58 protein-coding genes, 3 tRNA genes and 4 pseudogenes (2 of these 65 running past the window's edge) are annotated in these 55,360 nt (G+C 55.6%); 38 read left to right on the top strand and 27 right to left on the bottom strand.

The features are described 5' to 3' along the window. The 24 genes from ruvA to ADH66_RS17575 form a co-directional block, all read left to right on the top strand. Positions 1-472, top strand: the 3' portion of a protein-coding gene (ruvA, locus tag ADH66_RS17685) for a Holliday junction branch migration protein RuvA (protein ID WP_066538092.1). It extends 131 nt beyond the left edge of the window; the window shows 472 of its 603 coding nt (coding positions 132-603); the start codon falls outside the window, past its left edge; it ends in the stop codon at positions 470-472. A 2-nt stretch (positions 473-474) separates the two neighbouring features. Next, positions 475-1,014: an AlkZ-related protein gene (locus tag ADH66_RS17680; RefSeq protein WP_066538094.1), complete on the top strand. Its 540-nt coding sequence runs from the start codon at positions 475-477 to the stop codon at positions 1,012-1,014. Between the two features lie 28 nt (positions 1,015-1,042). Further along, positions 1,043-1,369 (top strand): cupin domain-containing protein, encoded by a 327-nt coding sequence (locus ADH66_RS17675; RefSeq protein ID WP_236757111.1) that lies wholly within the window; start codon positions 1,043-1,045, stop codon positions 1,367-1,369. Between the two features lie 25 nt (positions 1,370-1,394). After that, positions 1,395-2,513, top strand: a complete 1,119-nt coding sequence (ruvB, locus tag ADH66_RS17670) for a Holliday junction branch migration DNA helicase RuvB (protein ID WP_169714854.1) — start codon at positions 1,395-1,397, stop codon at positions 2,511-2,513. Positions 2,514-2,518: 5 nt separating this feature from the next. Beyond that, positions 2,519-2,698 carry a hypothetical protein gene (locus ADH66_RS17665; protein WP_066538103.1) on the top strand — a complete coding sequence of 60 codons (180 nt, stop codon included), beginning with the start codon at positions 2,519-2,521 and terminating at the stop codon, positions 2,696-2,698. A 173-nt stretch (positions 2,699-2,871) separates the two neighbouring features. Continuing rightward, entirely contained in the window at positions 2,872-3,141 is a 270-nt protein-coding gene (locus ADH66_RS17660; protein WP_066538105.1) for a hypothetical protein, read from the top strand. A 70-nt stretch (positions 3,142-3,211) separates the two neighbouring features. Beyond that, a complete protein-coding gene (gene glmM, locus ADH66_RS17655) occupies positions 3,212-4,564 on the top strand; it encodes a phosphoglucosamine mutase (protein WP_066538107.1) in 1,353 nt (450 codons plus the stop codon). 3 nt (positions 4,565-4,567) lie between these two features. Further along, positions 4,568-5,509, top strand: a complete 942-nt coding sequence (locus ADH66_RS17650; protein ID WP_066538109.1) for a class I SAM-dependent methyltransferase — start codon at positions 4,568-4,570, stop codon at positions 5,507-5,509. Between the two features lie 125 nt (positions 5,510-5,634). Then, a complete protein-coding gene (locus ADH66_RS17645; protein WP_066538111.1) occupies positions 5,635-6,501 on the top strand; it encodes a class I SAM-dependent methyltransferase in 867 nt (288 codons plus the stop codon). After that, positions 6,495-6,860, top strand: coding sequence for a hypothetical protein (locus tag ADH66_RS17640; RefSeq protein ID WP_066538112.1), 366 nt, complete (start codon positions 6,495-6,497; stop codon positions 6,858-6,860). The genes ADH66_RS17645 and ADH66_RS17640 overlap by 7 nt, the downstream gene beginning before the upstream one ends. Positions 6,861-6,901: 41 nt before the next feature. After that, positions 6,902-7,747, top strand: coding sequence for an energy-coupling factor transporter ATPase (locus ADH66_RS17635; RefSeq protein ID WP_066538113.1), 846 nt, complete (start codon positions 6,902-6,904; stop codon positions 7,745-7,747). Between the two features lie 73 nt (positions 7,748-7,820). After that, the gene (locus ADH66_RS17630; protein ID WP_066538115.1) at positions 7,821-8,384 is read left to right on the top strand and encodes a hypothetical protein; all 564 of its coding nucleotides are present in this window, start codon (positions 7,821-7,823) and stop codon (positions 8,382-8,384) included. Then, entirely contained in the window at positions 8,359-8,784 is a 426-nt protein-coding gene (locus ADH66_RS17625; RefSeq protein WP_236757110.1) for an MmcQ/YjbR family DNA-binding protein, read from the top strand. Before ADH66_RS17630 ends, ADH66_RS17625 begins: the two co-directional genes overlap by 26 nt. Continuing rightward, positions 8,781-9,644: an aminoglycoside 6-adenylyltransferase gene (locus tag ADH66_RS17620; RefSeq protein ID WP_066538117.1), complete on the top strand. Its 864-nt coding sequence runs from the start codon at positions 8,781-8,783 to the stop codon at positions 9,642-9,644. The genes ADH66_RS17625 and ADH66_RS17620 overlap by 4 nt, the downstream gene beginning before the upstream one ends. Beyond that, a complete protein-coding gene (locus tag ADH66_RS17615; RefSeq protein ID WP_066538120.1) occupies positions 9,641-10,567 on the top strand; it encodes an NAD-dependent epimerase/dehydratase family protein in 927 nt (308 codons plus the stop codon). The genes ADH66_RS17620 and ADH66_RS17615 overlap by 4 nt, the downstream gene beginning before the upstream one ends. After that, entirely contained in the window at positions 10,555-11,430 is an 876-nt protein-coding gene (locus tag ADH66_RS17610) for an energy-coupling factor transporter ATPase (protein WP_066538124.1), read from the top strand. Before ADH66_RS17615 ends, ADH66_RS17610 begins: the two co-directional genes overlap by 13 nt. Next, a complete protein-coding gene (locus ADH66_RS17605) occupies positions 11,420-12,238 on the top strand; it encodes an energy-coupling factor transporter transmembrane component T family protein (protein ID WP_066538127.1) in 819 nt (272 codons plus the stop codon). The genes ADH66_RS17610 and ADH66_RS17605 overlap by 11 nt, the downstream gene beginning before the upstream one ends. Before the next feature lie 10 nt (positions 12,239-12,248). After that, entirely contained in the window at positions 12,249-12,986 is a 738-nt protein-coding gene (gene truA, locus ADH66_RS17600) for a tRNA pseudouridine(38-40) synthase TruA (protein ID WP_066538130.1), read from the top strand. 16 nt (positions 12,987-13,002) lie between these two features. Continuing rightward, positions 13,003-14,313 carry a DUF5711 family protein gene (locus tag ADH66_RS17595; RefSeq protein ID WP_157130636.1) on the top strand — a complete coding sequence of 437 codons (1,311 nt, stop codon included), beginning with the start codon at positions 13,003-13,005 and terminating at the stop codon, positions 14,311-14,313. Between the two features lie 99 nt (positions 14,314-14,412). Further along, entirely contained in the window at positions 14,413-15,108 is a 696-nt protein-coding gene (locus ADH66_RS17590) for a CvpA family protein (RefSeq protein ID WP_066538134.1), read from the top strand. A gap of 38 nt (positions 15,109-15,146) precedes the next feature. Continuing rightward, the gene (locus ADH66_RS17585) at positions 15,147-15,779 is read left to right on the top strand and encodes a CDP-alcohol phosphatidyltransferase family protein (protein WP_207653012.1); all 633 of its coding nucleotides are present in this window, start codon (positions 15,147-15,149) and stop codon (positions 15,777-15,779) included. Between the two features lies 1 nt (position 15,780). Continuing rightward, positions 15,781-15,948 (top strand): hypothetical protein, encoded by a 168-nt coding sequence (locus ADH66_RS20265; protein WP_157130637.1) that lies wholly within the window; start codon positions 15,781-15,783, stop codon positions 15,946-15,948. Positions 15,949-16,143: 195 nt separating this feature from the next. Then, entirely contained in the window at positions 16,144-18,438 is a 2,295-nt protein-coding gene (locus tag ADH66_RS17580; protein WP_066541850.1) for an ATP-dependent Clp protease ATP-binding subunit, read from the top strand. Further along, positions 18,439-18,945 carry a GNAT family N-acetyltransferase gene (locus tag ADH66_RS17575; protein ID WP_066538138.1) on the top strand — a complete coding sequence of 169 codons (507 nt, stop codon included), beginning with the start codon at positions 18,439-18,441 and terminating at the stop codon, positions 18,943-18,945. A 45-nt stretch (positions 18,946-18,990) separates the two neighbouring features. Here ADH66_RS17575 and ADH66_RS17570 read toward each other — a convergent pair whose 3' ends face one another. The 8 genes from ADH66_RS17570 to ADH66_RS17535 are packed head-to-tail and all read right to left on the bottom strand — an operon-like array spanning position 18,991 to position 26,597. Beyond that, on the bottom strand, positions 18,991-19,584 hold the full coding sequence (locus ADH66_RS17570; RefSeq protein ID WP_407922936.1) for an iron-containing alcohol dehydrogenase: 594 nt from the start codon (positions 19,582-19,584) through the stop codon (positions 18,991-18,993). Between the two features lie 36 nt (positions 19,585-19,620). After that, positions 19,621-20,448, bottom strand: coding sequence for a rhamnulose-1-phosphate aldolase (gene rhaD, locus ADH66_RS17565; RefSeq protein WP_066538142.1), 828 nt, complete (start codon positions 20,446-20,448; stop codon positions 19,621-19,623). A 13-nt stretch (positions 20,449-20,461) separates the two neighbouring features. Next, positions 20,462-21,880, bottom strand: a complete 1,419-nt coding sequence (locus tag ADH66_RS17560) for an arabinose isomerase (protein ID WP_066538145.1) — start codon at positions 21,878-21,880, stop codon at positions 20,462-20,464. Continuing rightward, on the bottom strand, positions 21,874-23,199 hold the full coding sequence (locus ADH66_RS17555; RefSeq protein WP_066538148.1) for a rhamnulokinase: 1,326 nt from the start codon (positions 23,197-23,199) through the stop codon (positions 21,874-21,876). The genes ADH66_RS17560 and ADH66_RS17555 overlap by 7 nt, the downstream gene beginning before the upstream one ends. A gap of 41 nt (positions 23,200-23,240) precedes the next feature. Beyond that, positions 23,241-23,966 (bottom strand): PHP domain-containing protein, encoded by a 726-nt coding sequence (locus ADH66_RS17550; protein ID WP_066538151.1) that lies wholly within the window; start codon positions 23,964-23,966, stop codon positions 23,241-23,243. Positions 23,967-24,000: 34 nt separating this feature from the next. After that, entirely contained in the window at positions 24,001-24,525 is a 525-nt protein-coding gene (locus ADH66_RS17545) for a GNAT family N-acetyltransferase (RefSeq protein WP_066538157.1), read from the bottom strand. A 22-nt stretch (positions 24,526-24,547) separates the two neighbouring features. Further along, positions 24,548-25,189: an MBL fold metallo-hydrolase gene (locus tag ADH66_RS17540; protein ID WP_066538159.1), complete on the bottom strand. Its 642-nt coding sequence runs from the start codon at positions 25,187-25,189 to the stop codon at positions 24,548-24,550. A gap of 13 nt (positions 25,190-25,202) precedes the next feature. Further along, positions 25,203-26,597, bottom strand: coding sequence for an MATE family efflux transporter (locus tag ADH66_RS17535; RefSeq protein WP_066538161.1), 1,395 nt, complete (start codon positions 26,595-26,597; stop codon positions 25,203-25,205). A 201-nt stretch (positions 26,598-26,798) separates the two neighbouring features. On the opposite strand from ADH66_RS17535, the gene typA reads away from it, so the two are divergent. The 9 genes from typA (at position 26,799) to ADH66_RS17490 (ending at position 36,837) form a co-directional block, all read left to right on the top strand. Continuing rightward, positions 26,799-28,628 carry a translational GTPase TypA gene (gene typA, locus ADH66_RS17530; RefSeq protein ID WP_066538163.1) on the top strand — a complete coding sequence of 610 codons (1,830 nt, stop codon included), beginning with the start codon at positions 26,799-26,801 and terminating at the stop codon, positions 28,626-28,628. 10 nt (positions 28,629-28,638) lie between these two features. Continuing rightward, positions 28,639-30,363: a peptidoglycan editing factor PgeF gene (gene pgeF / locus ADH66_RS20385; RefSeq protein ID WP_084384381.1), complete on the top strand. Its 1,725-nt coding sequence runs from the start codon at positions 28,639-28,641 to the stop codon at positions 30,361-30,363. Then, positions 30,360-31,226 (top strand): radical SAM protein, encoded by an 867-nt coding sequence (locus ADH66_RS17520; RefSeq protein WP_066538166.1) that lies wholly within the window; start codon positions 30,360-30,362, stop codon positions 31,224-31,226. The genes pgeF and ADH66_RS17520 overlap by 4 nt, the downstream gene beginning before the upstream one ends. A gap of 10 nt (positions 31,227-31,236) precedes the next feature. Further along, positions 31,237-31,752, top strand: coding sequence for a CHAP domain-containing protein (locus ADH66_RS17515; RefSeq protein WP_066538169.1), 516 nt, complete (start codon positions 31,237-31,239; stop codon positions 31,750-31,752). Further along, a complete protein-coding gene (locus tag ADH66_RS17510) occupies positions 31,749-32,219 on the top strand; it encodes a GNAT family N-acetyltransferase (protein WP_084384382.1) in 471 nt (156 codons plus the stop codon). Before ADH66_RS17515 ends, ADH66_RS17510 begins: the two co-directional genes overlap by 4 nt. 39 nt (positions 32,220-32,258) lie before the next feature. Continuing rightward, positions 32,259-33,554, top strand: coding sequence for a M18 family aminopeptidase (locus tag ADH66_RS17505; RefSeq protein ID WP_066538171.1), 1,296 nt, complete (start codon positions 32,259-32,261; stop codon positions 33,552-33,554). Positions 33,555-33,669: 115 nt separating this feature from the next. Further along, positions 33,670-35,274: an alpha-amylase family glycosyl hydrolase gene (locus tag ADH66_RS17500; RefSeq protein WP_066538173.1), complete on the top strand. Its 1,605-nt coding sequence runs from the start codon at positions 33,670-33,672 to the stop codon at positions 35,272-35,274. A 12-nt stretch (positions 35,275-35,286) separates the two neighbouring features. Continuing rightward, positions 35,287-36,654, top strand: a complete 1,368-nt coding sequence (locus ADH66_RS17495; protein ID WP_066538176.1) for an MATE family efflux transporter — start codon at positions 35,287-35,289, stop codon at positions 36,652-36,654. Positions 36,655-36,763: 109 nt separating this feature from the next. Then, positions 36,764-36,837: transfer RNA gene (locus ADH66_RS17490), tRNA-Gly, on the top strand. Between the two features lie 251 nt (positions 36,838-37,088). On the opposite strand, the gene ADH66_RS20250 is transcribed toward ADH66_RS17490, so the two are convergent. Beyond that, entirely contained in the window at positions 37,089-37,226 is a 138-nt protein-coding gene (locus ADH66_RS20250; protein ID WP_157130638.1) for an integrase core domain-containing protein, read from the bottom strand. An 85-nt stretch (positions 37,227-37,311) separates the two neighbouring features. On the opposite strand from ADH66_RS20250, the gene ADH66_RS20245 reads away from it, so the two are divergent. After that, the gene (locus ADH66_RS20245; RefSeq protein ID WP_157130639.1) at positions 37,312-37,449 is read left to right on the top strand and encodes a hypothetical protein; all 138 of its coding nucleotides are present in this window, start codon (positions 37,312-37,314) and stop codon (positions 37,447-37,449) included. Between the two features lie 280 nt (positions 37,450-37,729). On the opposite strand, the gene ADH66_RS17485 is transcribed toward ADH66_RS20245, so the two are convergent. Beyond that, positions 37,730-37,806: transfer RNA gene (locus ADH66_RS17485), tRNA-Val, on the bottom strand. 169 nt (positions 37,807-37,975) lie between these two features. Here ADH66_RS17485 and ADH66_RS17480 point away from each other — a divergent pair. Then, positions 37,976-38,290, top strand: coding sequence for a helix-turn-helix domain-containing protein (locus ADH66_RS17480; RefSeq protein ID WP_066538186.1), 315 nt, complete (start codon positions 37,976-37,978; stop codon positions 38,288-38,290). Positions 38,291-38,513: 223 nt separating this feature from the next. Here the strand turns inward: ADH66_RS17480 and ADH66_RS17470 are convergent. The 9 genes and pseudogenes from ADH66_RS17470 to ADH66_RS17430 form a co-directional block, all read right to left on the bottom strand. Further along, positions 38,514-39,653, bottom strand: a pseudogene (locus ADH66_RS17470) (DNA topoisomerase); the annotation flags it as partial. Positions 39,654-39,837: 184 nt separating this feature from the next. After that, a pseudogene (locus ADH66_RS17465) lies at positions 39,838-39,918 on the bottom strand (Maff2 family mobile element protein); the annotation flags it as partial. Between the two features lie 97 nt (positions 39,919-40,015). Next, positions 40,016-41,671 carry a recombinase family protein gene (locus ADH66_RS17460; RefSeq protein ID WP_066538187.1) on the bottom strand — a complete coding sequence of 552 codons (1,656 nt, stop codon included), beginning with the start codon at positions 41,669-41,671 and terminating at the stop codon, positions 40,016-40,018. Continuing rightward, positions 41,661-41,870 carry a hypothetical protein gene (locus ADH66_RS17455; protein ID WP_066538190.1) on the bottom strand — a complete coding sequence of 70 codons (210 nt, stop codon included), beginning with the start codon at positions 41,868-41,870 and terminating at the stop codon, positions 41,661-41,663. The genes ADH66_RS17460 and ADH66_RS17455 overlap by 11 nt, the downstream gene beginning before the upstream one ends. Positions 41,871-41,882: 12 nt before the next feature. Then, a pseudogene (locus ADH66_RS17450) lies at positions 41,883-42,305 on the bottom strand (ATP-binding protein); the annotation flags it as partial. 170 nt (positions 42,306-42,475) lie between these two features. After that, complete coding sequence (locus tag ADH66_RS17445) at positions 42,476-42,754, bottom strand: hypothetical protein (RefSeq protein WP_084384384.1); 279 nt, start codon at positions 42,752-42,754, stop codon at positions 42,476-42,478. A gap of 36 nt (positions 42,755-42,790) precedes the next feature. After that, positions 42,791-42,994 (bottom strand): hypothetical protein, encoded by a 204-nt coding sequence (locus ADH66_RS17440; RefSeq protein WP_456236497.1) that lies wholly within the window; start codon positions 42,992-42,994, stop codon positions 42,791-42,793. Positions 42,995-43,663: 669 nt separating this feature from the next. Then, positions 43,664-43,859: pseudogene (locus tag ADH66_RS17435) on the bottom strand (helix-turn-helix domain-containing protein); the annotation flags it as partial. Between the two features lie 29 nt (positions 43,860-43,888). Beyond that, positions 43,889-44,410, bottom strand: a complete 522-nt coding sequence (locus ADH66_RS17430; protein WP_066538197.1) for a DUF5720 family protein — start codon at positions 44,408-44,410, stop codon at positions 43,889-43,891. Positions 44,411-44,564: 154 nt separating this feature from the next. On the opposite strand from ADH66_RS17430, the gene ADH66_RS17425 reads away from it, so the two are divergent. Further along, complete coding sequence (locus ADH66_RS17425) at positions 44,565-44,762, top strand: hypothetical protein (protein WP_088364421.1); 198 nt, start codon at positions 44,565-44,567, stop codon at positions 44,760-44,762. On the opposite strand, the gene ADH66_RS17420 is transcribed toward ADH66_RS17425, so the two are convergent. Then, the gene (locus ADH66_RS17420) at positions 44,759-46,732 is read right to left on the bottom strand and encodes a BbrUII/HgiDII family restriction enzyme (protein ID WP_066538200.1); all 1,974 of its coding nucleotides are present in this window, start codon (positions 46,730-46,732) and stop codon (positions 44,759-44,761) included. The two genes, ADH66_RS17425 and ADH66_RS17420, sit on opposite strands and share 4 nt — an antisense overlap. Beyond that, on the bottom strand, positions 46,729-47,883 hold the full coding sequence (locus ADH66_RS17415) for a DNA cytosine methyltransferase (RefSeq protein ID WP_257789571.1): 1,155 nt from the start codon (positions 47,881-47,883) through the stop codon (positions 46,729-46,731). Before ADH66_RS17415 ends, ADH66_RS17420 begins: the two co-directional genes overlap by 4 nt. Positions 47,884-48,339: 456 nt before the next feature. Between ADH66_RS17415 and ADH66_RS17410 the strand changes: the two genes are divergently transcribed. Continuing rightward, positions 48,340-48,510, top strand: coding sequence for a tyrosine-type recombinase/integrase (locus ADH66_RS17410; RefSeq protein WP_084384387.1), 171 nt, complete (start codon positions 48,340-48,342; stop codon positions 48,508-48,510). A gap of 2 nt (positions 48,511-48,512) precedes the next feature. Next, on the top strand, positions 48,513-49,049 hold the full coding sequence (locus ADH66_RS17405; RefSeq protein ID WP_066538203.1) for a hypothetical protein: 537 nt from the start codon (positions 48,513-48,515) through the stop codon (positions 49,047-49,049). 2 nt (positions 49,050-49,051) lie between these two features. Here ADH66_RS17405 and ADH66_RS17400 read toward each other — a convergent pair whose 3' ends face one another. The 6 genes from ADH66_RS17400 to ADH66_RS17375 form a co-directional block, all read right to left on the bottom strand. Beyond that, complete coding sequence (locus ADH66_RS17400) at positions 49,052-51,583, bottom strand: DUF4268 domain-containing protein (protein WP_066538206.1); 2,532 nt, start codon at positions 51,581-51,583, stop codon at positions 49,052-49,054. Positions 51,584-51,703: 120 nt separating this feature from the next. Then, positions 51,704-51,792, bottom strand: a tRNA-Ser gene (locus ADH66_RS17395). A 948-nt stretch (positions 51,793-52,740) separates the two neighbouring features. Next, the gene (locus ADH66_RS17390) at positions 52,741-53,604 is read right to left on the bottom strand and encodes a PSP1 domain-containing protein (RefSeq protein ID WP_066538209.1); all 864 of its coding nucleotides are present in this window, start codon (positions 53,602-53,604) and stop codon (positions 52,741-52,743) included. Between the two features lie 27 nt (positions 53,605-53,631). Continuing rightward, complete coding sequence (locus ADH66_RS17385) at positions 53,632-54,612, bottom strand: DNA polymerase III subunit (RefSeq protein ID WP_066538212.1); 981 nt, start codon at positions 54,610-54,612, stop codon at positions 53,632-53,634. Continuing rightward, positions 54,612-54,935, bottom strand: a complete 324-nt coding sequence (locus ADH66_RS17380; protein ID WP_066538215.1) for a cyclic-di-AMP receptor — start codon at positions 54,933-54,935, stop codon at positions 54,612-54,614. Before ADH66_RS17380 ends, ADH66_RS17385 begins: the two co-directional genes overlap by 1 nt. Positions 54,936-55,025: 90 nt before the next feature. Further along, positions 55,026-55,360: the 3' end of a transglycosylase domain-containing protein gene (locus tag ADH66_RS17375; RefSeq protein WP_066538218.1), read on the bottom strand. 394 nt of this gene lie beyond the right edge of the window; the window shows 335 of its 729 coding nt (coding positions 395-729); its start codon lies off the right edge, out of view — the gene reads right to left on this strand; its stop codon occupies positions 55,026-55,028.

Here is a 55,360-nt window from a genome sequence, read left to right as displayed (position 1 = left end):
GGCTACGCTCTATACCTACTTAAACGTGCGGGAGGACGCGCTGGACCTCTACGGCTTCTATACCCAGCAGGAGCTGAACTGCTATAAGCTCTTAACGGCCATAAGCGGCGTGGGCCCTAAGGCGGCCCTTGCCATACTCTCGGAGATGGCCCCCGAGGATGTGGCCCTTGCCGCAGCCGCCGGGGACGCCAAGCGCTTTACAAAGGCCAACGGCGTTGGGGCAAAATTGGCCCAGCGGATAGTGCTGGAATTGAAGGACAAGGTAAAGGGTTTGAGCTTTGCGGGCACGGACCTCTCCGGCATAGAGCCCGGCGGGCCCTCGGCGGCAGGCAACGCCGCCCAGGCCGCGGAGGCCCTGGTTACCCTGGGCTACACGCCCTCAGAGGCCGCGGCGGCGGTGGGACGCTTGGACAGCTCGCTGCCCGCAGAGGAGCTTATCAGACTGGCGCTGAAGGGGTTTGGGAGCAGGTAAAGATGGGAGATATACAGGCCTGGCTCATCCAAAACGGTATACTGCTCTGCAATCAGAACCCTGAACTTCCGGCCCTTGAGGATATAGGCTGCACATGGAGGGACGCTATGGAGCTGATAGACAAGCACCTTGTGTTCTACTCCAAGGCCTATAAAAAGCGCACGGCCTATCTGTCCCCCGAGGCGTACCGCCTCATAAAGGTCCTACGGCCCCAACGGCCAATGAGCGGCCCGGCCCGGGAACTATACAGTATGATTGAGGAGAACCCCGGGGCGGACGCGGCGTTCCTTAAAAGCGCCTGCGCCATGGAGAGTAAGGACTACCGGGCAGGGATGGACTTTTTGCTGCAAAACCTCTATGTTACCGCCATAGCCAGCGGCAGGGAGCTCAATGAGAACTGGTCGGAGCTCCTGTACTGCACGGCGGGGGAGTGGGAGCGGCTGGCTCCGGCCATAGTCCCGGCGGAGGACCCGAAGGGGCGTTTGTGGGAGCTTGTGGGCGGCGTTATGACCGAGAAACAGTTTAAATCGCTGATAAGATGATAGGGATATATGAGAGGAGATAATAAAAATGGAATTTATGACCCCCGAAGGCCACACCAACTTTCACGCAAAGATACTTTTCGACTGTAAAGAGGCGGGCCGCGCCGGTAAAATACAGTGGGGGGCCCTGGCCTATATAGACAAGGACGGCGGCGGGCCCAAGGGCAACCACACCCACGAGAGCGCGCATATCTTCATCGTAACCGAGGGCCGGGTCCGGGTGATGCTTGGCGAGACGGCCCATACCGTGAATAAGGACGAGAGTTTTTACGTGCCGGGAATGGTCCCACACTCCATCTGGAACGACGGCGGGGAGACGGCCAAGGTCATAAAGCTGAACGTGCTGCCTGAATAAGGCGTGCACCTGAGAGGAGACACCCATGATAGAGAAAAGCGGCGGGAATAATAGCGCCCAGCAGTACGGCATTGACTGGGACGCTCAGGATAACGATTTAGACTTAGAGGACCGCCTGACCGACACCGGCTACATCCCCGGGGACGGCGAGACGGAGAACCCCCTGCGCCCCAGGACCTTCTCGGAGTACATCGGCCAGGACAAGGTGAAGGAGAACCTTAAAATATACATTGAAGCGGCAAAGTCTCGGAAGGAGAGCCTGGACCATGTGCTGCTCTACGGCCCGCCGGGGCTTGGCAAGACCACCCTTGCGGGTATCGTCGCCAACGAGCTGGGGGTGGACCTGCGCATAACCAGCGGCCCCGCTGTAGAGAAGCCCGGGGATTTAGCCGCGCTTTTAACGAACCTGTCCCCCGGGGACGTGCTGTTCATCGACGAGGTGCACCGGCTCCCAAGGACGGTGGAGGAGATACTGTATCCCGCCATGGAGGACTTCGCCCTGGACATAATCACAGGCAAGGGACAGATGGCCGCGTCGTACCACCTGCCGCTGCCAAAGTTCACTTTAGTAGGGGCCACCACCAGAGCGGGCCAGCTCTCTGCGCCCCTTCGGGACCGTTTCGGGGTGGTATTGAGGCTTGAGCTCTATAACCCCCGGGAGCTGGGGCTCATCGTCCAGCGCAGCGCAAAGATACTTAACTGCGAGATAGACGCGGACGCGGCTTTGGAGCTTGCCTCCCGCTCGCGGGGCACGCCCAGAATAGTGAACCGCCTTTTAAAGCGGGTGCGGGACTTTGCCGAGGTCATGAGCGGCGGGGTGATAACCCTCAACACCGCCCAGGTGGCCCTGGACCGTATGGAGATAGACGAGTTAGGGCTCGACCAGAGCGACCGCAATATGCTGACGGCCATCATCAAAAACTACGGCGGCGGGCCGGTGGGGCTTGAGACCCTGGCGGCGGCCACCGGTGAGGAGGCCGTGACCCTGCTGGACGTGAACGAGCCCTATCTTATGCAGATAGGCTTTCTCACCCGAACCCCCCGGGGACGCTGCGTTACCCCCGCCGCCTGCGCCCATTTGGGCCTGCCGGTGCCCTCAAGGCTTAGGGATGATACGGAGGGGTTACAGCTTAAATTGGAGTGATAAATATGACGGATATAGTGGAGAAGAACCGGCTGGACTGGGAGGAATACTCGGAAAAGTACCAGGCCTTTAACCTGTCGGACAGCATACTCGAACGGCTGAAGCAGCGGCGGAGAAGCTGGGGCTGGGCGGGCGCATTGCGTTTCAGCAGGAGGACACGATGCGGCTCTCCGGGGAGAGCATGAAGGTGGTGAAGCCCTACGACAGCACGGGGCCCTTTGCGGGGAGAAAGCTTGGATAGGAGTGATAAATATGGTGGAAATATGCCCCAACTGCGGCAATTATGACTACGACAAAACTGTTGAGGAAAGCGCCGTAACCTGTCCCAACTATATGGAGCCGGGCGGGGAACATCCAGATGCTTTCGAGGGCCTATGGCACGCGGTTTTTCAGCGATATTTTTGTGCTGGCTCTGACGGTGGGCGAGCAGGAGCTCCGGCGGCGCATGGCGGAGGGCCGGGGAATTACGGATACTGGCTGGATACAGAGCTCCCTGGACTATGACAGGTATTTCAGAGAGCACGACAAAATAGAGGGCGTACCGTATGACACACTGGAGGTGTCCGGGCTTACCGTAGAGGAGGCCGCCTGGGAGGTGGGGCGTTGGGCGCTCTCAAAGCTCAGCTAGACAGAGGGGCCGGAATATTACGGCATATATATTATAAAATAAAATTTTTCAGAAAGCGAAGGTGTTTTTTATGGGCAGACTTTTCGGAACGGACGGCATACGCGGCATAGCAAACAAGGACCTGACCTGCGAGCTGGCCACCCAGCTGGGCCGGGCGGCGGCACAGGTGCTGACAAATAAATCGAACCTGCACCCCCGGGTGCTTATCGGCAAGGACACGCGCCTGTCCTCCGATATGCTGGAGAACGCCATGGCTGCGGGGCTTTGCAGCATCGGGGCAAGCGTTCTGACCCTGGGGGTTGTGCCGACTCCGGCCGTGGCGTACCTGGTGGAGAAGTACAAGGCCGACGCGGGCATTATGATATCGGCCTCCCATAACTCCTTTGAGTATAACGGCATCAAGATATTCTCCGGCGACGGCTTTAAGCTGCCGGACGATTTGGAGGAGCGCATAGAGGACATCATCTTAGGGAAAACCGACATCTCCGGCCAGCTTCCCCAGGACGAGGGCCTGGGCACCGTCACCCGGGCGGAGGGGGCCGTGCGGGACTATATCGAGCATGTGAAGTCCACGGTGCACTTCGCCCTGGACGGCATGAAAATTGCCATAGACAGCGCCAACGGCTCCGCCAGCGCCACGGCCGAGGCCCTGTTTACAGAGCTTGGGGCCCAGGTCACCATGCTCAACGACAAGCCCGACGGCATAAACGTAAACGACAACTGCGGCTCCACCCATATGGAGGGGCTCATAGAGTATGTGAAGACCCACGACCTGGACGCGGGCGTGGCCTTCGACGGGGACGCGGACCGCTGCCTGATGGTGGACGAGAAGGGCAACTTTGTGGACGGCGACTTCATTATGGCCATCTGCGCCCTGGACATGAAGAGCCGGGGCAAGCTCAATAAGAACACCGTTGTGGGCACAATAATGACAAATCTGGGCTTCCAGAAGTTCTGCGAGGACAACGGTATGCGCTTCGAGGCCACCAAGGTGGGCGACAGATACGTGCTGGAGCAGATGCGCCTTGAGAGCTACAGCTTCGGCGGCGAGCAGAGCGGCCACGTGATATTCCGGGATTTCGCCACCACCGGCGACGGCCAGCTTACCGCCTGCCAGCTTTTGAGCCTTTTACGGCGGCGAGAAGCAAAGCTGTCGTCCCTTGCCACGGTCATGCAGCGCTATCCGCAGACCATGGTGAACATCAGCGTCACCCCCGAGGGGAAGCTGGCCTTCTACACTGATCAGCGGGTGCGGGCGGCTATAGAGCAGGTAAGCGAAACGCTGGGCTCTGACGGCCGGATAATTGTGCGCCCCAGCGGCACCGAGCCCCTGCTGCGCGTGATGGTGGAGGGCCGTGATGAACAGCAGATAGAGGAGCTGGCTGAGAGCGTGGCGAAGGTGATACGCGAGGAGCTGTGCTGACAGATGGAGAAAGGCTATAGTGAAAAGATTTCCCGCAGGCTCTGGAACCTGCCCGACAAGGGGGAGCTGGAGAGCCGCCGGGAGGAGACGTTTATAGATGATATCGTACAGAAGGACCACCTGGAGCGTCGGGTGCTCTCGGCCATAGCGGGCGGGGATATCAGGACCGCCTTCGACGGCGGGGCGGGGAGCGGGCGCTTCTCCATCCTGCTGGCCAGACACGGCGTGAAGGTGACCCACTTTGATATCTCCTCGCCCATGATAGCCCGGGCGAAGGAGCTGGCAGAAGAGGCCGGGGCGCTGAAAAACATGGAGTTTGTGGAGGGGGCCCTTGAGGACCTCTCGGCCTATGGCGACAGGCAGTTCGACCTGGTGCTGTCCTTCGACGCGCCGGTATCGTACACCTATCCGAACCAGGAGCGGGTCATAGGGGAGCTGGCGCGGATATGCAAAAAGAAGCTCCTGCTGAGTGTGTCGTCACGGCTGGGGTTCCTGCCCTATCTCAGCAATCCTATCCAGAAAAGCCAGTTTGTGCTGGACGACAACACCGCCGACCCCTTCGCCCGCTGGTGCCTGGACCACAGGGACGAGATGGCAGAGGGCTTTCACTTTGATATCGAAGCCGCCAGAAGGCTCATGAAGGAGGGCCTTATGGGCGGCGAGGAGGAGATAGCTGAATATGAGCGGGGCGGCGCGCCCTGGTGCATCACCTACGGCTTTATGCCCGAGGAGCTGCGGGGTATTTTAGAACGCCTGGGCCTTCGGGAGGTAGAGATGGCCGGGCCCGGGGCCTTCGCCCGGACAGTGCCCCACGAGATACTGCAAAGAATAATGGCCGACCCGAAGGAGAAGCGGGACTTTCTGGACTTCTGCTATGAGTACGACCAGAACCCCTACGTGCTGGGCATGGGCAAGGACAATCTGTTCGCCCGGGCGGAAAGGTAAAGGTTATGGAGATATTGGGCGAGAGGTTCCGGCGGTTCACAGGAAGGATGGAGCGCGTGGGGCTATGGGAGTTCTTCCCGGCTCGGGAGCTTATGGTAAAAAGTTTAATTTAAGGAAAATGACAAATGAGAACAGCAGACTGGCAGGACTACGAACTGATAGACGCCTCCTCCGGCGAGAGGTTAGAGCGCTGGGGGGACATACTGCTCATACGCCCGGACCCGCAGATTATCTGGGACAGCGAAAAGAAGGACCCGCGCTGGCATAACGCCCACGCCCGCTATCACCGTTCCAACAAAGGCGGCGGGCACTGGGAGCTCTATAAGAAAATGCCCGACGTGTGGCCCATAAGCCGCAAGGGGCTTACCTTCCGCCTAAAGCCCATGGGCTTCAAGCATACCGGGCTGTTCCCGGAGCAGGCGGTAAACTGGGACTATGTGTCTGAAATAATAGGGAAAGCGGGCCGCCCGGTGAAGGTGCTGAACCTCTTCGGCTATACCGGCGCGGCCACCTTGGCCTGCCTTAAAGCAGGGGCCTCGGTGACCCATGTGGACGCGTCGAAGGGCATGGTGCAGTGGGCCAAGGAGAACGCCGCCGTTTCGGGGCTCGCGGAGAGGCCGGTGCGCTGGCTTGTGGATGACTGCGTGAAGTTTGTGCAGCGGGAGCAGCGCCGGGGAAACAGATACGACGGCATTATAATGGACCCGCCCTCCTATGGCCGGGGGCCCGGGGGCGAGGTTTGGAAGCTGGAGGAGCAGATGGACGGTTTACTCAGGCTCTGCCTTACAGTGATGGAGCCCCTGTTCCTGGTGCTGAACTCCTACACCACGGGCCTGTCTCCGTCGGTGATGGAGTACCTTTTAAACGTGCTCATGGTCCCGAAGCTGGGCGGAACTGTTTCAGCCGGCGAGATAGGCCTGACGGTGACAAGCACCGGCATGGTGCTGCCCTGCGGGAATACGGCCATATGGCGGGGGGAAGGCCTATGCTGAAATGGACCTGCGCCGCCTTAGGGCTAGGCTGGGTGGCCTCTATGATATACGAGTGGGCCTGGGGCGGCGGCAGCCTTGGGCAGTATATTACCTGGGCCGTGGTAGGCGTGACCCTCTGCCTGGGCCTCTTTATGTCCGCCCTTACAAAGGAGCGCCGCACGGGCAAGCCCGCCGAATTCCGGCCAATAATGTGGTTTCTGCTGGCGGCCACGATCTTTGCCCTATTCTACTCGGCTCTTGAGCGCACCGCGCAGGAGCGGCTGACTCATGTGCCAATGCTCCCCATGTACCTTGTGCTGTTCCTGGACTTTTTGGGGTCGGGGGCTTATGTGTGGTGGAGGAGGATGAAAAAAAGATAGTCCGCGCAGTGTAGTTAACCAAGAAAACGGAGGTAATACCTATGTCATTCATTGAAGCCCAGGCCGTGCGCTTTTGCTACGACACCGAGGAGACCGGGAAGCTGGAGGTGCTCCACGGCATAGACCTCTCTATTGAGGAGGGGGAGTTTGTGGCCCTTTTGGGCCATAACGGCTGCGGCAAGTCCACCATGGCAAAGCTGTTTAACGGTATGCTCCTGCCTACAGGGGGGCGGCTGCTGGTGGACGGCATAGACACTCTGGACGAGTCGAGGGTCCTGGACGTGCGCCGCAGGGTGGGACTGGTTCTACAGAACCCCGACAACCAGCTTGTAGCGGGCGTGGTGGAGGAGGACGTGGCCTTCGGCCCGGAGAATCTGGGGGTGCCGCCCGAGGAGATACGAAAAAGGGTGGACGAGGCCCTGAAGGCCGTGGATATGTACCACTACCGCACCCACGCCCCACATAAGCTCTCCGGCGGCCAGAAGCAGCGGGTGGCCATAGCCGGAGTCATCGCCATGGAGACCAGGTGCATCGTCCTGGACGAGCCCACCGCCATGCTGGACCCTCGGGGCCGGGCCGAGGTAATGGACACCATAAAGAAGCTCAACCGGGAAAAGGGCATAACCATAGTGCTCATAACCCACTACATGGACGAAGCTGTGCAGGCCGGACGTGTGGTGGTGATGGACAGCGGCTCCATACTGATGGACGGCAGGCCCCGGGAGGTCTTCGCCCAGGTGGAGCGGCTCAAGCGCCACGCCCTGGACGTGCCCCAGGCCACGGAGCTGTGCTACAGATTAAAAGCGGCGGGGGTCGACTTGGGAGGCGCGCCGCTGTCCGTTGAGGAGTGTGTGGAGCTGTTTAAAAATAAACAGAAAACACATTGAAAACAAGAGAGGAGGTTTGCCCCGTGACCTTAAAAGGCAGGGAGCCGGCGGACAAGTAGAAAGGGGAGACATTATGGGGACTATAAGGGAAAACGCGGACCATATACTGCACGGCAGGGGGCTTATGGAACGCCTGCGTGAGATAGGCGAGCCCCATATAATCGGCAGCTATAAAATGGATATGATGGCCTGGAACGACCTTGACATCGACGTTGAGAACACTAATATGTCCATAGAGAAGCTCTATGAGCTTACGGACTATATTATCAGGGCTTTTCACCCCAAGTGGTTTGAAGCCAAGGAGGAGGTAACGGATCAGGGCAAGACCGTCTGGTTCCAGGGGGCCGAGGCCGTGATAGACGGCGAGCTCTGGAACTTCGATTTGTGGTTCTTCGACCGGGAGACCATTGAAAAGGCCGAGGTCTACTGCGACAGCATAGCGTCCCGGGCGGCGAAGCTCCCCGGGGCCAAGGAGCGGATAATCGGGATAAAGCGGGAGCTTTTGAAGCGTGGCCTTTACGGCTATGGCGAGGGGAAATATATCAGCATGGACGTGTACCGGGCGGTGCTGGAGCAGGGCATTACCGATACGGAGGGTATGCTGGAAAGCTATGTGCCGGGGGAGAACCGGCTGTAATGAAAGCGTGGAGAAGGTGCTTACCATGACAAGAGCGGAGCTTGAGAGGTACATAGCCGGGACCTACAACACCGACCCCGACTACCCCTGGGAGGACAGCCCGGACGCGGCGGTGTTCCGGCACGCAAATAACAGGAGGTGGTTTGCCCTGGTTATGCGGGTGAAAAGGGACCGGCTGGGGCTTTCGGGTCAGGGGGAAATTGATATTGTGAACCTGAAATGCGACCAGCTTATGCTGGGGTCGATGCTTATGGAGCCGGGATTTTTCCCGGCGTACCATATGAGCAAGACCCACTGGATATCCGCAGTTCTGGACGGCAGCGCGGAGGAGGAGAAGATACGGTTTCTGCTGGATTTAAGTTTTGAGATGACAGAGCGGAGGGGGAGAAGGCACAAATGAGAACGCCAGAGGAGATACTGAAACTCATACTGGACACAGCCAGAGGGGACGACAATATCCGCAGTGTGCTGATGGTGGGCTCGAGAGCGGACCCGGACTGTCCGGCGGACATATACCAGGACTTTGATATCTGCTATTTTGTCCGGGACGTGGGGCCGTACTGGGACAATATGGATTGGATAGAGAGCAGGTTCGGGCGGCCCGGCATAGTGCAAAAGCCGGAGAGCATGAACCTCATGCCCCCGGAGGGGGACGGAAGCTTCGTCTACCTGATGATATTCCCGGACGGAAACAGGATAGACCTGCAAGTGACGGCGGACCCCTATGTGGACGACGGGGAACCGGCAGTGCTGCTGCTGGATAAGGACGGGGATTTCCCGGAGATATCCGTTAAAAAGGACTTCTGGTATGTGAAAAGGCCCAGTCAGAAGCTGTTCTCAGACTGCTGCAACGAGTTCCACTGGTGTCTGAATAACGTGGCCAAGGCCGCCGCCAGGGAGGAGCTGTCCCTTGCCATGGAGCAGCTGAACCATTATGTGCGGGACATGCTTATACTCATGCTGGGCTGGTATATAGGTGCGGAGCACGGGTTTAAGGCGTCTATCGGGAAGAACGGCAAATACTTTAAAAAGCTGCTGCCCGGGGAGATGTACGAGAGCTTTGCGCGGACCTATTCCGACGCGGACTACGGCCATATTTGGGCAGCGGCCTTTGAGATGCTGGAGCTGTTCGGCACTGCCGCCAGGAGCGTTGCGGGGGAGCTGGGCTTTGTCTATGACGAAGGCGAAGAGCGGGGCATAAGGACGTACATGGAGCAGGTCCGCTCTGGCGGGCTGGAGAGGGGAAAGGCTGAAGGATGAAAATACTTGTCACCGGCGGCACGGTATTTGTAAGCCGGTATATGGCGGAATACTACTCGGGAAAGGGCCACGAGGTGTACGTCCTCAACAGGAATACCCGGCCCCAGCCGCCAAATACCACACTGATACAGGCCGACCGTCACGATTTGGAGAATATCCTGCGCCCATATAGTTTCGACCTGGTGATAGATACCGCCTATACCGCCAGGAACGTGAACACGCTCCTGGACGCACTGGGCAGCGTTAGTGACTATATACTCATAAGCTCCAGCGCGGTGTACCCTGAGACCGCGCCCCAGCCCTTCGCTGAGGAGAGCCCAACAGGTCCCAACAGATACTGGGGGAAATACGGCACAGACAAGATAGAGGCCGAGACGGCGCTTTTAAAGCGGGTTCCGGGGGCGTATGTCCTGCGCCCGCCGTACCTCTACGGGCCCATGAACAACGTGTATAGGGAGGCCTTTGTCTTTGATTGCGCGAGCCTTGGCAGGAAGTTCTATCTGCCGGGGGACGGCTCCCAACGCTTGCAGTTTTTCCATATCCGGGACCTATGCCGGTTTGTGGAGGTGCTTCTTCTGAAGCGGCCCGGGCGGCATATCTTCAACGTGGGCAACAGGGACGCGGTTTCGGTAAGGGAGTGGGCGGAGCTCTGCTATAGGGTTCTGGGGAAAGAGCCGGAGTTTGTGAACGTGCGCGGAGACGTTGAGCAGAGGAACTATTTTTGCTTCTATGATTATGAGTATATGCTGGACGTGACGGAGCAGTACGTATTGATGGACAGTGTGACGGATCCGGAGGAGGGCCTTAGGGAGGCCTGGGAGTGGTACAGAAAGAAGGGGGATAAGGTGAACAGGAAGCAGTATTTTGAGTATATCGACAGGAATCTCCCGGAGATATTGGAGGACAATAAATGCCAATCATAGAAACCAAAAACTTAACCTATATCTACGGCCAGGGCACCCCCTTCGAGAAGGTGGCCGTCGAGGACGTGTCCATCTCCATAGAGAAGGGGGAGTTCGTGGGGGTCATCGGCCACACGGGCAGCGGCAAGTCCACCCTTATCCAGACCCTCAACGGCCTGATACGCCCCACCTCGGGCCAGGTGCTTCTGGACGGCAAAGATATTTGGGCAGAGCCCAAGAAGATACGCTCGGTACGCTTTCGGGTGGGGATGGTGTTCCAGTACCCGGAGTACCAGCTCTTTGAGGAGACAGTCTTGAAGGACATCATGTTCGGGCCGAAGAATATGGGACTTTCAGATGATGAAGCAAGGGCCCGGGCCTATGAGGCGGCGCGCTTTACAGACCTTAAAGAGGAGCTTTTAGAGAAATCCCCCTTCGAGCTCTCCGGCGGGGAGAAGCGCCGGGCGGCCATCGCCGGGGTCATCGCCATGGACCCGGAGGTGCTGATACTGGACGAGCCCACGGCGGGGCTGGACCCCCGGGGCCGGGACGTGCTGCTGTCGCAGATAGGCCAGTACCACCGGGAGCGGGGGAACACGGTGCTTTTAGTGTCCCACAGCATGGAGGACATTGGCCGCACAGCGGACCGTCTCTTAGTCATGAGCGGCGGACATAAGCAGTACCTGGCCCCTACCAGGGAGGTCTTCTCCCACGGGGAGGAGTTGGAGAAGATGGGGCTCAGAGTACCCCAGATAACCAAGATAATGCAGGAGCTAATAAAGCTTGGCGTGCCCGCCGATCCCGCTACCCTTACGGTGGAGGGGGCCGTGAAGCAGCTGATACCGTACTTTAAAAAGAGGGGGGACGAGGAAAATGCTGTCTGACATCACCCTGGGCCAATACTTCCCAGCAAAGTCCGTCATGCACCGGGCGGACCCCAGGCTTAAGATATGCCTTACCATATTCTCCATCGTACTGATATTCTCGGCGGGCAACTTCTTCTCCCTGGCGCTGGCCGTGGGATATATAGTCCTGGGCATGGCGCTGTCTAAAATACCCTTAAAGCTGTACCTTAAAAGCTTAAAGCCAATACTCTTTATAATAGTATTTACCGCCGTGTTAAATATCTTCTACGGCACAGGCGACCCTCTGTGGCAGTGGGGCTTTATAAAGATAACCAAGAACGGCTTGCTCAACAGCCTGTTTGTTTCCATACGCATCATAACCCTTATACTGGCAAGCTCCGTTCTGACCTTCACCACCTCGCCCACCCAGCTTACGGACGCCATAGAGCGGCTCTTGCGGCCCCTTGCCAGAATAGGCGTCCCGGTGCATGAGTTCGCCATGGTGATGACCATAGCCCTCAGGTTTGTGCCCCTTCTCTTAGAGGAGACCGACAAGATAATGAGCGCCCAGAAGGCTCGGGGCGCGGACATGGAGAGCGGCGGGGTTGTGCAGCGGATAAGGGCGCTGGTGCCGGTCTTGATTCCTCTGTTCGTGTCGGCGTTCAGAAGGGCCTTCGACCTGGCTACGGCCATGGAGAGCCGCTGCTATAACGGCGGCGAGGGGCGTACCAAGATGAAGCAGCTGCACTTCGGCTCTGTGGACTGGTTGGTGCTTATGAGTGCGGCGCTGGTGCTGGGAGCGTTTTTGGCGCTGAATATTGTGCTGCCGCCCAGCATTGTGAGATAGGAGACAGATAATGCGCAACCTGCTTTTTACCATAACCTATGACGGCACAAATTACCACGGCTGGCAGATACAGGAGAACGCCCTGACGGTCCAGGAGGTGTTCCAGAACGCCTTTAAAAAGGTCACAGGGGACCGGGGGGACATGAAGGCCTGCTCCCGCACGGACACGGGGGTGCACGCCAGAGAGTTCTGCGTCAGCGTGAAGACGGAGAGTAAAATCGTCACGGAGCGCTTTCCAGCCGCCATGAACCACTGGCTGCCCGAGGACGTGGCCGTAAAGGGCTGCAAAGAAGCCCCCCTGGACTTTCACGCCCGCTATAGCTGTAAGGGTAAGGAGTACAGCTATGAGATATGGAACAACCCCGTAAGGGAGCCGTTTTTAAGGGGCCGGGCCCTGCACTATTGGTACCCTATAGACGAGGTAAGGCTCAAGGCGGCGGCGGGGTATTACGTCGGGGCCCATGACTTCACGTCCTTCTGCACCCTTGATAAAAGGGAGCGCGGGGATATGGTGCGCAGGGTCACAAAGGCCTGGGTGGAGCGCCGGGGGGATATGGTGCTGTTTACCGTGGCGGCGGACGGATTTTTATACAATATGGTGCGTATAATGGCGGGGACCCTTTTAAGGGTACAGGAGGGCAGGCTCTTGCCGGAGGATATCCCGGGGATAATAGAGGCTCGGGACCGGGCAAAGGCGGGGCCCACCGCCCCGGCCTGCGGGCTGTATCTGAACAGGGTGTTTTACTGAAAGGCAGGCGATGTGTGTGGCGAAGCACAATAAGCACGGCGAAAAGAAGGCGAAGGTCATCAATCTGGACGACTACCGGAGGAAGCCCCAAACCGGGGAGCCGGAGGTACACGTGGAGTATGAGGACATATTCAGCGATGAGGACGGCCAAAGCCCGGAGGAGGGGAAGAAAAAAGAACTCAGGCAGCTGCCCAGGGCGGTTTATGTCATAAGCTTGGCGCTGCTTCTGGTGATAGTGGGGCTGAGCCTCTGGATGAACAGGGAGCACCTTAACTGGGAGAACATAAAGGAATCGGTGAAGCTCCAGGTGAAGGGCGAGGAGATAGGCGACGGCTTTCCTGTGCCCATCACCGGAGCCAACGTTTACGAGGGCAATTTCATAAGCGTGGACGGCGGCGCGGCGGCCCTTAGCAACACGGCCTTTACGGCAGTGAACAGCACCGGCACGGAAAAGTTTTCCGTCCGGCACAGCATGAGCGAGCCGGTGCTGAGAGCCGCGGGAAACCGCTACCTGCTTTTTAACAGCGGCAGCAAGGGGTATATGGCCCTGTCCGGCGAGCGGGTGATGGCAGAGGGCGCGGCGGAGACGGATATTATTGCCGGAGCCGTCTGCCCCGGCGGGAAGTTTGCTCTGGGGCTGGAGGGCAGCTTCGGGGCGTCAAAGCTGGAGGTATATATGGCCGACGGCAGCTTACAATATGAGTACCCCTTTTCCGCCGACTATATTACGGCCATCGCCATGAACTATGACGGCACCCATGGGGCGGTGTGCACCGTGCGCAGCGAGAAGGGCGAGATGGTGTCAAAGCTCACCATACTCGATTTCAACCTGGAGGAGCCGGTGGCGGAGTTTGAGACCAGGAGCAACTATCTGCTGGCGGCCTACTGGGCCGAGAACGGCGCCATCTACTGCGTGGGGGACACAGCCCTGGTCCTTGGAAGGTCCGGAGACTACCAGTTTACGGAATACAGCTATCAGGGGCGGCAGCTGACGGCCTTCGAGCTTAGCGCGGGACGGGCCTTTTTGTCCATATCCCCATATGAGCACGGGGGCACAAGCACCCTGCTGGCCTTTAATGGGAATGAGGAGACGGGGGAAAAGAACCCGGTGCGCATGGAGATGGAGGGCCGGATAGAGGCCGTGTCGGTCTTTGGCGGGACCGTAGGGGTGCTTATGGGGGGACAGGCGGTGTTTTTAGACTATATCACCGGCATGGAGCTGGGTCGGGCCCAGGCGGGGGAGGACGCCAAGGGCATAGCCCTTGGCAGCGAGCGCAGGGCCTATGTGCTGGGCGTAAGCGAAATACGCATAGCGGAAATAAGCTGAGCGCCGCCCATAAGTGAAAGAGAACTGTAAGGTGATTGCCCTTGAGAAAATTCTGAAACCATGCTACAATAATAGAACCGACGAAAAAAGGAGAGTTTTATGGGCTACATATTGGACGGTATCATATTGCTTATATGCCTTATCTGCGTGCTTGTGGGCGTGAAAAAGGGCTTTATCCACTCGGTGGTGCGCTTTTTGGGGGCGGTCATTGCGGCGCTGCTGGCCTCGACCCTGGGCGGGACCCTGGCCCAGTGGCTGTTCGACACCATGTTCCGGGGGGCCATGGTGGAGAAGATAAACTCCTCCTTACAGGCCTTGGGCAGCGAGAACGCCGCGGCGGCGGCGGGGCAGGTGCTGGCCTCTCTGCCGGACTTTTTAGTGCGGGCCCTTGAGGAGGCCGGGGTGACCTTAGAAACCGTCAGCCACGCTATAAACAGCCAGACCAGCGGCGCGGCGGGGATGGTGGTGGACTATCTGTCGCCGGTGTTTGTAAACTTTCTGAAGGTGCTGGCGGTGATAGTCCTGTTCTTCCTGTTTACCACCCTTGCGCGCCTTCTGGCAGCGCTCATAAGCGATCTGCTGCGTCTGCCCATACTCAGGGAGCTGGACGGCGTTTTGGGCGGAGCCTTCGGGTTCCTGCTGGCCCTTGTAAGCGTGTGGGTGGTGGTGGCCGGCGCCACGGTCTTCATGCCCATGCTGGATTCCTCGTCCCAGCAGCAGGTGCAGGCGGCGCTGGACAGCTCGCTGCTCACAGGGACGCTGGTGAATATGAACCCCCTGGGCGGTATGTTCTGATAAGGTGAAAAGGGAGAAGGAAATTGGATAAAACCGAAATGATGAGTAGAAATTTGGGAAAAGAAAGGGAACGCTCCATGCCCCAAGAGAAGAAAGCCGCCAGTCGTATACTGACCGTACCAAATGCCATGTCGGCCCTGCGCATACTGATAGTGCCGGTCTTCGCCGCGCTGTACCTTCGGGGGCACGTGGCGGCGGCTGTGGTGGCGCTGGTATTCTCGGGGCTTACCGATATGCTGGACGGCCTTATAGCCAGGCGCTTCAATCAGATAACGGACCTTGGGAAAATGCTGGATCCCTTTGCAGATAAGCTGACCCAGGGAGTGGTGGCACTGTGCATAGCCATACGCTTTCCCTCCATACGGCCGCTGCTGCTGCTGTTCATGCTGAAGGAGCTCTTAATGCTCAGCTGCGCTCTGGTGCTCCTTAAAAAGCATAAACGCCCCTGTGCGGCCAAGTGGTACGGCAAAGTGGCCACGGTGATGTTTTACGTGTCCGTGTCCGCCATAGTGCTGCTGGACGGCCTTGGCATAATGGGGCCCGACAAGCAGAACATAGCGGCCTTTGTTATGCTGGGGCTGACAGGGATTATGATGGCATATGCCGCCGTGAAGTATTTTCAGATATTCCTGGCCATACTAAGGGAGCCGGGAGAGAAGGAGAAAAAATAGCATGAAGCAGCGTATGCTGGGGTTTTTCAGCGGTTTCCCCAGCCATCATTTTCCAAGGGAGATAGCTGAGAGACTGAAAGAAAGCCTTATAGAGCGCGGGAGGCGGTACGGCAGGCCTCCTGCATATTCCTTATGGGCGGGCACCCGGGCCTTCAGCTTCAGAGGATAAAGGCTATGAGGCCCTTTTCGCCGGAAAAACTGAATATCCCGGGCAAAAAGTTAAAAGGTTGTTAATGAAATCATCGAGGGCGCGTGGTATAATACTAGCGGAATGCTGGATTAACTGACGTTCAAGGGGGGACACGGCATAGGGCGTGTTCCCCTTGTCAAAATAGAGGGACCAAGGAGGAGGATACGGATGATGATGCTTTGTACAAGATGCCATAAGCGGCCGGCTACGGTTTTCGTGTCCCAGTCGTCGGACGGCAGGGACGCCAAGGGCTACTGCTTTGTCTGCGCCAAGGAGCTGGGCATAAAGCAGGTGAACGACCTTATGGACAATATGATGAACACCTTAAAGGAGCAGACCGGCATCACTGAGGAGGAGTTCCAGGAGGCCACCGAGCAGATGGCCCAGATGATGCGCATGGATGCGGAGGAGGCCGGCGAGGACCCGGAGGACGAGGGGGAGGACGATTTCTCCCCGGGGGGCGCGGCCACGCTGCCCACGGATATGCTTTTGGGGCGGCCCTCGGCGGGAAACGGCTACAGCGGCGTGCGGGAGAAGAAGGAGAGCGTCCATAAGAAAAAGCGCAAGCATATAGGAAACTACTGCACAGACCTGACCGCCCGGGCCCGCAGGGGCGAGCTTGACAATATAGTGGGCCGGGAGAAGGAGATAGAGCGGGTGGTGCAGATATTGTCCCGGCGCACAAAGAATAACCCCTGCCTTATCGGCGAGCCCGGCGTGGGCAAGACCGCCGTGGCGGAGGGTCTTGCCCTGCGCATAGCGGCGGGGAAGGTCCCGGCGAAGCTTCGAGACAAGGAGATACAGCTTCTGGACCTGACAGCCCTGGTGGCCGGGACCCAGTTCAGGGGCCAGTTCGAGAGCAGGATAAAGGGCCTTGTGGAGGAGGTCCGGGCCGACGGAAACGTGATACTCTTTATCGACGAGGTCCACAACTTAGTGGGCACCGGCGACGCGGAGGGCAGCATGAACGCCGCCAATATCCTAAAGCCCGCCCTCTCTCGGGGAGAGATACAGGTGATAGGGGCCACCACCTTCAACGAGTATAGAAAATACATCGAAAAGGACGCGGCCCTTGAGCGGCGTTTCCAGCCGGTGACGGTGGGGGAGCCCTCCATAGACGACGCCGTGAAGGTCATACTGGGCATAAAGAAATATTATGAGGACTACCACCGGGTGACGGTTTCTGAGGAGATCGCCCGGCGGATAGTGGTGCTGTCCGAAAGATATATCAGCGACCGCTACCTGCCGGATAAGGCCATAGACCTTCTGGACGAGGCCTGTGCCTGCGCGGCCCTTCGGAACAAGCGCCTGGAGGAGTACGACGCCATGGAGCTGAACCTCAATAAGGAGCGGGTGCGGGAGCAGGACCTCTCTGACCCGAGCAGCGCCCTGGTGGATTATGAGGAGCTGGCAAAGACCCACTACAGGATAGCCACCCTTGAGGAGGGCCTTGACAAGCTCAGGAACGAGGGAATCTTCTCTCCGGTGGAGGAGCGGGACCTGGCGTATGTGATAGAGCTCTGGACCGGCATACCCGCCACTAAAGTGGAGGCCGGGGACCTTAAAAAGCTCGGGGGCCTTGAGGACGTGCTGAGAAAGCGCATAATCGGCCAGGAGGAGGCCATAAAGGCCGTGTCGGCGGCGGTGCGGCGGTCAAGGGTGCAGATAAGCCCTCGGCGGCGGCCTGCGTCCTTCATCTTCGTGGGGCCCACAGGTACCGGCAAGACCGAGCTTGTGCGGGTGCTCAGTGAGGAGCTTTTTGACGCCACTGAAACCATGATACGCCTTGATATGTCGGAGTTCATGGAGAAGCACTCGGTGTCGAAGATAATTGGCTCCCCTCCGGGGTACGTGGGCTATGATGAGGCGGGTCAGCTTACGGAAAAGGTCCGGCGGCGGCCCTATTCGGTGCTGCTTTTTGACGAGATAGAGAAGGCCCACCCGGACGTGATGAATATACTCTTGCAGATACTGGACGAGGGGCGCATAACCGATGCCCACGGCCGCACGGTGAACTTTGAGAACACCGTGATAGTGATGACCTCCAACGCCGGCAGCGAGCGTAAGGAGGGCTCCCTGGGCTTTGCCAAGACCGCCGGGGATATCAGTCGGGAGAAGGCCATGAAGGCCTTGACGGAGTTCCTGCGGCCGGAGTTTTTGAGCCGCATCGACGAGGTGGTCATCTTCAAGCCCCTGACTGTGGAGGACTACAGAGACATCGCCGGGCTTATGCTCTCTGAGTATGTGGGCTCACTCAAGGAGAAGGGCATAGCCTTCAAGTATGACGACGCCGCCTGCGTGGAGCTTGCGGAAAAAGCCTTCGGAGGCAAGTCCGGGGCCAGGGACCTTAGAAATACCCTTCGCCGGGAGGTGGAGGATAAAATAGCGTCCCTGATGGTGGAGCGGGGCGATATAAGCGCCGTGGCTGTCACCGCCAACCAGGGCGGGCTGCTGGTGGAGGCCCTGTAGATGGAGCTGAGACCGGCTTGCAGAGAGGACGTTCCCGCCGTCGCAAGGCTGTATGATATGGCAAGGGCTTCCCTAAAGGCCGCCGGTGTGCCCCAGTGGCAGGAGGGCTACCCGAACGGAGATGACGCGTTAAGGGACATAGAGCAAGGGCACGGCTATGTGCTTACCGAGGACGGCGAAGTGGCGGCCTTTGCCTGTCTGGCCTTCGGCGTTGAGCCCACCTATAACGTCATAGAGAAGGGCGGTTGGCTGGGCCAGGGGGAATACGGTTTCCTGCACCGGGTGGCCGTGGACCCGGTACTTCGTGGCCGGGGCGCGGCGGGGCTGTTCTTCGACGAGCTCAAGCGCCAGGCCGGAGAGCGGGGCGTGAAGATAATACGCGGGGACACCCACAGGCTGAACCTGCCCATGCAGCGGGTGATGGCGAAAAATGGGCTGGAACTGCGGGGGGTTATCCACGTGGAGGACGGCAGCGAACGGCTGGCTTATGAGTGCATATTAGAATAGAAAAAGGGCCCACCCAAACCGGGAGGGCCCTTTTACTTGGTTAACTTACATCAGCTTTCTGAACAGCTCCACAAAGTCCTCAACACCGGCCTCCTTCGGGTTGCCGGGGGCGCACGCGTCAGCCGCTGCGGACTCGGAGAGGAACTGTAAGTCCTCCTCCTTTAACGCCTCCAGCTTGGTGGGTATGCCCACGTCCACAGAGAGCCTGCGCACCGCGTCGATGGCGGCTTTGCGGTAGGCGCCCTGGTCCATGCCCTGGGTGTCCACGCCCTCTAAGGACCGCACGTCGGCGAACTCCGGGTTGTTGATGATGATGCCGATGGCCTTGCCTGTGTCCATGGAGGAGCCGCCGCCGACAGCTATCATATAGTCCGCGCCGGACTCCTTATAGGCCTTTACGCCGCTCTGGACATTCTCGATGGTAGGGTTGGGCTTGATGTCGGAATAGACCTCATAGGCCATGCCCGCCTTGTCCATAAGGTCGGTGACCTTCTTGGTAACGCCGAATTTCAGAAGGTCCGGGTCGGTGGCGATAAAGGCCTTTTTAAAGCCCTTCGCTTCAATAATGCCGGGTATCTCGTTGATAGCCCCCTTGCCGTGGTAGGAAATGCCGTTGAGAATGAAACGATTTACAGCAATAATAATTGCTTCCAGATAATAAAATTATATAAAAGCTCAGTGCTTTTCATACAGGAATTGCTCCGGCAGCTCCACCTTGAAGTCCACGGCCAGATGCCGGAAATCATCGGGCCCTATGGTTTGAAGCTTTCGGGGGGTCATGGAGAGCACCTTTACAAGTATCTCCGCCGACTTCTCCACCGTGTGCATGAGCCCGAAGGTCTCGTCGAAGTCCGCGCCCGAGCAGAATATACCGTGGTGGGCCCAGATGGCCACGTTGTACTTCTTCATCAGCTCAGAAGTGGCAACGGCTATATCCCGGCCCCCGGGCACTCTCCAGGGCACCACGCCTATACCCTCTGGGAACACCACCGGGCATTCCGTGGCCATCTCCCAGAGCTCCCGGGTAAAGGCCTCGTCCGTCAGGGGCAGCACAAAGGTCAGGGCGATGGTGTTGGCCGGGTGGCAGTGGTATATCACACGGTGCTTGCCACAGGTAACACTCTTCTTGACTTCATGGTTCATAAGGTGGCTGGGCAGCTCGCTGGTGGGTCGGCCGCCGTTTATAAGGCCCCAGCATATGCGGTAGTTCTCCCCCTTGCCGTCCAGTTCGATTATACAGAAGCTGTCCTCTGGCTTTATCATAACGTTGCGGAAATATTTCCCGGAGCCGGTCACCAGGAAATACTCCCCAGAAAGACCCGGCACGCTTGTGCCAATCTCCTGCCAGTCACCGGGGGCCAGCTCCTCCCGGACAGACTCCGCCTCCTCGGGCTTCAGCCGATAGCTCAGGTTGCCTCCGTTGCGCTCGTGCCAGCCCTGGTCCCAGCCGTCGCCGGCCATGCGCATAAAGTCCTTTACAAATTCCGCATCCAATACTCTCATGCTCTTGTCCCCCTTATCTTGTGATGATATCCACCGGCACGTTAAATATCTTTGCCACTTTTAAGATGGTATCAATATGCCGTCCTGAAGCCGCCGCCATATGGTGGGTGGGGCCCGCCTCGCTCCACCTGTCGCAGAACTCCCTGGCCCCGCAGGCAAAGCGGGTACGCATATTGGTGTCACCGAAGGTGAAGATGGGGCCCTCCTGGTTTATGCCCTCCGCCACCACGAACTTGAAATGTCCGTCCCTGTCCTGGGTTATGCCCAGGTACGTCACCGGCCCCAGATGGGGGTAGAATTGGGTCAAATACCCGCCGCCGGTCTTGCCGTGGAACACGTCCACTATCTTCATGGTGGGCTTTTTCGCGGAGATGTCCGCGTCCCCGGAGCCGCTGTGGCCGATGATGCACAGGTCCTCCTTGAAGTCGATGGAGTACATCTCAGAGAGCTGGCCCATGCCGGCGATGGTCTTTAAAATGCTCATGGCCATAGCCACCTTGACGTCCCCCTCCACAGCACAGGCCACCCCCTGCTTTATGAGCATGGAGAAGGCGGGGATAAGCATACTGTCCAGCACCCCGGCCTGTCCCTTGGCTAAGCCGTCATAGTGGGAGGCCACAAAAGCGATCTTCTCCTCCTTCACCCACCGCTCGAAGGCCACCACATACCTTGCCATGTCCCAAACCTTTTCGACGGTGCCGCCGCCCTCAACGTCGAAGGTGTCAAGAAGGTCCTGGGCTTTGGCGCGTATTGCGTCCTCGTCGTTGATATCGTCCGCAATGGCCCACATCTTTTCCCAGTCGAACTGCTTTGTATACAGGTACATACGGTGATAGAGGTTTGTCTCGTCGATATAAAGGTCCATCATCCCGGGATAGGGCCGGCCGATCTGGGCAAGGTTTGTGTCCCTGAAACGTCTGCGCACCTGGGCGGCCCTGCACCAGTCCTTTATCTCGGCTTTGGCGTGGGGATCGCCGCCCTCTACTACGCCGGTTATAACAGCGTGGCGCTTGCCCGCCCGCTCCAGGTCGGCCACCATCTCGCCCACCGCCCCGCAGGCGTATAGCTCGCCAAGCCACGTGGCGGTGTCGGTATTGGCGTAATCCGGGGCCTTCTTCTTTTGCAGGTTCACCAGCACCACCGGCACGTCCAGGTCCCGGACGGCGGGGAGCATATTGTAGCTGGTGGCGTAGGTCAGAAGCTGCAATATCACCAGGTCCACGTCCGCAGAGCGAAACCTGTCCCCGGCTTCCATGGCCTGCTCCTTGGTGGTGACAATGCCGCCGTCGATTATCTCCACGGTATCGGGCAGGGTCTTCTTAAAATCCTCGTACTGGCCCTTAAACTCCGGCACAAGACTGGGGAACTGGGGCAGATAGGCCCCAAGGGCTATAGCGAACACGCCGATACGGGCCTTTGTCTCAACTAGCATTGACTTTCCTCCTCTGCTCTTATCTGGCATTTTAAGTTGCCCAGGGCCGTGGCCTCGATGGGCAGGGCAACGACTCTCAGGCCGGTTTCCTCCTCGGTCAGACGGTTCAAAAAGTCGTTCTTGGCCCCGCCGCCCACAATATACAGCGTGGCATATTTACGCCCGGTCAGGCTCTCCAGCTCCCGGACGCTCTCGCCATAGCACTTTGCAAGGGAACGGTAGGCGCAGCGGAAATAATCCCCGCAGGTCTTTGGCGCGTCAAAGCCGGACTCCGCAAGGGCCGCGGACATCTCCCCGCTCATGGAGCCCGGGGCCATGAACCTCTGGGCGGTCACGTCCACAAGGCCCGGATAGGCGCTCTCTTGGGCGGCCCTTACTATTGCCGGGAAGTCCTCGCCGGGGCAGAGCTCTGCCCGCAGATTATTCGCCATCCACATACCCATGATGTTCTTTAAGTAGCGGATATACCCAACACCGCCCTCGTTGGAGAAATTGGCCCTGCGGCTCTCCGGGGTGGTGACGGCCTGGGGAAGCTTTGCACCCAGAAGGCTCCAGGTGCCCGAGGACAGGAACAGCTGGTCTGTACCCTCCACGCCGTTCTCCATGGGTATGCCCTCCACCGCGCTGGCGGTGTCGTGGGTGGGGCAGAGCAGGACCTTTATGCCCTTATACTCCCCCAGCGGTGTGCCCGGCTGGCAGAGTTCGCCGAACAGGCTCTCCGGCAGGCCAAGTCTTTTGATAATTTCCAGGTCAAACTCCCCTGTGGCGGCGTTCAGAAGACCAGTGGTGCTGGCGTTGGTGTACTCGTGCCCGCAGGGCGGAGCGCTCTCGCAGAGCCTCCACATCAGGTACTCGGGCATCATCAGCCAGCCGGTAACGCCCTCCAAACGCCCCGCGAGCTTGTCGGCATACAGCTGATAGATAGTATTGAAGGGCTGGAACTGCACGCCTGTGCGGGCATACAGCTCCTCGAAGGGGAGGAGCCCCTGCACCCTTGGGACTGCGGTCTCGGTACGGCTGTCCCGGTAGGCATAGCAGGGCAGGACAGGCTCACGCTCTTTAAGCAGCACGTAGTCTACCCCCCAGGTGTCGATGGACAGGCTTTCAAGCCCCGGGTACTTTTCAAGGGCCGCATCTATACCCGCCCGGACCTCCCGCTCCAGCCGTCCAACGTCCCAAGTCAGATGGCCGTCCGCTTCTGTCACGCCGTTCTTGAAGCGGTATACCTCCTCGGTCCTCAGCGCGCCCTCCTCCTGCCAGCCCACAATATGTCGCCCCGAGGAGGCGCCGATGTCTATAGCCAGGTAGTAACGTGTCATAGAGCCCCTCCTTCGTCGAAATGAATTTATATATATTTGGATTATAGTATATTACAGTCCATCAGCCTGCCCTCATACACAAGGCGGTAATCCCGCGCGCGCAGGAGCTCCACCAGCTCCTCCCCGGTGCGGGCCCGCTTGGGCAGAGCTATACCCGAATTATTGATGCCGCCGTCGGTATAGATGTGCACGTCCCCGCCGGAGGTGCCGGGCAGGCCGGTTTCCCGGGCCAGCTCCACGGCCTTCTCATTCTCCTCCGGGTAGTTGTGGTAGTTAAAGACCTCCAGGGCGTCCAGGTACTGCGGTTCCGGCCCCACGCTCATGTCGATATAGTCCCGGTCTCTGAAGGGGTGGGCCATGGAGAGAAAGCCGCCCCACTCGTGCACAAGCCTTGAATATTCCGACAGGGGCAGACGGTCGATGTCGGGATATTTCAGCAGAAAATCCAGGTCTATACCATAGGTCAGTACCTCTTTCCCATGGCCGTAGTTGTGCTCTATGCCAAAGAGCACATCGAAGTCCTTGCCCTTCGCCCATTCCCTGGCCGCAAGGTACACGTCGTAATACCTTGACACCTTCTTCTCCCAAGGCCAGTCCTTTGGCACGGCGGTGTTGCCCCTTAGGAAATGGTCGGTGAATATCATCCCGGCGTACCCTGCCTCATAATAGGCCCCGGCCATCTCATAGGGCGTGCTGACCCCGCAGCCGCTGCACCAGCAGGTGTGGCAGTGGGTCTCGTACAGATACGGATAGTTTTCGTCGGTCATTTTTTGTCCCCCCATGCAGTAGGCTAAATATATTTTATAAAAGCTTTTTTGACATATAAAGCACCAGCTCGTCGTCATTTTGGCAGGCAGCGCCGGGTTCGAGCACCCTTCCGTTGTACCACGCCCCGGAGCCGTCCGGGACATAGCCCCTTATGGCGTACATGCGCTGGGCGCTGCCGTACCCGCTGTGCAGCCCCACGCAGAGGAACACCGTCCCGGCATACTCTGCGGCGACTGTCTCCGCCACGTCCATAAGCCTGCCGCCTATCCCCTTCCTGCGGAACTTCTCCAGCACCCCGAAGTCGATAATTTCCGGGTATCTCATCCCGGCAAAGGGCCCGTCATCCGAGTTTGGATACACATGGATATACCCAGCGGCCTCGCCCCCATATTCCGCAACAATGGCCATACATTTCCCATCGCGCTGGTCCCTAAGACGCCGCTCATACTTCTCTATAGTCTGCCGCCAGCCCTGGGCGATCTCGCCGTCGGTGATGGCCAGGGCGTCAGCGGGTATCATGTCGCGGATGATAAGTTCTTTATCTCTATAGTAGACCATATTGAAAAAACCTCTTCCTAAATCAGGATCTTACCCACCGCCTGTTGCGGACCGGCCCGCCGTGCCCGAAATAGATCGTCCTGTCCCCGAGTGCGCTGATTTTCTTCGCGCTCTCCAGCATATCCCTGCGGTCATGGTACAGCATGGACACGGTGGGGTAAAACATATTCATCAGCGCGTCCCCGACTATCAGTGACGCGCCGCCCACGTCAACGCCGATAGAGCCGGCAGTATGCCCGGGCAGGGCGATTATTTTTGCGTCCACCCCATACGCGGACAGGTTGTCCCCGTCCTTTAGGAGCACCTCCGGCTTGAACCTCTGCATTTCCCTTCTTGAAAAATCCCTTAAAGACACTGACAGGACTATTTTCCCCAGGAAAGTACCAGCAGAAAGCTCCTGGCTATTGTTGGCCTCTATCAAATTACTGTCCAGTTCGCTCATGCCGATGGGAATCCCCAGCTCCCGAGAGATACGGGCGGCGTTTTCGGCATGGTCGAAATGCCCGTGGGTCAAAATTATAAGCCCCACCTTATAGGCCCTGCACCTCTCCAGCACGCGCTCTGCATACTCCCTTTTCCCCGTGTCCACCAACACCCCGCCGGATTCGTTTTCAATTATATAGCAGTTTCCGTTTCCACATTTTATCCGGTGTATATTGCTCATCTTATCACGCCTATCACGCATTCACCACATTCTTCGCCCATATCCCGGACTTCAGCATTATCACCGAAATGACCGCCTTAAGCCCTGAGTCTACGCACTGGACCAGGAGGAACAGCCAGGGCAGGCTCAGCGTGGTAAACCGGCTGAGTAAAAACGCCACAGGCAGGCAGACCACCCAGGTATAGGCGCAGTCGAAAAGGAAGGTGATAAAGGTGCGCCCGCCGGAGCGAATGGCGAAGTACGAGCAGTTGGTAAGGGCCCCCAGGGGCAGGAAGGCCCCGGAGATAATGAGCATCTGGGCGGCAAGCTGCCGGACGTTCTCCTCGGTGTTGTAGATCATGGGTATCACCCCGGAACTGGATATAAGCAAAAGGCCCATCACCACGTTCATGGCCACGCCGAAGGCCGTCAGTTTTCTCACGGTGTCCTTGGCGCCCTCTATATCGTTTGCCCCCAGCTGCTGGCCGCACATTATAGCCACGGCGTTGCCCATGGACATCAGGAGCATGGAAAAGAGGTTGAAGGCCGTGCTGTTTATGTTGCTGGCCGCCACGGCCGCAAGGCCCCGGGTGGCGTAGCAGGCGGATATCATGGAGATGCCCATGGACCACAGGCTCTCGTTGAGCATCAGGGGGGTGCCGGTAATTACAATGCGACGCACCAGCGGCAGGGGCACCCGAAGGCTCCTGAACGCGCCCTGTACAAAGGGGAATTTTTTCTTGTGGCGCAGGGTCTCCATAATAAGGTAGCCCATCTCTATGTACCGGGCAATCACCGTGGCCAGGGCAGCGCCCGCAACGCCCATTTTGGGGAAACCGAAGCTGCCGAAGATCAAAAGGTAGTTCAGCACCAGGTTTACGGCGATGGAGATGACGCTTGCCACCATGGGTATAAAGGTCTCGCCGGTGTCCTTAAGGACGCTTGCAAAGCAGTTGGACACGGCGAAGGGCAGCAGCCCCCAGAGCATTATACGCATATAGTTCTGGGCATGGGCCAGAGTTGCGGCGGTCTCCTCCGGGGTGTTGGCCTCGCCGTTCAGAAACAGCATAAAGAAGCTCTCTCCGAAGAATATCAGCGCCAGAATTCCCAAAACGCCTATGGCAAAGGCGAAGATAAGCCGGAAACGCAAGGTGTGCCGAAGGCCCTCCAGGTCCCCTTTCCCATAATACTGGGCCCCGAAGATGGACGCGCCGGACATACCCCCGAAGATAGTCAGGTTGAAGATAAAGATTATCTGGTTCACAATGGCCACCCCGGACATGGGCTCGGTGCCGAGCCGCCCCACCATCACGTTGTCCAAAAGGTTCACGAACTGGGTGATGCCCTGTTGTATGACCATTGGCACCAAAAGGACGATGACGGAAAGATAAAAGGCCTTTGTGCCGATAAACTTCTTTATGAACTGCATGAAAGTAAACCTCCAAAAGATGGTGAAAACATTATATCATGCCTCCAAAGGAGATTCAAGGCCTTTGGGTCAGGAAGTTTCCGGACGCTAACTATACCGCTGTTTTGCAGTGAAAGGGTCTTTTCAAAACCGCCGGACTGTGCTATAATAAGCATTTGGATAATGAAAAACAGTTATGCGGCTGAAAGGAAAGGATAGAAAATGGGAAAAAGAGAAGACCTGCGCAACGTGGCCATTATCGCCCACGTTGACCATGGGAAGACGACTTTAGTGGACCAGCTGCTGCGGCAGAGCGGAATATTCCGCGCCAACGAGGCCGTGGCGGAGCGTGTGATGGACTCCGGCGACCTTGAGCGGGAGAGGGGCATCACGATACTTTCAAAGAACACGGCGGTGAAGTACGGCGGCACGAAGATAAACATCGTGGACACCCCCGGCCACGCGGACTTCGGCGGCGAGGTGGAGCGGGTGCTGATGATGGTGGACGGTGTGCTGCTCCTGGTGGACGCCTTCGAGGGCTGTATGCCCCAGACCCGCTTTGTGCTGAAAAAGGCCTTAGGGCTTGGGAAGAAGCCCCTGGTGGTCCTCAACAAGATAGACCGCCCGGGGGCCCGGCCGGCCGAGGTGGTGGACGAGGTGCTGGACCTGTTTATAGAGCTGGGGGCCAGCGAGGACCAGCTGGACTTCCCGGTGGCCTACTGCTCCGCCAGGGAGGGCTGCGCCTCTCTGGACCCCAGCGTGCCCGGCACGGACATGAAGCCCCTTTTTGAGATGATACTAAACCAGGTCCCGGCCCCGGAGGGGGACCTGGGCGGCCCCACTCAGGTGCTCTTCTCCAACATTGACTACGACGAGTATGTGGGCCGTATCGGCATTGGCCGGGTGGAGCGGGGCGAAATAAAAGTAGGCCAGCAGGTGGCCATCTGCGGGGGCGGCGAGGAGGGCCATAGGAACGCCAAGATTTCAAAGCTATACCAGTTTGAGGGCCTGAAAAGGGTGGAGGCGGAGAGCGCCAAATTAGGGGACATCATAGCCGTCTCGGGCATCACGGACCTGAACATCGGCGAGACTGCCTGCACCACGGACCATATAGACCCACTGCCCTTTGTGAAGATAGACGAGCCCACGGTCTCCATGCTCTTTAAGGTGAACGACTCACCCTTCGCCGGCCGGGAGGGCAAGTTCGTCACCTCCCGAAACCTTCGGGACCGGCTCTTCAAGGAGGTGGAGACAAACGTGGCCATGCGGGTGGAGGAGACGGACAGCATGGACACCTTTAAGGTTTCGGGCCGGGGTGAGCTGCACCTGTCCATACTCATCGAGCAGATGCGCCGGGGAGGGTACGAATTTCAGGTGTCCCCGCCCACAGTCATCTACAAGGAGAAGGACGGCAAGAAGCTGGAGCCCATGGAGCTTTTGATGATAGAGACCCCCGACAGCTATGTGGGGGCGGTGATGGAAAAGATAGGCTCGAGAAAAGCGGAGCTTGTGAACATGGGCTCAAGAGAGACCGGCATAACCCATATGGAGTTCAGAATACCCGCAAGGGGCCTTATGGGCTACCGCTCGGAGTTTTTGACGGACACCAACGGCAACGGCATAATGAACCACGTCTTCGACGGCTACGAGCCCTATAAGGGGGATATCCCCCAGCGGCAGCAGGGCTCCATTATCGCCTTTGAGACCGGGGAGAGCACGGCCTACGGGCTTTTCAACACCCAGGACCGGGGCAGGCTCTTTATAGGGCCCGGGGTGGAGGTATACGAGGGTATGATAGTCGGGGTCAGCCCAAAGTCCGAGGATCTGGTGGTGAACGTTTGCAAGAAAAAGCACGCCACCAATACCCGGTCGTCCAGCTCCGACGAGGCCCTGAGACTTACGCCCCACTCGATGCTGAGCCTGGAGCAGTGCCTGGAGTTCATCAGCGAGGACGAGTACGTAGAGGTCACGCCAAAGAGCGTGCGCATGAGGAAGGCCACGCTCTCCCACGAGCAGCGCATGAAGCAGCAGAGCCGAAAGAAGTCCCAGTAATATAAAGGAGGTGCCCGCCATAAACGCCAAACCCACTGTCGCAATACTGGACCTGGAGTGGAACGCCGCTTACAGCAGCAGGCGCCAGGGATATATAAACGAGATAATCGAGTTCGGCGCGGTTAAATGCGGCCCGGACCTGGAGCCCGTAGGCACCTTCACCTGCTTTGTGCGCCCCCAGGTGGGCAAGCACCTGAGCTCCCTGGTGGCGGACCTTACCAGCATAACCGACGAGGATCTGAGCGAGGGAGGAGTCCCCTTCATGACCGCCGTGGGCCGCTTTAGGCGCTGGCTTGGGGACTGCGTGCTCATGACCTGGGGCCAGTCGGACATTCTGGCCCTTATGGACAACTGCGGGTATTTCAGCGGCAATATACACGTGCCGTTTCTCACCAGATACTGCGACCTTCAGCGCTACGCCCAGGACGCCCTGGAGCTTGGCTCAAAGGAGCAGGCGGGCCTTGAGAAGGCGGCGGGGCTTTTGGGGCTGGACATCTCGGAGCTCTCCCAGCACCGGGCCCTGGACGACAGCCTTATCGCCCTTAGGATACTCCGCGAGGTGCGTGAGCGCCGGGACCTCTCGCCCTATATCCAGGCCTGTGACGAGGAATTCTACCGGCGCATGAACTTTCGCACCAGCTATATAAAGGACCTGGAGGACCCACGGGTGCGCCCGGAGCACCTGCGCTTCCTGTGCCCGAAATGCGGCGGCAGATGCGCCCGTACCAGCCGCTGGGGCCAGCATAACCGGGCGTTTTTGGCGGACTTCTGCTGCCGGGGCTGCGGGCTGCGCTTTTCGGGAAGGGTCATTATTAAACAGAAATACGAGGGATTGGCCGTGAACAAGAAAGCTGTACCGTTACCTGTGATAGAAAAGCCCCGGAGGTCCGAGCCCGGGGGGATAGGCAATATGCTGCTGGAAATAAACGGCGGCGTGGGCGTGCTGCGCTTTCCCGCCCTTGGGGGCCTTCGGTTTGTTACCCACGCCTTTTCCACCAGGATAGGGGGAGTCAGCTCTAAGGAGTTTGCCTCTATGAACCTGGGCTACGGCCGGGGGGACCCGGAGGAAAATGTGGAGGAGAACTACCGCCGCTTCGCCGCTGCCGCCGGGTTCGAACCCCAGGGCATGGTCTGTGGCTGCCAGGTGCATAAGACGGACATACGCCGGGTGGGTGAAAAGGAGCGGGGCATAGGCATATGGAAAACCAACGACTGCGACAGCGCCGACGGACTAATAACCGACGCGCCTGGGGTGACCCTCGTCGTCTTTGCCGCTGACTGCGTGCCGGTATACTTCATCGACCCGGAGCACAGGGCCATAGGCCTTGCCCACGCAGGCTGGCGGGGCGCGGCGGCTGGTATGCCGAAGGTCATGGCGGAGCGCATGAGAGAGGAGTTCGGTACGGACCCGAGGAAACTCATAACCGCCATAGGGCCCTCCATCTGTAAGGACTGCTTCGAGGTGGACGAACCTGTGGCAAGGGAGTTTCTCGCGCTTCCCGACTCTCAATACTTTGTCACCGGCCCCGTGGAGCTGCCCGGGGAGGGGGGGACAAAGTACCACGTGGACCTTTGGGAGTGCTGCCGCAGGTCGCTTCTCTCCGCGGGGGTGCTGCCGGAGCATATCACCGTGGGCGGGGTCTGCACCATGGAGGAGAGCAGCCTTGTTTTCTCCCACCGAAAGACCCGGGGCCATAGGGGCAGCAACTGCGCCATGCTTATGATAAACCCATGAACTGTAAACTCTGCCCGCGTATGTGCGGGCGGGAGAGGGACGGCGGTGCCCCCTGCCACAGCGGGGAGGAGATGCGCATAGCCCGGGCGGCCTTACACTTTTGGGAGGAGCCGCCCATAAGCGGCAAAAACGGCTCCGGGGCGGTGTTCTTTGCCGGGTGCCCGCTGGGGTGCCGGTACTGCCAGAATTACGATATCAGCCGGGGCATAACCCCCGGCCGGGCAGTCACCCCGGAGGAGCTCAGCGGCATATTCTTTGACTTAGCGGCGCAGGGGGCCCACAATATAAACCTTGTGACCGCCACCCAGTTTGTCCCGGGGGTACGGCGGGCCCTGCTATATAGAAAGCCGCCGGTGCCGGTGGTATACAACACCTCTGGGTATGAGCGGCGGGAGACACTGCGCGCTTTGGAGGGCCTTGTGGACATATACCTGCCCGACTTCAAGTACGCTGAGGGCGGGCTTGCAAAGGACCTCTCGGGCGCGCGGGACTATCCCGAGACGGCCATAAAAGCCATACATGAGATGGTCCGTCAGGCCGGCCCGCCGGAGTATGACGAGAACGGCATGATGAAAAGGGGCGTGCTCATACGCCACCTGATACTGCCCGGGCACACAAAGAACTCCATAGCTGCCCTGGAGCTTATCGCCCGGGAGTTCCCCGGCATACCCGTCAGCCTTATGGCCCAGTACACCCCCTGGGGCCAAGCCAGAGATGGCATACCCGGATACCCGGAGCTTTCAAGGGGTATCACAAAAAGGGAGCTTTTAAAGGTGCAGGACGCGCTCTTTGAGCTGGGCCTTGAGGGCTTTGTGCAGTCCAGGAAAGCCCGGGGCGCACAGTTTATACCGGAATTTCAGTGAGGTGAAAGCTATGTCAAATAAAGCGAAGCTGGCCGAGACCGCCCGGGCCGAGGCCCAAAGGACCTGGCACGGCGCTGTTGTGGGCCTTAAGTCCAATTTGCAGCCCATCATAGAGCCCTTTCCCGGCTGGCGGAAGAAGGAGGCGGAATCTCTTTGGTGCGCGGCCTTTGTCTACTACTGCTGCATTGCCGCCGGGTACAGGTTCCCCGTGCGGCCCAAGGAGTGCGCCTCCTGCAACCTGGCGGGCTGCGTGGCCTGGGAGGAGTGGGCCAAGAAGGACCCGCGCATAGGCTGGCTCCCCAGCTCCTGCCTGCCCCAGCCCGGAGATATTGTTATCTTCGACCGGGTCTTTGAGAACAAGCCCCACGACCATATGGGCATCGTCATAGAGGTCCGCGAAAACAGCCTGCTCACCGCTGAGGGAAACCTCGGGAACGTGTCCGGCCTGGTGGAGCGCCCCCGGGATAAGCATATCCGTGGATATCTGAGCCTGCCGGACGGGTTCGACTATGGTGGGGAACCATGATGGACGGTCACATCATACCCATGACAGCGGAGCTTGCCGCCGAAATCGCCGCCTGGAAGTACCCGGGAGAGTACGCGGTCTACAACCGGGAGGAGGGCTCCTCCGCAGACGAGCTGCTGGAGGGCGGCTCATACGCCCTTCTGAACAGCGCCCGGGAGCTTATAGGCTTCTACCAGTTCGGGGCCGGGGCCAGGATACCCGCCATAGAGGAGGACGTATACCCCGAGGGCCCCTTGGACATGGGCCTGGGGCTTCGGCCCGACATCTGCGGGCTGGGCTTTGGGGAGCCCTTTGTCCAATGCGGGATAAAGCTGGCCCGGGAGGAGCTTGGGGTCGGAGATATACGGCTTACGGTGGCCGGGTTCAACCTGCGGGCACAGAAGGTATACGAACGTTGCGGATTTACCTCTATGCGCGGTATTACCCACAGAAGGTCAAACGCTGAGTTTCTAGTCATGCTTTTATAAATATATCCGTTATTCTAAGATTGGAAAGGGGTAACTATCATGACCGACAAGCTTACCGAGAGATTGTTCAATTTCATCGAGAGCAGCCCCACGGCCTGCCACACCGTCAACGCCGTGCGGGCCCTGCTTCTGAACGCGGGCTTTACCGAGCTCCCAGAGACCGGGCCCTGGGAGCTTGGAGAGGGGAAGGGGTACTTTACCGCCCGCAGCCAGAGCTCCGTCATCGCCTTCAGGGCCCCGAAGAAGGACTTTTCTGCCTTTTCCGTTGTGGCCCCCCACGGGGATTCCCCCTGCTTCAAGGTGAAGGGCAAGCCGGAGATGGACTGCGGCGGGCTCTACACGAAGCTGAACACCGAGGTCTACGGCGGTACCATACTGAGCCTGTGGTTCGACAGGCCTCTGTCCGTGGCGGGCAGGCTTGGCATACGCACACAGGAGGGCGTGCGTATGCAGCTGGTGAACGTGCCCCGGGACCTTATGACCATACCGAGCCTTGCCATACACATGGACCGGGAGGCCAATAACGGCAAGAAGCTGGACCCCCAGCGGGACACTCTGCCCCTTCTGGGCGGCAAGGGGGCGGACCTTTTAAAGCTGCTGTCGGAGTTGGCCGGCGTCAATAAAGAGGACATTTTGTCCCACGATTTATACCTCTACAGCCGGGCCCGGGGCACGGTCTTCGGCGCGGAGAGCGAATTCATACAAGCCCCCAGGCTGGACGATTTAGAGTGCGCGTTCTCTGCCATAACCGCCTTTATAGGCAGCGAAAACCCTGAGAACTGTACAGTTTGCGCCATATTTGACAACGAGGAGACCGGCAGCATGACCCGCCAGGGGGCGGGCTCCACCATGCTCTCTGACGTGCTGGACAGGATATGCAAATGGGCCGGGAAGGACGGGGAGGAGAGGAGCCTCGCCATACAGAACGGTATGCTCCTCTCGGCAGACAACGCCCACGCCGTGCACCCCAACTACCCCGACAAGGCGGACCCCACCAGCAAGTGCGGTATGAACGGCGGTATAGTTATAAAGCACAGCACAAGGTACGCCACGGACGCGGCCACAGCCGCCCTGTTCAAGCGCATCTGCGAGAAGGCGAACGTGCCCACCCAGGACTACTATAACAACTCCTCCACCCCCGGCGGCGGGACCCTTGGGCTCATCTCCGGCTCCCAGGTGCCCATACCCACCGTGGACATCGGCCTTGCAGAGCTCTCCATGCACTCTCCCTATGAGACGGCGGGCCGGGAGGATCTAAAGCACATGGTGGACGGCATGACGGCGTTTTATAACAGCGTGTTCTCCTGGGAGGGGAACAGCTGCCGCATAGATTAGAGGGTTCCGTTATGCTGCGGCCCTTCTATGAAAAATTTGGCTTCTATACCATGCTCTGCGGACAGCTGGAGACCTGCCCTGAGAGCTGAGAAACAAATGAAAGGACGAAAAAACTATGAGCGACAGGCAAGTGATCCATCTGAAAAATAACCCCGGCTGGCAGAACTCAGCCATGTTCTACCAAATATACCCCATCGGCTTCTGCGGCGCGCCCTATGAAAACGACGGCAGGCCCCAGAGCCGCATAAGAAAGGTGATAGACTGGGTGGAGCACCTTAAAAAGCTCAATACCGGCGCGGTGTACTTCTCCCCGGTGTTCGAGTCGGACACCCACGGCTATGACACCCGGGACTTCCGCAAAATAGACACGCGCCTGGGCTCAAACGAAGACTTCGCGGAGGTCTGCAACGCCCTGCATGAAGCCGGTATACGGGTGGTGCTGGACGGTGTGTTCAACCACGTGGGCCGGGGCTTCTGGGCTTTCCAGGACGTGCTGAAGAACCGGGAGAGCTCCCCTTATAGGGACTGGTTCCACATCAACTTCGGCGGCAACTCCAACTATAACGACGGCCTGTGGTACGAGGGCTGGGAGGGCCACTATGAGCTGGTAAAGCTGAACCTGCAGAACCCGGCGGTGGTGGACCATATCTTAGAGTGCGTGGGCGGCTGGAGGGACGAGTTCGCCATCGACGGCCTGCGATTGGACGTGGCGTATCTCTTGGACGAAAATTTCATGCGCCGCCTGCACCAGTACACAAAGGGCCAGGACCCGGGCTTCTTCCTCCTGGGGGAGATGATACATGGGGACTATAAGCGCATAATGAACCCGGAGATGCTTGACAGCGTTACCAACTACGAGTGCTATAAGGGGCTCTACTCCTCCTTCAACGACAAGAATATGTTTGAGATAGCCCACTCCCTGAACCGGCAGTTCGGCTCTGAGAACTGGTGCCTATATAGGGGCGAGCACCTTCTGTGCTTTGCGGACAACCACGATGTCAGCCGCATACACACCCTTCTCCGGGACAAGGAGCAGATAAAGGGCCTGTACGCCTTGCTCTACTGTATGCCCGGCATACCCTGCCTGTACTATGGCAGCGAGTGGGGAGCGGACGGCGACAAGCATGACGGAGACCCGGCCCTGAGGCCCTGTTTCCAGGAGCCGGTGGAGAACGGCCTGACGGAGTTCATCGGGGAGCTTAGCCGGATAAAGCTGCAAAGCAAGGCCCTCAGCGAGGGCAGCTATAAGAACGAGACTATTCTCAACAAGCAGATAGCCATACGCCGGGAGTGCGGGGACGAGACGGTGCTTGCGGCCATCAACGCCGACGGCAGCGGCTTCAACATCAACGTGGACTACCACGGCCCGGCCACGGACCTGATGACCGGGGAGAGCCGGGAACTGAACGGCTGCATAGAGCTTCTGCCCTACGGCATAAAGATATACCGGCTTGGGCCACCAAAGGAGGGGGACAAGGCCCCCAAGGCGGAGACCGTCACTGTCAGCGTACCCGCGCCCGAGGTCAAGGCGGAGCCTGCGCCTGAGACAAAGCCCCAGCCAGAGGTGAAGCCGGAGCCCAAGCCCGCGCCGGGAACACTTACCCTTACCCCCACGGATATCCCTCTGAGATACAAGTCACAGGACGGCACGGATTATTTTTCCATACCTTGTGATGACCCGGCGCTGGAGAAATTCCTGCGCGCTCTTACAGGAAAATAAAGGAGTGTTTAAATGAGCGAGAACCCACAGTCACAGAACAGGATGGGCACGGCCAGAATGCTGCCGCTGATATTCTCCATGGCCCTGCCCGCCATGTTCTCCATGCTTATACAGGCCCTATATAATGTGGTGGACACCTACTATGTTTCCCAGGTGAGCCAGAAGGCCATGTCGGCAGTGTCCCTGGCCTTTCCCATACAAAATTTGCAGATAGCCTTTGCGGTGGGCACCGCAGTTGGCGTCACCTCCCTTATCTCAAGGCGGCTGGGCGAGGGCAGGAAAAGTGACGCCGAGTCCGCCGCCGCCCACGGCCTCCTCTTAGGGCTCTGCACTGCGGCGGTCTTCGCCGTGTACGGTGCCTTCTTTACCACGCCCTTTTTCAAGATGTTCGAGTCCGACCCGGAGATAGTGCTGATGGGCGACCAGTACATATCTATCTGCTGTATCTTCTCCTTCGGCAGCTTCGTTGTGGTGATGCTCGAGAAGATACTCCAGGCCACGGGCAATATGCTCTGGCCCATGATATTCCAGCTGGTGGGGGCCCTTATCAACATAGCCCTGGACCCGTTGTTCATCTTTGGCTATTTCGGGCTTCCGGCAATGGGGGTCACCGGCGCGGCCATAGCCACCGTGGGCGGCCAGATAATCTCCATGATCTTTGCCGCTGTAGTCTTTGCCGTGCGCCCCCACGCCATCTCCATCAGCTTCAAGGGCTTCAGGCCGCGCTTTGAGACCATAAAGAACATCTACGCCGTGGGGCTCCCGGCCATTGTGATGCAGGCTATCGGCACCGTCATGAATATGGCGATGAACGGAATACTCTCCGGCTTCTCCACTGCGGCCTATACGGTTTTTGGTCTGTACTTCAAATTGCAGTCCTTCGTATTCATGCCCGTCTTCGGCCTGACCCAGGGGCTTTTGCCCATTATGGGCTTCAACTACGGAGCAAAGAACAAGAAGCGCCTGACACAGGCCATGGCCCAGGGCTGCCTTATTGCCCTTTGCATAATGCTGGCCGGAATGCTGGTGTTCCTCCTTCTGCCGGATAAGCTCCTGGGTATCTTCAATGCCTCAGAGGAGCTGTTGAGTATAGGGGTCCCGGCCCTGCGCACCATATGCACCTGCTTTGTCTTCGCGGCCCTGGGAATAGTATCCTCCACCATGTTCCAGGCGGTGGGACGGGGCACCTACAGCCTGATAGTCTCCCTCATGCGCCAGCTGGTCGTGCTGGTCCCCGCCGCCTGGCTGCTGTCCATGATTTTCCACGAGGTCAACGCGGTCTGGTGGGCTTTCCCCATAGCGGAGACCTTCTCCTTGCTTGTGAGCATATTCTTCTTCCTGCGGCTTTACAAGAGGGAGATAGCGGAGCTTGGTATGTAGCTGTATAAGCCTATATCTCAGGGAGCCCTCCAGATTTTTGTTGTAAAAAAATTCATCTGCCTATTGACATTTCGTCTCCACAGGAGTATAATCATGAAAGTGATAACCTGCGGGCGTAGTTCAATGGTAGAACATCAGCTTCCCAAGCTGAATACGAGGGTTCGATTCCCTTCGCCCGCTCCATCTGAATCACCTATTGCAATCTGAACCCCCTATGGTTTGGACAGTAATAGGTGATTTCCGTTTTCTAGGCTGCTAGTAAGACTTCAGGTACGCACTCCATTATGTTGACTTGGACACGTATACTGAAAAACTCTAATATGGCTGTCCAAAAAGTTTAAAGGCCAAACATTCGAACCCCATATCTAGTCCTAGTCGGCCCCTACTCCCGCGCAATTACTGAGGAAATCAGACTCCTTCTGTGCAGGAGTCCTTTATTGATTCGTGGAGTGGGGGCGCTCTTCATTATAGAAAATCATATACTTATCAACAGCCGTTCTGAATTCATTTTCAGAACGGTGCTTTGATCTGCACAGTTTTTCTCTTTTTAGATTGGAGAAGAACCACTCCATTATGGAATACTAAATGAGTAATATGCTTGTTATCCTGCGTGGCATGATGAACACGGACATTAAGGAGAGCGATTAGGATTACGAGTTGGACATCGACCTGCCCGGTGCCCACAAGGAAAGTCTCGCCGCCGAGATGAAGGACAGCTGCCTTTGTATGTTCACCCCCAAAGTGAGCCAGGTGGTTCAGATGGAGCAGAAGAACTTGATTGCCATTGAGGGCTAAAAACCGGCCCTGGTCTCGCTGTGAAGAGCGAGGGCAGGGAGATTTCCTGAGTAGAAATTTAACGATTGTCTCAATGAAATAATGATACCCAATAAATCCACAATAGCTCCCTCTCTAAGGACCCAAAAACGCAAAAAGGCCCACCGCTGGCTGGAGGATTTTCCTGACCAGCAGTGAGTTCTTTCTTAAAAATGTTAGACAATATTCATTTTTGACGGTTTTAAGCAAAATCAAGGACGGTTATTCTGATATCCATTGCATCAGAATAACCGTCCTCAGATGGTGGGGATAACAGGACTCGAACCTGTGACCTCCTACGTGTGAAGCAGGCGCTCTAACCAGCTGAGCTATACCCCCGTGACTTCTCTATTATATCAGGTAACTTCTAGAAAGTCAATACTTTTTTACGTAGGTTGTAATATTAAATGCGAAAGAACACGAAGCCCCCCAAAGCGGGGCGGGAGAGTTCTTCCGCATTTATTTTTTTACCATAAAGCGCGGAAAATGTCAACAAAGGGGTGAAAGCATGGCGGGAAAGTATAAATATCTGACGTTTGAAGATCGGCAGAAAATTGAAGTGTGGCACGCCCGCGGGGATCGCCCGCTCGAAATAGCCGCGCGGCTGGGCGTGCATACGGCGACGATCTACAACGAATTGAAGCGGGGCTACGTCGGGGAGCTGGACGGCAGGCAAAGGGAAATCTACAAAGCGGAGCGGGCGCAAGCAACCGTTCAGGAGCATTTCAAGCGGCGGGGCCGGACGGCGGCCACGGCTGGGAAGAGTGCTTGCGATCTGGCACATTGCCTTCAATCGCTTACGGCTTCAAAAAGTGTTCGTTAAAGCACAAGATCGGAACGCAAGAAAAGTTTTGCAATCACGATCCGCGCTGTAAAGCGGAATGGAAGGCAGGGCGGCGCGTTCATAAATACATAGGGTACGACGCAGGCGAAACGCGCCGTATTCAGCACGCGGCGGCGGCAGATGAAGCAAACAAAAAGTATGAAAATCATTATCCGCTTTGCCCGCCCGTCTTTTAAGAGGGCCGCGACAATGGCCTTGGTGCGGCCACCAGCTCCAACACCGCTTTTTCCCCCACAGGGAGGGCGGACAAATCCGCATCCCGAAGATTGCGGGTGGGGATCACCGCATGGTGGTCGGTCACTTTCTTATCGTTGATGACCGCCTCCGGGTTGCAGGTAATGCCGATCCCCTTTCGGAACGGCATGGCATTGGCGGTGAGGTTGACCAGCACCGGCAGGCCCTCCGCCATATCCGAGGTCAGATACCGGCTGTCCGTCCTGGGATAAGTACACAGCTTTTTCTCATAGAGGTTTTGCAGATAGTCCAGCGTTTGCTGGGCGGTAAACCCCAGCAGGCGGTTGGCGTCCCGCTGTAAGGTGGTCAGGTCATAGAGGGCGGGCGGCTTTTCGGACTTCTCTTTCCGCTGTGCCTGTTTCACCACCGCAGAACCTCCCTGGCAGGCGGTTTTCAGCTCTTTCGCGGCGGTTTTGTCTTTCATCCGCGCCCCCACAGCGGTAAATCCGGGCAGTTCCAGTGCCACCGTAAAGAACGGCTCCGGCTGGAAGGCTTCAATCTCTGCTTCCCGCTGGACGATAAGGGCCAGGGTCGGGGACATGACCCGCCCGATGTTGAGGGTCCGGCGGTACAGCACCGAAAACAGCCGGGTAGCGTTGATGCCCACCAGCCAGTCAGCCTTGGCGCGGCAGAGCGCCGCCTGATGCAGACCGTCATAGTCCGCGCCGGGGCGGAGGTTTTCAAAGCCCTCCCGGATTGCCGAATCCTCCATGCTGGAAATCCAGAGCCGTTTCATGGGCTTTTTGCACCCCGCCAGCTCATAGACGTTGCGGAAAATCAGTTCGCCCTCCCGTCCCGCGTCACAGGCGTTTACCACCTCGGTCACATCCGGGGCGCACAGCAGCTTTTTGAGAATATCAAACTGTTTCTTCTTGTCCCGCCCCACGCTCATTTTCCAGTCCGAGGGCAGGATCGGCAGATCGTCATAGCGCCACTTGGCATATTTAGGGTCATAGCTGTCCGCATCGGCAAGCCCGGCCAGATGCCCCACGCACCAGCTGACCCGCCAGCCGTTTCCTTCCAGATACCCGTCCTTGCGGGCATTGGCCCCGATCACAGCGGACAGGCTTTGGGCCACCGACGGTTTTTCAGCAATCACAAGGCGCATAATCTTCATCCTCCCATTCTTCCCGCATAGATGTACGCAAGGTTGCTCATAATGCCGCCCACCAGCATTTCTTTCAGCCAGGTGGTGATTGCATCCAGCAGAAAATCCATACAGTGCTACCTCCTTTCCGCCCCTCCCGTGTTTGCGGGAGGGGCAAAGGTATGGGTTGTTTCCGGTGCGGGGATTAGCCGAACAGACCGGAGAGCAGGGGTACAAGCACCATGCCGATCAGGGCGACACCGCCGCCCGCCATGAGCTGTTTCATCTCAAAGTTAATGAAACAGCCCACGGCGGGCGGCGGCATCCTCGGTCAGCATCACCCCGGTTCCCCTACTATCCGGGCCTAATGTTGCGATATTCAGTTATTTCTTGCGGATAATCCTGCGTTTATCCGCCTTATCGTTGAAATTGAAATGGATTTCCACAGTCTGGCGAACAGTCTCGCCGTCTATGTCCTCGTGAATGACGATTTTCTGAACAAGCCGGTTCAGCGTCACAGAGTCCAGCTCTTGAATGTCCGCATAGTCCTTGATGATTTCCAGCCAGCGTGTGCTGTCCTCCTGCTCCTGGGTCTGCTGGGCCAGCCGTTCCCGGTTCAACATGACACGGTTTTTCAGCGTGGCCTGCTCCGTCTGGCTGTTCTCCAAGATGCGGTTGAAGTTGTCCTCGCTGATGCGCTGGGCAATCATGTCCTCATAGACCCGGCTGATGATGCGCTCCAGAGCGGTGATGCGTTCGCTGTCCTCGTCAATGCTCCGCTGGATGGCCTCGCGCTCGGCCTGCTCGTCCGCCTGGCAGTTCTCCCGGAGTTGGGCCGCTGCCTCCTGTTCATCGGCAAGGGCCTTTCTCGCACAAGCTCTAATCTGTTCCAGCACGACGTTGTAGAGCGTATCATACTTGATGCGGTGCTGGGTACAGTGGGCCACTCCGTACTTGTTGTAGCGGGAACAGGTGTAGATGCGCTCGTTGCCCTTTTGGTTGGCGCGGCGGATGTTCAAGGTACTGCCGCACTGTCCGCACTTCACCAGACCGGCAAACAGGCTGAAATTGCCCCATGCGTCCGGGCGTTTCCGGCTCTTGACTTTCTCTTGTACCAGGTCGAACGTGTCCCGGTCGATGATGGCCTCGTGCATCCCCTCGACAACAATCCAGTCCTCCCGTTTCTTGTCGCCCATCCAGCCGATTTTGAAACGGTAGTTGACCTTTTGGGAGGCAATCGCGCCGATGTAAACCGGGTTTGCCAAAATGCCCTGGATGGCGGTGAAGTCCCAAATAAACCGCCCCCGCTCCGGGTTTTCCCGCTCAAACTTGGTAACATGGTCGCGCAAGCCCTTTTGCCGGTTCCACCATGCGGGGCAGGGGATTTCTTCATCTTCCAGCCTGCGGCGGATGCGGTTGGGGCCGCTGCCGTTCTTCGCCCACTCAAAAATCCTGCGGACGATCCATGCGGTATCCTCGTCAATGAGAAGATGGTTTTTGTCCTCCGGGTCTTTGCGGTAGCCGAACGGGGCCAGACAGCCGGTAAACTTGCCAGACTTGGCTTTTGTCAGGTAGGACGAATGGACTTTCTTGCTCACATCCCGGCTATACATCTCGTTCAGCAGCGAGCGAAACGGGGTTATCTCATTCTCAACCTCGCTGTCTACGGCATCGTTCAGAGCGATATACCGCACCTTCTGCCGTGGGAAAAAATCTTCCAGCAGTTGCCCCACCTGCAAATAGTTCCGGCCCAGCCGGGAAAGGTCTTTCGTCAAAACCACATCGAACATTTTCCGCTCAACCGCCGCCAGCATCTTCTGAAAGTCGGGGCGCTCCATGTTCAGGCCGGTGTACCCGTCATCCTGGAAAATCCCTGCCACACGCCAGCCCTGTTCCTCACAGTAGCGGCACAACAATTCCCGTTGGTTCTGGATGCTTGCGCTGGGGCCGCTCAAATCGTCGTCCTTGGACAAGCGGCAATAGATAGCTGCTCTCACCTCCTGGGGATAGGGTTCAGCATACACAGTGTTAGTCCTCATTTTTGACCTCCATCCCGCTGTGTATGCCGCGTTTTGGAGTAATTTCATTATACCCTGCCGCACGTCCGGCGTCAAGGGAAAGTTGTACTTTCGCAATCTCTTTTTTCTGTATAATCAAATCAATAAAGGCTTGCCTGTCGGTCTGCCTCCCGGCGAACACGGTGCTGACGGTGATAACAGGCTCCTTTGCTTTTGCCATAGGCGGCTCCTTTCAGTCCATCAGATTTTTCAGACGTGCCAGCTTGTCCTGCGCCGTGGCCTTGCGGAAGTTCTCTCCCGAAAAGCGGATGGGGGCGCACATCTCCAACAGCCGGTCATAGATACGGGCACGGGCGGTGTCCTGGGGGTACTGCAAGTCTTGAAGGGAGAGGTTCGTGGTGACGATCAGTGGCCTGCGGCTGCGATAGCGGCTGTCGATCACGTTGTAGACCTGTTCCAAACCGTACTCCGTCCCGCGCTCCATGCCAAAGTCGTCCAATATCAGTAGCGGGGCTCGGCACAATCTGGCTATGTACTCGTTGCGGCCCTCAAAGCTGGCGGTCAGGTCGTTCAGTATCAGGGCAAAGTTCGTCATGCGGACGGCCACCTCCTGCTCCATCAGAGCGTTGGCGATGCAACCGGCGAAATAGCTTTTGAAAGAATGGAATGCCCTCGCCGTTTTCGTTGTATGATGTTGAATCTGGCGATTGCCCCATATTCAGCACACATATATCTCCCAACCTTGCCATCACACCATCCCCCTCAACTCCCGTAGCCCCGCCGCAACCTCCTCCTCCATTCGCTCCAGGGGGAGGCCCGGCTTGCTCAAATGAACGCCCGCACCGATGCCCTTTCGGAGAGCGAGTCCAAAATGAAGCGCAAGGCGGGGTACAGCATGGCTGTCACCAATACCGTGATTCTGCTACTGGACTTGGCAATGCTTTTCACCTCGGTAGCGCTGTACAGCCGGGGGCAGGTGGACTTTACCGGGGTACTCATCCCAACTGTCGCCCTGATGAGCAGCTTTGGCCCCTGCGTGGCTCTGGCTAACCTGGGCAGCACTTTGCAGAGTACCTTCGCCGCTGGAAAACGGGTGCTGGACATTCTGGAGGAGGCGCCTTTGGTAGAGGAGGTCAGCGGTCAGACCCAGGTAGAGTTCACCGGCGCGGCGGCTGAAAACATGGGCGCGAACTCGCTCTCTTCCAACTCCTCTGATCCCATGGATGGACAGCCGAAAGCGATGGTGTTAAAGGTGCCTGCCATGTCAACGTCAAATTTCCCAGCAGTGAACAGTGCGGCCTCGCCGCCCTGGGCCTGCACGCCCTCAGCAACGGCCTGGGCCATGGCCTCAGTGTTGCCGGTGCCGCTCCAATAAACTAAGATGACTTTCACTGTAGTACCTTCCCTGTTCGCTTTGATTGGCGAGGACCTCAAGGGGTATACCCATATATGATTACCCGCCCCAAGGCTGACCCATTATTACCTTAGAATATATTATTTACAAAATAGATTGACTCGCTCGAAATCTTGCAACTCCCAACCGTTCCTTTTTCCGCATGATAATACTCTCAGGAATAGCTGGCAGCCACTTTCTACTGAACATGGTACTGCCAAAATATGCGTCAAAGTTTGTGACCGGCAGCACGACCCATTCAGAATCCTCCGGCTTATTTGCAATGTAATATGCCACTAAAGTGCGGATAACTTCAGCCGGTACCTTCTCAGGCCGGAGTGCTTCCATTCGATTGAGAATATCGTCCGGCAAGTCAATGCTGTTGTTTCGCAGCGGCCCCAGTTCCAGAGCGTCAGCCAGCACGTCATCAAACCTCAAAACCCACGCACCACTCGTACCCTGCGAAAAGATCGGCACTTGAAACTGCACAACCTTCTTTCGCCAAGCCGCATCAAATTCTTTATCTATGACATCTGCTTTGCCATACGCCGTCTTGCTCACCTTATCAGGATTGTTCTTCATAAAGCGTGCGATACCGTGAACATGGCGGCAAAACCAACCCAGGGCGGTAGTGATCGAATCCACGCCGTCCTTACAGATATGGGCGAGCCCCTTTGTGGTATAATCCCAATCTTCCGGCAGCGACAGCATGAGCGAGAGGAGCCCCTTTGCCTTTAAGGACAGTTCCGTATTGCGCAGATGGTGGTTGCACATGATTGTGAAGTCCTTTGTTTTTTCTACCCGGAATACAGCCATTTCAAAGCCTCCTTTCTCCGGTTATCCTGTTACAAGACGCGGTCCCTGCGGTCATAATGGAGATGCCCGTCTGAGACCTTCGCATGGTTTTTCAGTTTGACTTCGCCCCGCTCCTGGCTGTCTAAAAATTTCTGATAGCCGGCATCCGTAAGGAACAGGCGCATCCTATCGCCCTTATCGCCGACAGGAGAATTATAAGACAGCACATTGAAGATGATCATGTGCCGTACCTCTGGGGCAAAGCGTTCCAGGGCCATGATGTCATGCCCTTTCAATTTTTCCGCGCCGGATCGCTGCCTGGCCTCCGCAATCTTTTCCCCAATCGTCCGGGGCGGGTAGGGCAGGAGGTAATTCTTCTGGATATCCCGCACGATGTCCATGCACTCGTCATCCGTCAGGACGCGCAGCTTTGCCATCAGACTTTCCGCTGCCTTCCGCTGTTCAGGGTTCTTTGTGTACCGGGCAGCCATGTGGAGCTCGTTCAGGACTTTGTATTGATAGTCTCCCTCAACCTGAAACAGCAGCCGTTTTTCCATTTCGTTTAATTCCATGTGGATCTCCTTTCTTTTGAAAATGGGTATAAAAATGCCATAGGTGGTTAACCTATGGCACATAAAAGAATATATAAATATTTCTTTTATTGGTTTGAATTTTAGGTAAGCAGAGATTTTTCTGTCCAATAATAAGTTTATCGAGAGGTTGTTTATGAAACAGTATAAAACTAAATGTATGTATGGCTATTCAATTTTGGGGGAGCGCCCACCCAAATTAGATACTCAAACAAAATATGTAATTATTGAACAATCGAGGTTTTTCCCGCATTGTGTTATTATTCAACGAGTAGACGGTAAAATCTTTCAAGGTGAAAAAACTTGGATTGTTCCGCAAAACAGCATATATTAACCAAGCTCTAATTCGTTAATAATGTCACTCAATGTTGATAGATTTTTGTTTTGCTCTAAGAAATCACTATATAAGTTTTGTGCATTTCTTAAAAGTTCATCATAATACATAATCCTACAATGGTAAGCTTTTAAGGCTTCTTTAGTAGCTTGATATACATCTTCATCATAATGTTTTCCGTCTAGGTGATTCCCTAAGAGGACAATAATTTCAAATGGTTCAGGCTGATCTAAGGTAGCCATTACTTTTTTTGTGGCAGAAAAATATTTATATACTTGAGCCGTTATTTCTTGTGATTTTACCGTTCGATCTCCTTTTTTTAATTCAATTATCAAATGCTTATTAGATGCTTTTTTATATCGAATATCAAGGCGGGCATCTAATTCTTCTTGAGTGAGACTTGCGTCTATGGTTTCAAATTGTGTTTTAAACGCTTGTTCTACGATTGGAGCTTCAGTTCCTCTATCCCATGAGGGATCAAGTAGCCACAAATTTTTGCTTAAATGGTCTTGTATGACTTTTTCAAGGCTACCATCCGATACAACATCTTGCATTTTCCTAATAACAGCAAGACGCTCTTGCACAATTTGATAATACATAGTTGCTTCAATATCATCAAGCCGTCCCGCAACTTCTATAAATGCCGCAATATTTTCGGCGGAAATTTTTTCAAGTTGACTTAATTCGTTTTTTAATTTAAATGATTCAAAAGCCAAAACTCCATGCTTGAATAGTTCTTTTTTCTCCTCTTTTTCAACAGTTAACTGATTGATTTTACCGAATAATTTTTTTGCAGATCTTTTATCATCTCCTTTCAACTCGTTATACCAATCGCTTACAACCACGTATTTGCACGCTTCGTCGACTCCATTAGTGCTTCTGGTCTCTTCCCAATCAGTTCGAACTGATGTAAGGCTCTTTCTAACAAATTCTTTTAAAGCGATATAACGTTCATCGTCTTCAAAGAAATCCTGCCTGCTACTTGTAGTTATATCTGCCTCATCGTCTAAATCCAAAAAATCCGCAGATAATTCTCCAAAAACATATTTTGAATAGAGGGCAGTTGTTCCAATTTCAGAAAAAATATCTTCTTTTGCCATTTTCCCACGAACCATAATTACAATACGATTTAAATTTTCGTCATCATCTAGTTCCTTTGGTTCTGAGCAAGTAGCAATCCATCCTGTAATGTGATAAGAAACTTCACCAACCGTTATCGTAGAGGGCAGTTCCTTTATAAGTTTAATTTTATTTGCTTTGGTTTGACTCTCCAAATCTTTTTTGAATTCATCAGGCTTATCCTCTGGAAGAAACATCCATACACATTGTGCTTTGGAGAGATAATTTCTATCAGATATGACTATTTCATCACCATTTATTGATACTTTAAAATTATTCTTTGCACCAATAATTGCAAATCTGCGGGCTAAACGCTGCCTTAAATGCGTCGCCAAAGCAGCTGTTCGCTTTTTCTTAAGATCATTTAAAATAATTTTTGTACCGTTCCCACAAAAAGTTATATTATCAGGAGATAACTCTGTAGGAAGGTATGTATCGTTGGTTTTAATTGCCTCCTTCAGAGAATTTGCATCAATTTTAAAACCGTTAATTTCTCCATCTTTTTTAGAGTAAACCTCAACAACATTTGCAATAGAGAAAAGAGATAGTTTTCCAATTCCTTTTCTTCCCATTACTGGTCTATGAAGTATTGGTGACAGACCACTTTCGCTACGTTTCTGATAGCCTACAGTCAAATATTTATTATTTATATCGGATAGGTTCATCCCAATACCATTGTCAGTAATGGATATACTATCGCCATTAATTTCTATTAACACTTCTTTAGCATCTGCATCCCAGGCGTTTGCAACCACTTCAGATAATACTGCAGAAGTATTACTATAGAGATTTAATCCCAGATGATTTAATACCTGTAAATTTATAGACATTTGAAATTTGGGTTGATTCATGGCTCTACCTCCCTATGTTCAGAAATATATTCAAAATAAAGTCGTATTGCACGTCGAATTTGAGCACGTACAGACGGAACAATATCTTCAAACATAGATTCCTTACTTAATTTTTTTAAATAATATTCACAATCATCTGTACCGAATTCCGAAATCCTTTTTGCACGACCTATTCTTGAAAGAGTATCTCCTGCTACTTCCGCAGAAAGTTTTTTTTCGTTCTTCAACCAATCAATGAAGCGCAGGTTGTGTAAATCGGTATCTCCTTTAATAAAGCGCATTAAACAAGTTGCTACATAATTAGCCAATTTGACTGGAACCGCATTTCCAATCATTTGTTCAGTTGAAGCAGATGAATCATCCCAAATAAAATTAGGCGGAAAGGTTTGTATAAGGGATCGCTCTAGGCGAGATAAGTTACGTATTCCATCGGGATCAATTACATCTCCACTATGCTTTTTATAGTTTCCTGGTTTAGGACGGTTAACACCTCGTATTGTAGGAGAGGGCTCGTCAACAGAAAATATACCACGTCGTTTGTATGAACGAGGGTGTCGATAGTAATATTCCATTGACAAATTGTAATTTTCCTGTCGAAAGTATTCTCTTACTGTTAAAGGGAAAATAGACTGATTTGTTGATAATAAACCATCTAAAAAACTGTCTTGCCCATTCTTAAATCCAATACAAAAAAATCGTTTCCTTTTCTGAGGAACACCACAAAAACTAGCATCAAGAACTTTTTCTGTTAGCCCATATCCAGCTTCTTTAAAAATAACTCTGGCTTTTTTATAGGCCTCACTACTAGCTGCACGCTCTACATTTTCCATTACAAAATATTTTGGAGAGATTGCCTTTATTATTTTTGCATATGAAACAGTTAAATCTGCACGATCGCCTTCAACTCTATTTCCTGCTCCAGAAAAGTCTTGACAAGGCGGTCCCCCTATTATAATATCAGGATTATATTTTATAATGGTCTGGACGGAAAGGTTTACATCTGAGAGGTCAACATCTTCAATCGGATGTGTGAAATTTTTCTTATAGCAAGAGATAGCAACATCCCAATGCTCAAATCCCGCCAAAATGTCAAATCCTGCTCTTTGGAAACCCAATGACATTCCGCCACAACCACAAAATAAATCTACAATGTTAATGTTAATCTCCTCCTTTCTGCCAGTCTGTTTAATAGTTTATTATAACATACCGGAGTCCATGAACGCAATAAGATTCTCGTATTATTACAAAATGCCCCAGAGATTTTTCTCTTAGGTGTTTTGAAAACTACAATTCTATGTTATTTAAGCACTCGTCAGCCGTTTTTCCATTTCGTTTAATTCCATGTGAATCTCCTTCTCTTGAAAATGGGTACTAAAAAGGGCGCCCACCTATAAAAGTAAAACGCCCACGGCAATCAGCGGCCAGGCAATACACCGGACCGCTGGCGCTATTAAATTTTGTCGTTAATGAAACAGCCTCCTTTTTTCGATATTTTTCTCGTCAGATTTCAACTTGGAAAAGGAATTGAATAAATGACGGCAAACGCTCAAACCCCTTGAAAATCAAGGCTTTTTCCGTTTGTCGTTATTATACCGTAACGGCACACAATGGCTAGTATACTCATTAGCCACGATGTACCACTTATCAATGTTTCCAACTTCCTTGGGCATAGTGACATCAGCACTACGGCTAACATTTACGCCCATCTGGACAAGGCCAGCAAACAGGCCAGCGCAGATATTATCACGGGTATTTTTGATAATAAGAGCGAGGGGTAAAGATGGCGAAGTATCTCAGCGCAGACGAGTTGTACCGTTACCTGCATATCTCAAAGCGAAAGTTGAAGTATTTGCTGGAGAACGATTATATTCCGTGCATTGATACCGGGAAAAAGACGCATCGATTCCTGATAAAGGCAAGCGATGCGAAGGAGTTTAAGCGCAGAATGGATACTGAGGCGGAATTTCTGTCGGAGCTATACGGGCAATTTAATTCTGATATCTACAAGCCGAGGAAGAAATTGATTGAGCCTACGCCAGAGAATTGCGCGGCATTTCAAGATTTTTTGACGATGAAGTGGGCCGACTATCCTGACGCCCTGCCCACAAAGCTGGCCGCTGAATTGATTGGCTGTGCGCCCCAAAGGGTGGGGGATTGGATGCGGAAGGGGGTAATCAGCAGCGTCAGTGTGGGCGGGATGCGGTACTGTGGGAAAGCAGAGTTTATTGCTTACTGTGCCTCGCCGGAGATGTTGAGGAAACCAGGAGTGGAAAAATATAGGGAACTGATAGCAGAGTTTCTGTGTATGACTTCTTAACTTCAGGTGCGCAATAGGTATGGCACGATAACATCATAGAATTTCTTGCTCCATTCCGCGTGAAAGCGAGCCATCTGCAGCCAATCCACCTCATGCTCTATACTTACATTGTTCAGCATATAGTACACTTTTGACGACTTGATATCGTCGCCACGGCTCCATTGGAGGGCTATCCCAAGCGCAGACTCAATCTCTCCCTTGTGTTTTATCAGCGCGTCAAATGTCTGTTTGTTAACGTCCCGGTCTGCGTGACCAAGATAAACCTCCACCCGGGCAGAGTCATAGTTCGCAACACAGCACAAATTAAAACCATTAACACCAAAGAACCCATTTACCCAGTTCATGCTGGACGGATTGACATTGCTGAAAGGGCCGTTTTCTCCGTGGGCCTCTTTAATAATCGGCAGCGCGTATGCCCAATACTGCCTCCTCAGAGCATAACGTGGGCCATTCTCATCCTCCAGGGCCTCGCTTTCATCCCGGAGATAGAACACAAGGTCTGAAGGGTCGGCGTCATATAACTTGAATACACGGTTCAGGACAGAAAGCTTGCTTTGTGTGCTTGTATTTGTCAACACATAAATCCCATCGCCGATCTCCACCGATTTAAGCAGTTCATGGGGGCCTATGGAAAAGTGGTAGCCGATGTTTTCATCGGAGGATACTGCCAGCCGTGTTATGACGGACTTGTCCTCTGCATACAAGATCTGAAACACCTTCTGGAACATCTCCACCCAACTGGTCACCGGCTGTTCGGCGTTTTTGTAGCGGAACCGGATAATCGTCCGGCCGCTCAAATTCTCGTCATCATCCAAAGTATAGGTGTCCATTTGCTTTTCCTGCGGCTTGAAAGTGGTAACAGGCGCCGCCCAGATCTCAATGGCCCGCCCGCGCAGATACTGACTGCGGTCCTCTAACTCTGTCAGGGTCCATTTCTCTTTTTTGCTGATATATGTATTCATCCGAAGGCCGCTGTCATCAAAACCATTCTTCATGCTCTTCTTTTCAAGGAAGGAGCTGTTGCTGTAGGCAGAGTTATAGGCGGTCAGCGTTAAGTTGGCGATTCTATGCAGCCACTGCTCGTGTATCTGTTCATAGTCCTCGCCAAGCTCCCTGATCCACGCGGGTGTGAGATGCTGGGGCATGATGTGTTCGATGGAATACGTTCCATCGTCGCAGTGGGCATAAATGTCCTTGTCTTCCAGCGTGCCATAGTTTTCCAGGCGCTCCAGAATGTAAACCTTGTTTTTGTTGGTCATCTGGTAGACCTGGCGCTCCGTAAAGCTTGCGCCGAATTCTTCGTCATCCGGGAAACGCGCCCTTTCCTTTTTTGAGAGAAGCGCGTATTTGAATTTATCCACATAATCCTTTTCCGTGCCGTCATAGCGGGTGATCTCCCGGTGCAGCATAAGGAAAATCTTGTTCAGGGCGTTGGTGGGCAAATCGCAGATGTTCCGGCGGAACAGGTAATTTTCGGCAATCAGAAAAATCTCCGTGACTTCTGAAATACTCAGAGTACCCTCATCGTGCAGACGCAAGACTTCCAAGAAAAACGGCCGGGTGACCGTTGTTTCCAAACGATTCAGACGGCTGATACAAGCATTCAAAGCTTTGCTTACGGTGCCGCCTTTCAGCAGAACCTGATACCGCTGGGCATACCCGAGAAGCTCTCTGAGTAAAGGTTCTGTTTCCATTTTACCCAGCTCCACATACTCTTTGAAATTCACATAGACGCGCTTCTGTGAGGGAATGGACTGCTGCTTTAAGCTGAGATAGTCTCGAATGAAAGAGCTGGCATCATAGCCTGTGCACTCCTCAATGCGGTTCCAATACTTTTCATAATAGACTTCCTGTTCCTTTGAAGGTAGACCAATCAGGACAAAGTTGCGAATCTTGTCGCCCTCGCTTAGATCAAGGCCAGTAGAGTTGAGGCTTTCAAAAATGAACTGGGGGTTATCCTCGTTGTTCAGCCGGATATCAATGACCTCCAGCCTGCAAATTGCGTCAAAAAGCTCGTCGATGGTAATCTCCTGTTTCTGGATGCGGTCATAGAAATAGCTGTAGTTTGCTGTCAGGTTGGAATCCTTTATGTGCTCCTTTTTGTCCTCAAACAGCTTTCCCAGCGCGCGCTGGTCATTCTTGACAGGCTTGAGCTTGATGCGCGTCTCCTCCGGCTGGAACTTGTCCACAAGGTACCCCTCATAGATTTCTTGGGTCAAAGAGGGTGTGGCCGGAATGATCACGCCTTCCTTTGTTAAGTTGTATATGGCAAGGAGCAGGAGGGACACGGTAGTAAGCCGCTGCTGTCCATCGATCACAAGAAACTCGGTATAGCGGCCATCCGGGTTAAAGACCGACACGATGCTTCCAAAGAAGTGGCTTTTTCTCCCATTCCGGATTATTTTCAGCAGATCGTCAAAAAGCTGTTTGCAGTTTTCCGTTTTCCAGTTATAGTTCCGCTGGTAGACCGGGATGACAAAGCGCTTTTTAGCCCCTTCCATATATTCTATCAGCCTGGACTCTGAACCTCTCACAATGACTCCTCCTTCTACGTTTTTGTCGTGCAAAAGACAAACTCGTTCCCCATCTCCGGCCTTTATGGAAAAGAGCCGCAAAGTTTCCCTTGCAGCTCTCTTGCGCGGTACAAACCGCCTTGGCGGAGACGGTGGGATTCGAACCCACGGTACCGTGAGGTACAACTGATTTCGAGTCAGTCCCGTTATGACCACTTCGATACGTCTCCAAATATATTAACCTGAATATCACAGGTCAACAGCTATTTGATTATTCTTAGAATTTCTATTAGAACTCGGCCAAATCTCTGTCTACCCAACTCCAAAATTCCCAGTGTTTTCAGGGCCTCCCAGCCCCTCCGGTTCCACTCCACCCGCAAGATTTCGAGTGTCGCACCTTAAATTTATTCCGTCTTCGAAATGTGAAACCTCGCATAAACACTGGGTTCCTTGCGGAGGAAACGGATAGTCTACTTAAAAATTTCGGGTCAATCCCGCCGTGATTAATCTGATACGTCCCTGCACCTGCACTTCTTATATATTTTAACGCTTATCACTCAAAATGTCAAGGGCGCAGGTTGTAATATTATATGCGAAAGAACACGAAGCCCCAAAAGCGGGGTTGCGTCGGGGAACTGGACAGCAGGAAAAGGGAAATCTACAAAGCAGAGCGGCGCAAGCAACCGTGGCCGCACTCATATCGTGAAAGAGATTTCCGGCGGTCAGGCCGTTATAACCTTTGGTGGCGTGGTGGTCGCCGTCAAGCCGGCCGATCTTACGCTTGTATGAGCGTATGCAGATGAATAAAAGAAAGTGGGGAAACGAAAAAATATTCAACAGTTGTCGCCCATACAGAAGTTATGAGTGGAGGAAGCAAAGAGAACAAAAACAAAATGATACGGCGGCACCTCACGAAAGGAACGGATTTCGGGAAAGTGACCGCCGCAGAAGTCAAGCGCGCGGAAAGTTGGATCGCCAACTATCCGCGTAAAATTTTAGGCTGGGAAACGTCTGAAATGCTCTTCTGCGCGGCTGTCGCCGCTCTCTGAAGAAATATTTCAATTTTTCGTATTTGCTCTTGACATTTCCAAAGTAATCTTTGGCCTTCGGCAAGACCCAGGGGGCTCCTCGCCCCCCAGAACCCCCTCGCAAGCGTAGGGCCCGCTTGAGCGGCCAAATTATTCCAAGTCCTTCAGCTGCTCCAGCTCCTTCTTGTCCACCTTCACCCGGCCATCCTTCAAAAGCTTCACTTGGTCCACTGTATACACCTTTGGCGCCGCGTCCGGGTCCTTGTCCAGCCGGACAGTTAACCTCCTCGTCAAAAGGTTCTGGTCGATGACCACGCCCTTTCCATCCGGGGTGGACACGATGGCGTTCACCTTTGGGGTGTTCCGCAGAAGGTCCTGATAGGCCTCCTGCTCATATTTTAGGCAGCACATGAGCCGCCCGCAGGCCCCGGATATCTTCACCGGGTTCAAAGAGAGCCCCTGCTCCTTTGCCATCTTGATGGACACCGGCTGGAACCCTCCTAAGAACGACCCGCAGCAGAAGGGCCGCCCGCAGATGCCGATGCCCCCCAGCATCTTGGCCTCATCCCGCACGCCTATCTGCCTAAGCTCTATGCGGGTGCGGAATATTCCCGCCAGGTCCTTTACCAGCTCACGAAAATCCACACGGCCGTCGGCGGTGAAGTAAAAAAGTATCTTGCTGTTGTCAAAGGTATACTCCACGTCCACCAGCTTCATCTCAAGGCCCCGGGCCTCTATGCGCTTTTCGCAGGCCTTAAAGGCAGACTTTTCCTTTTTATGGTTCTCCTCCACCGTCCGCAGGTCCTCCGGGGTGGCGGGGCGTATGAGCTTTCTCAGGGGTTGTATGATGGCCGAGTCCCGGACCTCGGTGTTTTCCATGGCCACCTCGCCGCACTCTATGCCCCTTGCGGTCTCCACAAGGGCCATGCTGCCCTTTCGCAGCTTTTCCCCGCAGGGGTCAAAATAATATACTTTGCCGGTGCTTCTGAATCGCACCCCTATCACTTCTGCCATTTATTCTCTCCTAATATTCCTTGCTTCCTATTTTATGCCCTTATCCTGCAAACCCGCGCAGTAGCAGGTGAGCAGAAGGGCGGTATTGGCGTTTCGGTCCAGCTTCTGCCGGAGACCGTCGGTAAGCTCCCCAAGGGCCGTCAGCCGCCGCAGAGAGAGGTTCTGCAGGGCCTCTACCGCCTGGGGAGCTCCGCTCAGCTGTGAGCCGCCCCCTGACCGCTGCACCCAGGCGTCCCGGAATATCAGCTCCAGCCGCTCCAAGGTCTCCCTGAAGAGGGCCCTGTCCCTTTGCAGCGGGGCCGCCGCCTTTAGAAGACCATGGCCGGGACCCCGGACAGCCGCCGCCATTTCACAGGCCAGCCTCATAGCCTGGGCCGCCGCACCGTCCTCCAGCTCCTCCTGCATCCGGCCCAGATTCCCGCCGCAGAGCCGGGCCAGCTCCAGGGCCTTTTCCGGGTCTGTGCCCTTATGCTCGCATAGCCACTGCGCGGCCTCCTCCGGCTCCGGGGGGTGCAGGGCGAATATCTGTGCCCGGGAGCGTATGGTGGGCAGGACCCCCTCGGCCGTGGGGCATAAAAGTATAAACACCGCGCCCTGGGGCGGCTCCTCTATGAGCTTCAGCAGCTTATTCTGGGCGGCGGGCTGGGCGCCGGTCCCCAGGTGGACTATATAGACGTTATAGGCGGCCTCCTCGGGCATACGGTACGCGTCCTCAAGCATACGGCCCACCGCCTCCACGCTGAGAGCCCCGGAGGCGCCCGAGCCCCGTATAGTACGTATATCCGGGTGGCTGCCCGCCTTGGCCCTTATACAGCTGGGGCACACGCCGCAGGGTGCATTAGCCGGGTCCCGGCACACCAGGGCCTTGGCGGTGAGGGCGGCGAGGGTGCGCTTGCCCACGCCCTTTTCGCCGTGAAAAAGCAGGGTATGGGGAAAACGCCCGGCGGAAAAGGCGCGGATAAGCGCCTCCTTCACCGGGGCGTTCCCCAGAAATCCGGGAAATTTCATCAGACCTTCTCGAAACGGTCCACGTTCAGGACAAAGATGGTGGAGCCGCCCACTGTGACCTCGACCGGGAAGGAGGAGTACATACCCACCTCCATGGTGGAGGAATGGGGCACGATCTGGGTGCGGCGGCTGCTGTACTTGGAGATGATCCCGATAACGTCGTCTACCTTTTCGTCGTCCACGCCGGAGATAAAGGTGGTGTTGCCCGCCATGAGGAACCCGCCGGTGGTGGCGAGCTTGGTGACGGAAAAGCCCTCCCGGGTCAGGGCCGAGGATACGGCGCCGCTGTCGTCGTTGCTGACGATTGCAAGAATAAGTTTCATAAAAGAGCTCCCCTTTCTGGTAATAGAGGTCATTTCATTTATTTTACCATAAATCACGGGGAAAATCTAGCCCTAATGAGAAATTTCACTTCAATTTACGCCGCAGGTGAGCAGTTCCGCCTTATCCTGGCTGAGCCCGGCGTATTTTACCATCAGGCCCACCACCTGCCGCTGGCGCTGGGAGGCAAGGTCGGGGTTCACGCTGGGGTCATAGACTGAGGGGGCGTTGGGTACGCCCGCCAGCATAGTACACTCATAATCCGTCATATCTGAGGGCTCCTTGTGGAAGTACGTCCGGCTGGCGTCCCCGATGCTGTAGCAGCCGCTGCCATAATAGATACTGTTTACGTACAGCTCCAGTATCTCCTCCTTGGAGAAGCTGTGCTCCAGGTTCCAGGCCATGAACACCTCGGCCACCTTGCGGG

Source organism: Acutalibacter muris (genome assembly GCF_002201475.1).
Classification (GTDB): Bacteria; Bacillota; Clostridia; order Oscillospirales; family Acutalibacteraceae; genus Acutalibacter; species Acutalibacter muris.
This window is presented reverse-complemented; position numbering and strand designations above follow the sequence as displayed.

Bases quoted from the DNA above. Each gene is read 5' to 3' on its own strand.
- ADH66_RS17680 (WP_066538094.1), top strand. From the start codon at position 475: ATGGGAGATATACAGGCCTGGCTCATCCAAAACGGTATACTGCTCTGC.
- ADH66_RS17675 (WP_236757111.1), top strand. From the start codon at position 1,043: ATGGAATTTATGACCCCCGAAGGCCACACCAACTTTCACGCAAAGATA.
- ruvB (WP_169714854.1), top strand. From the start codon at position 1,395: ATGATAGAGAAAAGCGGCGGGAATAATAGCGCCCAGCAGTACGGCATT.
- ADH66_RS17665 (WP_066538103.1), top strand. From the start codon at position 2,519: ATGACGGATATAGTGGAGAAGAACCGGCTGGACTGGGAGGAATACTCG.
- ADH66_RS17660 (WP_066538105.1), top strand. From the start codon at position 2,872: ATGCTTTCGAGGGCCTATGGCACGCGGTTTTTCAGCGATATTTTTGTG.
- glmM (WP_066538107.1), top strand. From the start codon at position 3,212: ATGGGCAGACTTTTCGGAACGGACGGCATACGCGGCATAGCAAACAAG.
- ADH66_RS17650 (WP_066538109.1), top strand. From the start codon at position 4,568: ATGGAGAAAGGCTATAGTGAAAAGATTTCCCGCAGGCTCTGGAACCTG.
- ADH66_RS17645 (WP_066538111.1), top strand. From the start codon at position 5,635: ATGAGAACAGCAGACTGGCAGGACTACGAACTGATAGACGCCTCCTCC.
- ADH66_RS17640 (WP_066538112.1), top strand. From the start codon at position 6,495: ATGCTGAAATGGACCTGCGCCGCCTTAGGGCTAGGCTGGGTGGCCTCT.
- ADH66_RS17635 (WP_066538113.1), top strand. From the start codon at position 6,902: ATGTCATTCATTGAAGCCCAGGCCGTGCGCTTTTGCTACGACACCGAG.
- ADH66_RS17630 (WP_066538115.1), top strand. From the start codon at position 7,821: ATGGGGACTATAAGGGAAAACGCGGACCATATACTGCACGGCAGGGGG.
- ADH66_RS17625 (WP_236757110.1), top strand. From the start codon at position 8,359: ATGTGCCGGGGGAGAACCGGCTGTAATGAAAGCGTGGAGAAGGTGCTT.
- ADH66_RS17620 (WP_066538117.1), top strand. From the start codon at position 8,781: ATGAGAACGCCAGAGGAGATACTGAAACTCATACTGGACACAGCCAGA.
- ADH66_RS17615 (WP_066538120.1), top strand. From the start codon at position 9,641: ATGAAAATACTTGTCACCGGCGGCACGGTATTTGTAAGCCGGTATATG.
- ADH66_RS17610 (WP_066538124.1), top strand. From the start codon at position 10,555: ATGCCAATCATAGAAACCAAAAACTTAACCTATATCTACGGCCAGGGC.
- ADH66_RS17605 (WP_066538127.1), top strand. From the start codon at position 11,420: ATGCTGTCTGACATCACCCTGGGCCAATACTTCCCAGCAAAGTCCGTC.
- truA (WP_066538130.1), top strand. From the start codon at position 12,249: ATGCGCAACCTGCTTTTTACCATAACCTATGACGGCACAAATTACCAC.
- ADH66_RS17590 (WP_066538134.1), top strand. From the start codon at position 14,413: ATGGGCTACATATTGGACGGTATCATATTGCTTATATGCCTTATCTGC.
- ADH66_RS17585 (WP_207653012.1), top strand. From the start codon at position 15,147: ATGATGAGTAGAAATTTGGGAAAAGAAAGGGAACGCTCCATGCCCCAA.
- ADH66_RS20265 (WP_157130637.1), top strand. From the start codon at position 15,781: ATGAAGCAGCGTATGCTGGGGTTTTTCAGCGGTTTCCCCAGCCATCAT.
- ADH66_RS17580 (WP_066541850.1), top strand. From the start codon at position 16,144: ATGCTTTGTACAAGATGCCATAAGCGGCCGGCTACGGTTTTCGTGTCC.
- ADH66_RS17575 (WP_066538138.1), top strand. From the start codon at position 18,439: ATGGAGCTGAGACCGGCTTGCAGAGAGGACGTTCCCGCCGTCGCAAGG.
- rhaD (WP_066538142.1), bottom strand. From the start codon at position 20,448: ATGAGAGTATTGGATGCGGAATTTGTAAAGGACTTTATGCGCATGGCC.
- ADH66_RS17560 (WP_066538145.1), bottom strand. From the start codon at position 21,880: ATGCTAGTTGAGACAAAGGCCCGTATCGGCGTGTTCGCTATAGCCCTT.
- ADH66_RS17555 (WP_066538148.1), bottom strand. From the start codon at position 23,199: ATGACACGTTACTACCTGGCTATAGACATCGGCGCCTCCTCGGGGCGA.
- ADH66_RS17550 (WP_066538151.1), bottom strand. From the start codon at position 23,966: ATGACCGACGAAAACTATCCGTATCTGTACGAGACCCACTGCCACACC.
- ADH66_RS17545 (WP_066538157.1), bottom strand. From the start codon at position 24,525: ATGGTCTACTATAGAGATAAAGAACTTATCATCCGCGACATGATACCC.
- ADH66_RS17540 (WP_066538159.1), bottom strand. From the start codon at position 25,189: ATGAGCAATATACACCGGATAAAATGTGGAAACGGAAACTGCTATATA.
- ADH66_RS17535 (WP_066538161.1), bottom strand. From the start codon at position 26,597: ATGCAGTTCATAAAGAAGTTTATCGGCACAAAGGCCTTTTATCTTTCC.
- typA (WP_066538163.1), top strand. From the start codon at position 26,799: ATGGGAAAAAGAGAAGACCTGCGCAACGTGGCCATTATCGCCCACGTT.
- ADH66_RS17520 (WP_066538166.1), top strand. From the start codon at position 30,360: ATGAACTGTAAACTCTGCCCGCGTATGTGCGGGCGGGAGAGGGACGGC.
- ADH66_RS17515 (WP_066538169.1), top strand. From the start codon at position 31,237: ATGTCAAATAAAGCGAAGCTGGCCGAGACCGCCCGGGCCGAGGCCCAA.
- ADH66_RS17510 (WP_084384382.1), top strand. From the start codon at position 31,749: ATGATGGACGGTCACATCATACCCATGACAGCGGAGCTTGCCGCCGAA.
- ADH66_RS17505 (WP_066538171.1), top strand. From the start codon at position 32,259: ATGACCGACAAGCTTACCGAGAGATTGTTCAATTTCATCGAGAGCAGC.
- ADH66_RS17500 (WP_066538173.1), top strand. From the start codon at position 33,670: ATGAGCGACAGGCAAGTGATCCATCTGAAAAATAACCCCGGCTGGCAG.
- ADH66_RS17495 (WP_066538176.1), top strand. From the start codon at position 35,287: ATGAGCGAGAACCCACAGTCACAGAACAGGATGGGCACGGCCAGAATG.
- ADH66_RS20250 (WP_157130638.1), bottom strand. From the start codon at position 37,226: ATGGAGTGGTTCTTCTCCAATCTAAAAAGAGAAAAACTGTGCAGATCA.
- ADH66_RS17480 (WP_066538186.1), top strand. From the start codon at position 37,976: ATGGCGGGAAAGTATAAATATCTGACGTTTGAAGATCGGCAGAAAATT.
- ADH66_RS17460 (WP_066538187.1), bottom strand. From the start codon at position 41,671: ATGAGGACTAACACTGTGTATGCTGAACCCTATCCCCAGGAGGTGAGA.
- ADH66_RS17455 (WP_066538190.1), bottom strand. From the start codon at position 41,870: ATGGCAAAAGCAAAGGAGCCTGTTATCACCGTCAGCACCGTGTTCGCC.
- ADH66_RS17445 (WP_084384384.1), bottom strand. From the start codon at position 42,754: ATGTCCAGCACCCGTTTTCCAGCGGCGAAGGTACTCTGCAAAGTGCTG.
- ADH66_RS17440 (WP_456236497.1), bottom strand. From the start codon at position 42,994: ATGGCCCAGGCCGTTGCTGAGGGCGTGCAGGCCCAGGGCGGCGAGGCC.
- ADH66_RS17430 (WP_066538197.1), bottom strand. From the start codon at position 44,410: ATGGAATTAAACGAAATGGAAAAACGGCTGCTGTTTCAGGTTGAGGGA.
- ADH66_RS17425 (WP_088364421.1), top strand. From the start codon at position 44,565: ATGAAACAGTATAAAACTAAATGTATGTATGGCTATTCAATTTTGGGG.
- ADH66_RS17420 (WP_066538200.1), bottom strand. From the start codon at position 46,732: ATGAATCAACCCAAATTTCAAATGTCTATAAATTTACAGGTATTAAAT.
- ADH66_RS17410 (WP_084384387.1), top strand. From the start codon at position 48,340: ATGGCTAGTATACTCATTAGCCACGATGTACCACTTATCAATGTTTCC.
- ADH66_RS17405 (WP_066538203.1), top strand. From the start codon at position 48,513: ATGGCGAAGTATCTCAGCGCAGACGAGTTGTACCGTTACCTGCATATC.
- ADH66_RS17390 (WP_066538209.1), bottom strand. From the start codon at position 53,604: ATGGCAGAAGTGATAGGGGTGCGATTCAGAAGCACCGGCAAAGTATAT.
- ADH66_RS17385 (WP_066538212.1), bottom strand. From the start codon at position 54,612: ATGAAATTTCCCGGATTTCTGGGGAACGCCCCGGTGAAGGAGGCGCTT.
- ADH66_RS17380 (WP_066538215.1), bottom strand. From the start codon at position 54,935: ATGAAACTTATTCTTGCAATCGTCAGCAACGACGACAGCGGCGCCGTA.